55 protein-coding genes (2 of these 55 only partly in view) are annotated in these 57,671 nt (G+C 43.5%); 42 read left to right on the top strand and 13 right to left on the bottom strand.

What is annotated here, in order from left to right; translation table 11 throughout:
- On the bottom strand, positions 1 to 925 hold the 5' portion of the coding sequence (locus LCL96_RS11665) for a M20 family metallopeptidase (protein ID WP_318246423.1). The gene continues 278 nt to the left of window position 1, outside the view; only the first 925 of its 1,203 coding nucleotides appear in the window; its start codon is at positions 923 to 925; its stop codon lies beyond the left edge, outside the window.
- Between the two features lie 99 nt (positions 926 to 1,024).
- On the opposite strand from LCL96_RS11665, the gene LCL96_RS11660 reads away from it, so the two are divergent.
- On the top strand, positions 1,025 to 1,618 hold the full coding sequence (locus LCL96_RS11660; protein ID WP_224941640.1) for a phosphatase PAP2 family protein: 594 nt from the start codon (positions 1,025 to 1,027) through the stop codon (positions 1,616 to 1,618).
- 40 nt (positions 1,619 to 1,658) lie between these two features.
- Here LCL96_RS11660 and LCL96_RS11655 read toward each other — a convergent pair whose 3' ends face one another.
- Entirely contained in the window at positions 1,659 to 3,056 is a 1,398-nt protein-coding gene (locus LCL96_RS11655) for a hypothetical protein (RefSeq protein ID WP_224941639.1), read from the bottom strand.
- Positions 3,057 to 3,297: 241 nt separating this feature from the next.
- Between LCL96_RS11655 and liaF the strand changes: the two genes are divergently transcribed.
- The 3 genes from liaF to LCL96_RS11640 are packed head-to-tail and all read left to right on the top strand — an operon-like array spanning position 3,298 to position 5,842.
- Positions 3,298 to 4,110, top strand: coding sequence for a cell wall-active antibiotics response protein LiaF (gene liaF / locus LCL96_RS11650; protein WP_224941638.1), 813 nt, complete (start codon positions 3,298 to 3,300; stop codon positions 4,108 to 4,110).
- A gap of 31 nt (positions 4,111 to 4,141) precedes the next feature.
- Positions 4,142 to 5,170, top strand: coding sequence for a sensor histidine kinase (locus LCL96_RS11645; protein ID WP_224941637.1), 1,029 nt, complete (start codon positions 4,142 to 4,144; stop codon positions 5,168 to 5,170).
- A gap of 18 nt (positions 5,171 to 5,188) precedes the next feature.
- Entirely contained in the window at positions 5,189 to 5,842 is a 654-nt protein-coding gene (locus tag LCL96_RS11640) for a response regulator transcription factor (RefSeq protein ID WP_318246422.1), read from the top strand.
- A 105-nt stretch (positions 5,843 to 5,947) separates the two neighbouring features.
- On the opposite strand, the gene LCL96_RS11635 is transcribed toward LCL96_RS11640, so the two are convergent.
- Together LCL96_RS11635 and LCL96_RS11630 are read right to left on the bottom strand one after the other, a co-directional pair.
- Entirely contained in the window at positions 5,948 to 6,523 is a 576-nt protein-coding gene (locus LCL96_RS11635; RefSeq protein WP_224941636.1) for a cysteine hydrolase family protein, read from the bottom strand.
- Positions 6,524 to 6,669: 146 nt separating this feature from the next.
- On the bottom strand, positions 6,670 to 7,176 hold the full coding sequence (locus tag LCL96_RS11630) for an antibiotic biosynthesis monooxygenase family protein (protein ID WP_224941635.1): 507 nt from the start codon (positions 7,174 to 7,176) through the stop codon (positions 6,670 to 6,672).
- 276 nt (positions 7,177 to 7,452) lie between these two features.
- Here LCL96_RS11630 and hemE point away from each other — a divergent pair, with 276 nt between their 5' ends.
- The 3 genes from hemE to hemY all read left to right on the top strand — a co-directional run bounded on the left by hemE (position 7,453) and on the right by hemY (position 11,018).
- Positions 7,453 to 8,484 carry a uroporphyrinogen decarboxylase gene (gene hemE / locus LCL96_RS11625; RefSeq protein WP_224941634.1) on the top strand — a complete coding sequence of 344 codons (1,032 nt, stop codon included), beginning with the start codon at positions 7,453 to 7,455 and terminating at the stop codon, positions 8,482 to 8,484.
- A gap of 90 nt (positions 8,485 to 8,574) precedes the next feature.
- On the top strand, positions 8,575 to 9,507 hold the full coding sequence (gene hemH / locus LCL96_RS11620) for a ferrochelatase (protein ID WP_224941633.1): 933 nt from the start codon (positions 8,575 to 8,577) through the stop codon (positions 9,505 to 9,507).
- 116 nt (positions 9,508 to 9,623) lie between these two features.
- The gene (gene hemY / locus LCL96_RS11615; protein ID WP_224941700.1) at positions 9,624 to 11,018 is read left to right on the top strand and encodes a protoporphyrinogen oxidase; all 1,395 of its coding nucleotides are present in this window, start codon (positions 9,624 to 9,626) and stop codon (positions 11,016 to 11,018) included.
- A 110-nt stretch (positions 11,019 to 11,128) separates the two neighbouring features.
- On the opposite strand, the gene LCL96_RS11610 is transcribed toward hemY, so the two are convergent.
- Positions 11,129 to 12,535, bottom strand: a complete 1,407-nt coding sequence (locus LCL96_RS11610) for a glycoside hydrolase family 18 protein (RefSeq protein ID WP_224941632.1) — start codon at positions 12,533 to 12,535, stop codon at positions 11,129 to 11,131.
- A gap of 186 nt (positions 12,536 to 12,721) precedes the next feature.
- Between LCL96_RS11610 and LCL96_RS11605 the strand changes: the two genes are divergently transcribed.
- From LCL96_RS11605 to LCL96_RS11595, 3 genes are all read left to right on the top strand, one after another.
- Positions 12,722 to 13,294 carry a TetR/AcrR family transcriptional regulator gene (locus LCL96_RS11605; RefSeq protein WP_224941631.1) on the top strand — a complete coding sequence of 191 codons (573 nt, stop codon included), beginning with the start codon at positions 12,722 to 12,724 and terminating at the stop codon, positions 13,292 to 13,294.
- A gap of 122 nt (positions 13,295 to 13,416) precedes the next feature.
- Positions 13,417 to 15,615 (top strand): YhgE/Pip domain-containing protein, encoded by a 2,199-nt coding sequence (locus tag LCL96_RS11600; protein WP_224941630.1) that lies wholly within the window; start codon positions 13,417 to 13,419, stop codon positions 15,613 to 15,615.
- A gap of 143 nt (positions 15,616 to 15,758) precedes the next feature.
- Positions 15,759 to 16,511, top strand: a complete 753-nt coding sequence (locus LCL96_RS11595) for a FixH family protein (protein ID WP_224941629.1) — start codon at positions 15,759 to 15,761, stop codon at positions 16,509 to 16,511.
- 55 nt (positions 16,512 to 16,566) lie between these two features.
- Here the strand turns inward: LCL96_RS11595 and yhfH are convergent, their stop codons facing one another.
- Positions 16,567 to 16,701, bottom strand: coding sequence for a protein YhfH (gene yhfH / locus LCL96_RS11590; RefSeq protein WP_079533738.1), 135 nt, complete (start codon positions 16,699 to 16,701; stop codon positions 16,567 to 16,569).
- Positions 16,702 to 16,896: 195 nt separating this feature from the next.
- Between yhfH and LCL96_RS11585 the strand changes: the two genes are divergently transcribed.
- The 3 genes from LCL96_RS11585 to LCL96_RS11575 all read left to right on the top strand — a co-directional run bounded on the left by LCL96_RS11585 (position 16,897) and on the right by LCL96_RS11575 (position 20,336).
- Positions 16,897 to 17,631: an MBL fold metallo-hydrolase gene (locus LCL96_RS11585; RefSeq protein ID WP_224941628.1), complete on the top strand. Its 735-nt coding sequence runs from the start codon at positions 16,897 to 16,899 to the stop codon at positions 17,629 to 17,631.
- Between the two features lie 11 nt (positions 17,632 to 17,642).
- Positions 17,643 to 18,629, top strand: coding sequence for a lipoate--protein ligase (locus LCL96_RS11580; RefSeq protein WP_224941627.1), 987 nt, complete (start codon positions 17,643 to 17,645; stop codon positions 18,627 to 18,629).
- Positions 18,630 to 18,779: 150 nt separating this feature from the next.
- Positions 18,780 to 20,336 (top strand): fatty acid--CoA ligase family protein, encoded by a 1,557-nt coding sequence (locus tag LCL96_RS11575; protein ID WP_224941626.1) that lies wholly within the window; start codon positions 18,780 to 18,782, stop codon positions 20,334 to 20,336.
- Between the two features lie 42 nt (positions 20,337 to 20,378).
- Here the strand turns inward: LCL96_RS11575 and LCL96_RS11570 are convergent, their stop codons facing one another.
- Positions 20,379 to 20,672 carry a hypothetical protein gene (locus LCL96_RS11570; RefSeq protein WP_224941625.1) on the bottom strand — a complete coding sequence of 98 codons (294 nt, stop codon included), beginning with the start codon at positions 20,670 to 20,672 and terminating at the stop codon, positions 20,379 to 20,381.
- A 153-nt stretch (positions 20,673 to 20,825) separates the two neighbouring features.
- Here LCL96_RS11570 and LCL96_RS11565 point away from each other — a divergent pair, with 153 nt between their 5' ends.
- From LCL96_RS11565 to LCL96_RS11540, 6 genes are all read left to right on the top strand, one after another.
- The gene (locus tag LCL96_RS11565) at positions 20,826 to 21,602 is read left to right on the top strand and encodes an enoyl-CoA hydratase-related protein (protein WP_224941624.1); all 777 of its coding nucleotides are present in this window, start codon (positions 20,826 to 20,828) and stop codon (positions 21,600 to 21,602) included.
- A 267-nt stretch (positions 21,603 to 21,869) separates the two neighbouring features.
- A complete protein-coding gene (locus tag LCL96_RS11560) occupies positions 21,870 to 22,802 on the top strand; it encodes an alcohol dehydrogenase catalytic domain-containing protein (RefSeq protein WP_224941623.1) in 933 nt (310 codons plus the stop codon).
- Between the two features lie 112 nt (positions 22,803 to 22,914).
- Positions 22,915 to 24,510: a DcuS/MalK family sensor histidine kinase gene (dcuS, locus tag LCL96_RS11555; protein WP_224941622.1), complete on the top strand. Its 1,596-nt coding sequence runs from the start codon at positions 22,915 to 22,917 to the stop codon at positions 24,508 to 24,510.
- Positions 24,503 to 25,213: a response regulator gene (locus LCL96_RS11550; protein WP_224941621.1), complete on the top strand. Its 711-nt coding sequence runs from the start codon at positions 24,503 to 24,505 to the stop codon at positions 25,211 to 25,213. The genes dcuS and LCL96_RS11550 overlap by 8 nt, the downstream gene beginning before the upstream one ends.
- Before the next feature lie 157 nt (positions 25,214 to 25,370).
- Complete coding sequence (locus LCL96_RS11545) at positions 25,371 to 26,693, top strand: 2-hydroxycarboxylate transporter family protein (protein ID WP_224941620.1); 1,323 nt, start codon at positions 25,371 to 25,373, stop codon at positions 26,691 to 26,693.
- A 72-nt stretch (positions 26,694 to 26,765) separates the two neighbouring features.
- Positions 26,766 to 27,668, top strand: coding sequence for an AEC family transporter (locus LCL96_RS11540; RefSeq protein WP_224941619.1), 903 nt, complete (start codon positions 26,766 to 26,768; stop codon positions 27,666 to 27,668).
- 62 nt (positions 27,669 to 27,730) lie between these two features.
- On the opposite strand, the gene LCL96_RS11535 is transcribed toward LCL96_RS11540, so the two are convergent.
- Positions 27,731 to 28,792 carry a CotH kinase family protein gene (locus LCL96_RS11535; protein ID WP_318246421.1) on the bottom strand — a complete coding sequence of 354 codons (1,062 nt, stop codon included), beginning with the start codon at positions 28,790 to 28,792 and terminating at the stop codon, positions 27,731 to 27,733.
- Positions 28,793 to 28,924: 132 nt separating this feature from the next.
- Complete coding sequence (locus LCL96_RS11530; protein ID WP_224941618.1) at positions 28,925 to 29,482, bottom strand: helix-turn-helix domain-containing protein; 558 nt, start codon at positions 29,480 to 29,482, stop codon at positions 28,925 to 28,927.
- A 102-nt stretch (positions 29,483 to 29,584) separates the two neighbouring features.
- On the opposite strand from LCL96_RS11530, the gene LCL96_RS11525 reads away from it, so the two are divergent.
- From LCL96_RS11525 to LCL96_RS11510, 4 genes are all read left to right on the top strand, one after another.
- Positions 29,585 to 30,307: an AzlC family ABC transporter permease gene (locus LCL96_RS11525; protein WP_224941617.1), complete on the top strand. Its 723-nt coding sequence runs from the start codon at positions 29,585 to 29,587 to the stop codon at positions 30,305 to 30,307.
- Positions 30,300 to 30,611, top strand: coding sequence for an AzlD domain-containing protein (locus LCL96_RS11520; protein WP_224941616.1), 312 nt, complete (start codon positions 30,300 to 30,302; stop codon positions 30,609 to 30,611). Before LCL96_RS11525 ends, LCL96_RS11520 begins: the two co-directional genes overlap by 8 nt.
- 284 nt (positions 30,612 to 30,895) lie before the next feature.
- The gene (locus tag LCL96_RS11515) at positions 30,896 to 32,167 is read left to right on the top strand and encodes a M48 family metallopeptidase (protein ID WP_224941698.1); all 1,272 of its coding nucleotides are present in this window, start codon (positions 30,896 to 30,898) and stop codon (positions 32,165 to 32,167) included.
- Positions 32,168 to 32,352: 185 nt separating this feature from the next.
- The gene (locus LCL96_RS11510; protein ID WP_224941615.1) at positions 32,353 to 32,673 is read left to right on the top strand and encodes a hypothetical protein; all 321 of its coding nucleotides are present in this window, start codon (positions 32,353 to 32,355) and stop codon (positions 32,671 to 32,673) included.
- Positions 32,674 to 32,720: 47 nt separating this feature from the next.
- On the opposite strand, the gene LCL96_RS11505 is transcribed toward LCL96_RS11510, so the two are convergent.
- Positions 32,721 to 33,386: a DUF421 domain-containing protein gene (locus LCL96_RS11505; RefSeq protein ID WP_224941614.1), complete on the bottom strand. Its 666-nt coding sequence runs from the start codon at positions 33,384 to 33,386 to the stop codon at positions 32,721 to 32,723.
- Positions 33,387 to 33,522: 136 nt separating this feature from the next.
- Complete coding sequence (locus LCL96_RS11500) at positions 33,523 to 33,762, bottom strand: IDEAL domain-containing protein (protein WP_224941613.1); 240 nt, start codon at positions 33,760 to 33,762, stop codon at positions 33,523 to 33,525.
- A 196-nt stretch (positions 33,763 to 33,958) separates the two neighbouring features.
- Between LCL96_RS11500 and LCL96_RS11495 the strand changes: the two genes are divergently transcribed.
- The gene (locus LCL96_RS11495) at positions 33,959 to 34,528 is read left to right on the top strand and encodes a competence protein ComK (RefSeq protein WP_224941612.1); all 570 of its coding nucleotides are present in this window, start codon (positions 33,959 to 33,961) and stop codon (positions 34,526 to 34,528) included.
- Positions 34,529 to 34,535: 7 nt separating this feature from the next.
- Here the strand turns inward: LCL96_RS11495 and LCL96_RS11490 are convergent, their stop codons facing one another.
- A complete protein-coding gene (locus tag LCL96_RS11490) occupies positions 34,536 to 34,925 on the bottom strand; it encodes a hypothetical protein (RefSeq protein ID WP_224941611.1) in 390 nt (129 codons plus the stop codon).
- A gap of 203 nt (positions 34,926 to 35,128) precedes the next feature.
- On the opposite strand from LCL96_RS11490, the gene LCL96_RS11485 reads away from it, so the two are divergent.
- From LCL96_RS11485 to LCL96_RS11470, 4 genes are all read left to right on the top strand, one after another.
- On the top strand, positions 35,129 to 37,099 hold the full coding sequence (locus tag LCL96_RS11485; RefSeq protein ID WP_224941610.1) for an alpha/beta hydrolase family protein: 1,971 nt from the start codon (positions 35,129 to 35,131) through the stop codon (positions 37,097 to 37,099).
- Between the two features lie 429 nt (positions 37,100 to 37,528).
- Entirely contained in the window at positions 37,529 to 38,170 is a 642-nt protein-coding gene (locus LCL96_RS11480) for a TVP38/TMEM64 family protein (RefSeq protein ID WP_224941609.1), read from the top strand.
- Positions 38,167 to 38,727: a signal peptidase I gene (gene lepB, locus LCL96_RS11475; RefSeq protein ID WP_224941608.1), complete on the top strand. Its 561-nt coding sequence runs from the start codon at positions 38,167 to 38,169 to the stop codon at positions 38,725 to 38,727. The genes LCL96_RS11480 and lepB overlap by 4 nt, the downstream gene beginning before the upstream one ends.
- A 206-nt stretch (positions 38,728 to 38,933) precedes the next feature.
- Positions 38,934 to 42,074: a BTAD domain-containing putative transcriptional regulator gene (locus LCL96_RS11470; protein ID WP_224941607.1), complete on the top strand. Its 3,141-nt coding sequence runs from the start codon at positions 38,934 to 38,936 to the stop codon at positions 42,072 to 42,074.
- A gap of 56 nt (positions 42,075 to 42,130) precedes the next feature.
- Here LCL96_RS11470 and LCL96_RS11465 read toward each other — a convergent pair whose 3' ends face one another.
- On the bottom strand, positions 42,131 to 43,645 hold the full coding sequence (locus LCL96_RS11465) for an HD-GYP domain-containing protein (RefSeq protein ID WP_224941606.1): 1,515 nt from the start codon (positions 43,643 to 43,645) through the stop codon (positions 42,131 to 42,133).
- Positions 43,646 to 44,008: 363 nt separating this feature from the next.
- Here LCL96_RS11465 and LCL96_RS11460 point away from each other — a divergent pair, with 363 nt between their 5' ends.
- The 14 genes from LCL96_RS11460 to addB all read left to right on the top strand — a co-directional run.
- Positions 44,009 to 45,232 carry a substrate-binding domain-containing protein gene (locus LCL96_RS11460; RefSeq protein ID WP_224941605.1) on the top strand — a complete coding sequence of 408 codons (1,224 nt, stop codon included), beginning with the start codon at positions 44,009 to 44,011 and terminating at the stop codon, positions 45,230 to 45,232.
- A gap of 95 nt (positions 45,233 to 45,327) precedes the next feature.
- Positions 45,328 to 46,092 (top strand): ABC transporter ATP-binding protein, encoded by a 765-nt coding sequence (locus LCL96_RS11455; RefSeq protein WP_224941604.1) that lies wholly within the window; start codon positions 45,328 to 45,330, stop codon positions 46,090 to 46,092.
- Positions 46,076 to 46,783: an ABC transporter ATP-binding protein gene (locus tag LCL96_RS11450; RefSeq protein ID WP_224941603.1), complete on the top strand. Its 708-nt coding sequence runs from the start codon at positions 46,076 to 46,078 to the stop codon at positions 46,781 to 46,783. Before LCL96_RS11455 ends, LCL96_RS11450 begins: the two co-directional genes overlap by 17 nt.
- Before the next feature lie 12 nt (positions 46,784 to 46,795).
- Entirely contained in the window at positions 46,796 to 47,656 is an 861-nt protein-coding gene (locus LCL96_RS11445) for a branched-chain amino acid ABC transporter permease (RefSeq protein ID WP_224941602.1), read from the top strand.
- Positions 47,657 to 47,699: 43 nt separating this feature from the next.
- Positions 47,700 to 48,656 carry a branched-chain amino acid ABC transporter permease gene (locus LCL96_RS11440; protein WP_224941697.1) on the top strand — a complete coding sequence of 319 codons (957 nt, stop codon included), beginning with the start codon at positions 47,700 to 47,702 and terminating at the stop codon, positions 48,654 to 48,656.
- A 16-nt stretch (positions 48,657 to 48,672) separates the two neighbouring features.
- The gene (locus LCL96_RS11435) at positions 48,673 to 49,677 is read left to right on the top strand and encodes a 3-oxoacyl-ACP synthase (protein WP_224941601.1); all 1,005 of its coding nucleotides are present in this window, start codon (positions 48,673 to 48,675) and stop codon (positions 49,675 to 49,677) included.
- A gap of 15 nt (positions 49,678 to 49,692) precedes the next feature.
- Positions 49,693 to 50,604, top strand: a complete 912-nt coding sequence (locus LCL96_RS11430) for an alpha/beta fold hydrolase (RefSeq protein ID WP_224941600.1) — start codon at positions 49,693 to 49,695, stop codon at positions 50,602 to 50,604.
- Positions 50,601 to 51,344: a 3-oxoacyl-ACP reductase FabG gene (fabG, locus tag LCL96_RS11425; protein ID WP_224941599.1), complete on the top strand. Its 744-nt coding sequence runs from the start codon at positions 50,601 to 50,603 to the stop codon at positions 51,342 to 51,344. Before LCL96_RS11430 ends, fabG begins: the two co-directional genes overlap by 4 nt.
- 26 nt (positions 51,345 to 51,370) lie before the next feature.
- The gene (locus LCL96_RS11420; RefSeq protein WP_224941598.1) at positions 51,371 to 52,549 is read left to right on the top strand and encodes a thiolase family protein; all 1,179 of its coding nucleotides are present in this window, start codon (positions 51,371 to 51,373) and stop codon (positions 52,547 to 52,549) included.
- Positions 52,550 to 52,779: 230 nt separating this feature from the next.
- On the top strand, positions 52,780 to 53,904 hold the full coding sequence (locus LCL96_RS11415; RefSeq protein WP_397550051.1) for an endonuclease: 1,125 nt from the start codon (positions 52,780 to 52,782) through the stop codon (positions 53,902 to 53,904).
- Positions 53,905 to 54,030: 126 nt separating this feature from the next.
- Entirely contained in the window at positions 54,031 to 55,518 is a 1,488-nt protein-coding gene (locus LCL96_RS11410) for a class I adenylate-forming enzyme family protein (protein WP_318246420.1), read from the top strand.
- Positions 55,519 to 55,567: 49 nt separating this feature from the next.
- Positions 55,568 to 56,101 carry a GNAT family N-acetyltransferase gene (locus LCL96_RS11405; protein WP_224941596.1) on the top strand — a complete coding sequence of 178 codons (534 nt, stop codon included), beginning with the start codon at positions 55,568 to 55,570 and terminating at the stop codon, positions 56,099 to 56,101.
- A gap of 288 nt (positions 56,102 to 56,389) precedes the next feature.
- Positions 56,390 to 56,776 (top strand): VOC family protein, encoded by a 387-nt coding sequence (locus tag LCL96_RS11400; RefSeq protein ID WP_224941595.1) that lies wholly within the window; start codon positions 56,390 to 56,392, stop codon positions 56,774 to 56,776.
- Positions 56,777 to 57,100: 324 nt separating this feature from the next.
- Positions 57,101 to 57,671: the beginning of a helicase-exonuclease AddAB subunit AddB gene (addB, locus tag LCL96_RS11395; protein ID WP_224941594.1), read on the top strand. The gene runs 2,912 nt beyond the window's last position; 571 of the gene's 3,483 nt are visible here — the first part of the coding sequence; its start codon is at positions 57,101 to 57,103; the stop codon falls past the right edge of the window.

The following is a 57,671-nucleotide window of genomic DNA, read 5'->3' as shown; positions in this document are numbered from 1 at the left end:
GGTCAGTTTCCTCAGGATGATTTACTACCGCAGGATATCCACGGTCATACACGTAGTCATAATCACAGCGGCCTGAAAGGCATACCCCTTTTAAAATCTGTTCGATTTCTTCTTCAATAAAATCCCTGACTTCAGGATTGAAGGTGCGTACCGTTCCAACCAGCTTAGCTGAATCCGCTATGACATTAAACGCATTATCCGCTATAAAGGAACCGATGGTCACGACGGCAGGTTCGATTGGATTAACTCTTCTGCTGACTATTTGCTGGAGGTCAGAAACAACTTGAGCCCCTATCACGATGGAATCCTTAGTTTTATGAGGCTGTGCGCCGTGACCTCCGGAACCTTTGATCACAATTTCAAAACGGTCTGCTGCGGCCATGATCGGTCCGGTTCGGTAGAGGACTTTTCCGAGCGGTTCGGTGGACCATAAATGCGTTCCGAAGATGACGTCAACGCCTTCCAGACATCCCGCTTCAATCATGGATTTTGCTCCACCAGGTGCATATTCTTCAGCGTGCTGATGAATGAGAACCACTGTTCCCGAAAGGGTATCACGCATTTCATGGAGGGTCTTCCCGAGTACAAGAAGTGTGGCTGTATGTCCGTCGTGCCCGCATGCATGCATGACACCTGGTACGGTCGAGCGATATTCCACATCCTTTTCATCCTGAATGGGAAGGGCGTCAAAGTCTGCACGAAGGGCTACGGTCTTACCGGGCAGAGAACCTTCAATTCTGGCAACGACACCGTTTCCGCCGACTTGTTCCTTTACGGGGATGCCGAGGTCTTTGTAGTAATTCGCGATATACTTTGCCGTGTTTACTTCTTGGAAGGATAACTCCGGGTGTTGATGGAGAAATCTTCTGATTTCAACCATTTCTATCCAACGTTCTTCTAATTTCTGATATAATTCATTCAGCAAGTGCAGAACCTCCTAATGTTTGGTGAATATTACGAATATTATAACACTAAACGTGAGGGGAGGAGTGGGGAATTATAATGAAATGCTAGGGGGAATACGATGAAAAAAATCCATTACATAACGGCTATCATTTCTTTCGTACTATTTATGGCCATCGCCCATTTTGTTTATCATGAAATAGACATTTTCGGAGAAGATTACTTGCTTGTGAATATGCATAGTCTACACTTTCTCAAATGGTTTTCAGTGGTCGGCACGGAATTGGTGATAGGAATTGGGACCATTGCTTTAATTCTGTATCTATGGTGGATTAAGAAGGACTTTGTTGGCATCATCACCGTTGTAGTGTTGGTAGCCGGGAGCAATGTATTGAATAAAGCGATCAAAGGCTTGATGGGACGGGAGCGGCCACCATACTCTCATGGAGAAGAGGGATTCAGCTTTCCGAGCGGCCATGCTATGGTCGGACTTGTTTTCTTACTGGTCCTCGCGTATTTTCTGAGTAAAGAGATTTCTTCCGCAGGAAAGAGAATCGCGATTTTTATTTTTGCTGTCATCCTCTCCCTTTTTACAGGGATAAGCAGGGTGGTGGAACAGGTTCACTTCCCCTCTGATGTTGCTGCCGGTTTCCTTTTGGGATACTCCTTTTTCGTACTATGTATCTTCCTTTATGAGAAGAGACCTGGAAGGTAGGAGGGACGGACCTTGAAAGCCAAGGTCCGTCCCTCTCCTTTTATATTAAAAACACTGCTACTATGGTAGTAGCGATTAAGCCGATGATGACGGGTAGGAGGTTGCGCCGGGCGAGTTCGAATGGGTCGACTCCGCAGATGGCGGCTGCGGGTATTAGTGCCCATGGTACGAGGGTTCCCCCACCGACCCAGATGGCTGCTACCTGACCAAGTGCCGTAAGGGTAGCGATTCCGGAACCGATGCTTTCAGCAAAAAGATTGGCTACAGACCCTGCAAGGGAAATACCTGAAAACCCTGATCCATCAAGTCCGGTAATCGCCCCGACCGTCGTAAGAGTAACGGCCCCGACTGCTTTGGAAAGTGGAACGGCGGCAGCAAGGGCTGCGCCAAGGTCATTGACGATTCCGTGAGACGTCCCTGGAAGGAAATCACCGATGATGGTTTGAAATCCTGAATCACCAAGGTAGAAGAAAGCAGCAATGGGGATGACAGGTCCGAACACCTTGAACCCGAACTGAAACCCATCGATCATGAAGCTGGTCGTCTTCTCAAGCCCCTTCCCTTTATAAGCAACCAATGAAATCAAGAGTAGAATGATGATGGATGTTCCACCGATTAGTGCCGTGGCATCTCCACCTTGAAGGTCAAACAGGACCATAGCCGTAATATCTGCGGCGAATAGAATGGGAATCAGGATGGCGATCGCTTTTTTCCAACCTGATGATAGAAGATGATGTGAAGCATCGTGCTCATCACCAATAGCGGCAATAGACGATGAATCGACGGTGAGGTTCCCCTTTTTCATATCCCTCTTAAGGAAAATGAATGCCGTAACGGTGGTGACCACTCCCATGACAATAATCAGGGGGATGCTGGCCGATATGACTTCAGATACAGGAATACCTGCAGCATCTGCCGTCAGCTTAGGGGCAGCCTGGATGACAAAGTCACCTGAAAGGGCAATTCCGTGACCGAATAAGTTCATAGCCATGGCAATGCCAAGGGCCGGTAATCCGACTCGTAAGGCAACCGGTACCAATACAGCTCCAAGGAGTGCCACTGCAGGAGAGGGCCAAAAAAACCAGGAAATGAACATCATGACCAGGCCAATGGTCCAATAGGCAAGCGCAGGGGTGCGGATGAACTTCGTAAATGGTCGAATCATCACATCATTTATTCCGGTTGACGTCAGTCCTTTACTCATGGCAACGATAATGGAAATGACGAGAATCGTAGAAAGCAATTCGGTGATGGCAAAGATGAAACTATTAAATATGCTGCTGATCGATCCACTTAACGATCCCGTTGCCACTAAGGCAATACTGAAAATCCCCAAAATACATACAATGGTTGTGTCTTTACGGAAAATCATAAAAAGTATGATCAATCCTATGAAAGCTAAATAAATCCAATGAAGAGCCGTTAAATCTATCCCCATTAGAAAACCTCCTCAAATGTCGTTCCTCAAACCTTAGGCGTTTGCCCTGATCTGTACTATAGATTATGAAAACGCAGATAAGGTGTGATTCAGCAAGAAAACATTTTTCCGTCTGTGGACGGAGGAGAAATCATGCCAATGCTCGTCAAATAATCATGGGAACGATTCTATAATGGAAGTACTAACAGGAAATGCCAAGGGCAATAGCGAATCTAATAAGTGATGTGAAGGTGGTGCAAGTATGAGATACAAAGGTAGAAAACAATGGTTTTTTTCATTTTTGTTATTGGTAATAGGGCTGTTGCTATTACTATTGAATATAGGTGTCATTTCCTTGGAAATAACGCAGATATTTGTCAATATAATTCCTATTTTGTTATTACTGCTTGGATTGAAGTGGTCAGTGGACAGCTTCTTGAAAAAAAGCTTCGGTAAATTGTTATTCGGGTTGTTTAGTCTCGCACTTGGAGCGTTGATCATTCTAGACGGGTATAATCTGGTTGATTTTGATTACGGGAATTGGTGGAAACTCTGGCCGGTTTTCATTATTGCCATTGCCATTCATAGGGTGGTAAGGAATAAACCGATTAAAGTGAGTATTAGCAGTGATTACCCGTTTGAAAGAATTCCGGAAATGAATGATGAGCATCAACCGATGGGAGAAAAGATTCTTCAGAAGAAAAATAAAATCAACAGAGGATTCATCGTAGGGGATATACGCTTTTCAGAACCGAACTGGCCACTTGAAAATATGAAACTTTACAACGCCATAGGAGATTACTATTTTGATTTCAGTAAAGCCTTCATTCCGGAAGGGGAAACACCTATTGCCATCAAAGGATGGATTGGTGATGTAAAGATGATCATACCGGAGAATGTGCCGGTGGAAATTACCTTGAAAGTACAGGTTGGGGATGTGAGGTTGTTTGACCAGAAGTCTGCGGATATACGCTCTGAATTGTATTACCGTTCCCCTGAATATGAAGAAGCAAGTAAAAAAATAAAACTGACTGTCGATGTCAAGATCGGTTCAATCCGGATTACCCGAATATAAAGATAACGTATTCTGAAAAGGAGGGAAGCGCTTGGAAAAATCCTCAAATATTCGAAATTGGATCTTCAAAAGTTTTTTAATGATGTCTGTCATGTCGATTCTGCTGTGCTTTATATCACTGCAAGTCTATCTGTATTTCTCAGAGGATCCAAGTATATCTCTGGAACTCTCAATATACATGACGGTATGGATGGCGGTCATTCTCCTTTTGTTAAGCATTTACTTCGGGTTTCGTACAGGCTATACATTCAAAGGCAGGATCGATGATATATCTACCTTCGTCACTTTACTCCGAAGTGGGAAATTTTCCGCCAGGGTCGATCGATTCGAGCATGACGAGCTTGGGATACTGTCGGATGAATTGAACCAGCTGGCCGTGTTCATCCAAGAGCAGGTGAAATCACTTCAGCGTCTGGCTGATGAAAAATCCGAGCTTGCGGATCAGGCCCATCAGGCTGCAGTCATGGAAGAACGGCAGAGGCTGGCGAGAGATCTCCATGATTCTGTCAGTCAGCAATTATTTGCGTTAAATATGCTTTCGTCCGCGGCTCATAAAAGCATTGGGAAAGATTCCGAAAAAATCGGTGTCATCGTGAAACAAGTAGCTGACATTGCTGGGAAAGCACAAGGAGAGATGAGAGCACTTCTACTTCATTTGCGTCCGATTGACTTGAGGGGGGAAAGCCTCGGTGAAGCGTTATCAATCTTGATAAGGGAATTAAAGGAAAAGACACAGATTGAGATCGACGCCACTCTTGAGGGGATTGAAGATCTTTCGAAAGGGACCGAAACGCACATGTTCAGGATTATTCAGGAGAGTCTTTCGAATATCCTTCGTCACTCTGAGGCTACAAGAGTGAAGATTGCCACGGAGAAGAAGGGTGGTTATCTCTCATTGTACATCAGTGATAATGGGAAGGGGTTTGATTTGAAGGAAAGCAAGATGACCTCATACGGTCTTCAGACGATGAGAGAACGGGCTGAAGAAATAGGGGGGTTATTTCAAATACGATCAAAAGAAAAAGAAGGAACGTATATTGATCTACGCATTCCGGTTTAATGTAAAGGGGGAGAACGAGTGGATAAGATAGGAGTTATGATTGTAGATGATCACGAGATGGTCCGATTAGGCATGAAAACCTATTTGATGACAGAGGATCGGATCGACTTTCTGGGAGAAGCGAAAAGCGGAAATGAAGCGGCCCAGCTTGCAAAGCTTTACATGCCAGATGTGGTATTGATGGATTTATTAATGGAGAACGGGAATGGTATTGAAGCAACAAAGAAGATTCTTTCCTTTCACCCAAGCTGTAAGATTATCATTCTGACAAGCTATTATGATGATGAGAAAGTATTTCCTGCCATTGAAGCCGGTGCCCATAGTTATTTATTGAAAACAGCGAGTGCGGAAGAAGTGACAGCTGCGGTTTACAAAGCCGTGAAGGGTGAATCCGTTATTGCATCTAAAGTAGCCGATAAAATGATGAACCGTTTTCGTCCTCAAGAAAAGATGCCTCATGAAGAATTGACATCAAGGGAAATGGATGTTTTAAAATGTTTGGGTGAAGGGTTGACGAATCAGGAAATTTCTCAAGAGTTATTTATCGGGATAAAGACCGTCAAGACCCACGTCAGTAATATTTTGAGCAAGCTTGGCGTAGCCGATCGAACCCAGGCGGCCATTTATGCAAACCGGAACGGTATTTTGTATAAGACGGATAGTATAGAGTGAGTTAGTTTTTAAATAAGAATGTTACTTATAATGCAGAAGGGGCTTAGTCAAGGGGAATGATCATTCCCCTTGACTAAGCCCCTTCTGCAAGAACAGATAAGGAATCTAAAAAATAACCGGCTTGCTTACTTTCAATTGTGATGACAGCAAGGACTCGGTAGAAGAAATGGTAGCAAATTCATGGTGGAGATTTGTCAGGGACAGGCCGTGAACGATTTCAGCGGAAAATAAGGAACCGTCAAACGAGTACGTTTCAAAACATGCAGTGGCATCAAAAGGAACGGTGACATCGTATCCCAGGTCTTTAGCCATGCGAACGGTACTGGATATGCAGTGATTGGTGGTGAACCCCATGACCACAAGGGATTTAAATTTCTCCCGTTTTAAATACAAATCCAGATCCGTATCGATAAAAGCGCTGGTGAGGTGCTTGATGATATGTTTTTCATGTCGCGATGGGTAGAAATCTTCTACGAAACCGAATCCTGCCGAACTTGAATGCAGTGGTGATTCCATGTCATATGAAGAATGTTGCACGTGTACAACCGGCCAGGCTTTTTCTCTCCAGCCTTGAAGCAGTCGATATGCGTTTCTTTCCATATTAGGATTGTTTCGTTTTCCTAATGAAGGATCTTGAAATGCCTTTTGAAAGTCAATCAAAAGCAGACATGTTTGACTCATTGGAACTCCTCTCCTTTCATTCAGGATGCCTGTGACCAATACGATAAAGTATACTGTTAATTATTTGTAATTATGTATGTACACCTTCACTGCAATTGTAAAGATTGAATAATGAATAAAGCTGCCCTAATTCAGGCAGCTGGTATTCAGGATTGACCTGATACGTAATATTTACTTACATAAGATGCGCGTGGGAAGATATCCTTCTGATTATCGATTCCTTCTTCCGTGCCCCGTTTTGCATGGGCCTTTTCGTACTGCTTGGATTCCTGCCATCCCAGGAAGCTTCTTTCATCCTCCCAAAGAGTCATAATGACATATGTATCACTGTCTAAAGGGCGAAGGACACGTATGGCTGTAAAGCCCGGCACTTCTTCAATTAATCCTGCACGGTTTTTAAACCGGTATTCAAATAGCGGTCTACCTTCGTCCGATACGGGGATATTGTTGAATACTACGTATCCTTTGCTTTCAAGTTTGCCGGATTGATCGACAACTTCATAGCTGCGGGGAGATTCAAAGACACTTTCTCCACTTGTTTCATGTAGAAGCAATGCATCTTCGCCCTGCATCAAGATCATTGTTTCTTCCGGCTGCTGATCCATTATCTTTTGCAGGAAATCATGTGTACCAGTCGTCATATATACCTTCATCCAAATCACCTCAATAATTTAGTCACTTCTATTATACTCTTCCCGTTTCTTTCTCTCTTGTAACATGATTAATGTATATTTTTTCTTAACGCCTTGAAAATCGGCAAATTTATGACATTTTCCCTTGAAAACTATACAATTCTCCCTAAAACGTCTATAGTTTAAAAGGGTTACAATTCGGACGGTCATATGATAAATAGGACAATTTTAGAATCTACTCACTTTAGGATACAATGGAATTATTGGAGTTACATAGAAAGGTGGACGAACAAAGGTATGAAACAAATGAATGATACTTTTTTACGAGCGGCAAGGGGAGAAAAGACGGACTATACTCCGGTTTGGTATATGAGACAAGCGGGTCGTTCACAGCCTGAATACCGTAAAATTAAAGAGAAATATTCTCTGTTTGAAATTACCCATCAACCTGAACTTTGTGCATATGTGACAAGGTTGCCGGTTGAACAATATGATGTCGATGCAGCAATCCTTTACAAAGATATTATGTCACCGCTTCCTTCTATTGGAGTGGATGTAGAAATTAAGTCGGGAATCGGTCCTGTGATTGATAATCCTATCCGTACGACAGCAGATGTTGAAAAGCTGGGAGAAATCAATCCTGAACAGGATGTCCCTTATGTATTGGATACGATCAAGTTATTGACTCAGGAGCAATTATCCGTACCGTTGATTGGTTTTGCAGGTGCCCCTTTTACAATGGCAAGCTATATGATTGAAGGTGGACCTTCCAAGAACTATAATAAAACAAAAGCTTTCATGTATGCAGAACCGCAAGCTTGGTTTGCATTAATGGATAAACTGGCTGCGATGACTGTTACGTATGCGAAAGCTCAAATTAAGGCGGGGGCAACAGCTTTCCAAATTTTTGATTCTTGGGTCGGTGCGTTAAATGTGCAGGATTATCGCACGTTTATAAAGCCTGTTATGGAAAGAATCTTTAATGAATTGAAAGAAGAGAATGTACCATTGATCATGTTTGGGGTTGGCGCAAGTCACTTGGCGAATGAATGGCACGATCTTCCGATTGACGTTGTGGGTCTGGATTGGCGACTTCCTATTTCAGAAGCGAGAGACAAGGGCATTACAAAAACGGTTATGGGTAACCTTGATCCTGCCATCCTATTGGCTCCGTGGAATGTGATTGAAGAAAAAGCCAAAGCGATCCTGGACCAGGGCATGGAACTTCCAAGTCACATCTTTAACCTGGGACATGGTGTGTTTCCTCAAGTTAATCCTGATACATTAAAACGATTAGCAACTTTCGTACACGAATACAGTGCCAGGTAGAGCACATTCCAAAGTATGGATACATGGATTCTATAGAAGAAACATGGCACAATAATGGAATGTATGAAACTGACAATGAGGTGAATGGATATGTCAAAGAAAAAAATGGGCCTTTTGGTGATGGCCTATGGAACGCCATATAAAGAAGAAGATTTGGAACGATACTATACACATATTCGCCACGGCAGAGTCCCTTCCAGTGAATTACTTGAAGACCTCCGTGGAAGATATGAAGCGATCGGCGGGATTTCCCCACTGGCGAAAATCACCCTGGATCAAGCAAAGAGTCTTGAAGAACATTTGAACTCCATTCAAGATGACATTGAGTTTAAAATGTATCTTGGGTTGAAGCATATCGAACCGTTTGTAGAAGATGCTGTTGAACAAATGCATCATGACGGTATTGAAGAAGCGGTATCCATTGTACTGGCCCCGCATTTCTCTACATTCAGCGTTAAATCGTACAATGGACGTGCAAAAGAAACGGCGGAAAAACTGGGTGGACCTCAGATTACTTCCGTTGAGAGTTGGTACGATGAGCCTAAGTTCATTCAATATTGGGTGGATCGTGTGAAAGAAACCTATGCAGGGATGTCCGAAGATGAGCGTAATAAATCCGTCCTGATCGTATCTGCTCACAGCTTGCCTGAACGCATACTACAATCAGGCGATCCTTATCCGAAACAATTAGAGGAAACAGCAAGGATGATTGCTGAGGGAGCCGGTGTAAACGAATATGCTGTAGGATGGCAAAGCGAAGGGAACACTCCGGACCCATGGATCGGACCAGACGTTCAAGATCTGACAAGGGACCTTCATAAGGAGAAAGGCTATACTACGTTTGTATACACACCTGTAGGATTCGTAGCCGATCATCTTGAAGTACTCTATGATAATGATTATGAATGTAAAGTCGTAACGGATGAGATTGGAGCTTCATACTATCGTCCTGAAATGCCGAATGCAAAACCGGAATTCATTGATGCTATGGCAAATGTCGTATTAGAACACCTTAATAAATAATTTCTATTTTATTGGCTGAACAGAAAGGACTGAAGCAAATGAGTTCACTCTCACCGCTTTAGTCCTTCTCTATTATTGGAATTGAAGATATTTTGTTAAAGAAGGCGATGAACGTGTTGGAACAACAAACCAAAAAGGTCGTAGTCATCGGTGGGGGGATCACCGGATTAACGACGGCTTACTATTTGCAACAGGAAATTAGAGAAAAGAAACTTCCCATTGAAGTAAAGCTTGTAGAAGCCACTCATCGGCTCGGAGGGAAAGTTCAGACTTTCAAAAAAGATGGCTATGTTATCGAAAAGGGTCCGGATTCTTGTTTATCAAGCAAATCGGAAGTCTCACGCTTAGCGGGTAAACTGGGTATGGAGGAAGCCCTCGTTCGAAATCGCAAGGGTACGTCATTTGTCATAGCCGGTGGTGAGCTCTATCCTATACCCGGTGGATCCATCGTAGGAATTCCAACTCAAATCGCCCCTTTCATCACAACAAGTTTATTTTCACTATCAGGAAAAATGAGGGCTGCGGCCGATTTCATCCTTCCTCGTTCACAAGAACGTGAAGATCAGTCACTCGGGAGATTCTTTAGAAGGAGAATGGGTGATGAAGTCGTTGACCATTTGATCGAACCTCTCTTAACAGGGATATTCGCCGGGGATATTGATCAATTGAGTTTAATGTCTACATTTCCCCAGCTCTATGAATTAGAACAGAAACATCGAAGTCTCATTGCAGGTATCAAGAAGAGCGGTCAAGACCCTGACACTAAAGAAGGAAACTTCATCACATTCACTGGTGGACTACAATCCCTGATTGATGCAATGGAAGAACGTTTAGATCCAAATACGGTTCACAAAGGCATGAAAGTGACAAATATAGAAAAGGAAGCGGACAATGATTACACCATTACTTTCACGAATGGAGAAAAGCTGGAAGCAGATTGCGTAATCGTCACCACTCCCCATCATGTATTACAATCTATGTTTCCCTCTTATCCATTCTTATCATTTTTAAAGGATATGCCCGCTACATCTGTCGCTACGGTTGCAATGGGCTTCTCACAACAGGCGGTAAAAAAAGACATCGCCGGTACAGAATTTCTCGTATCCCGAAACAGCGATTACTCGTTGACAGCAGGAACGTGGACTCACAAAAAATGGCCACACACGGCCCCTGAAGGCAAGGCATTATTACGATGCTACCTTGGAAAGTCCGGTGATGAAACCATTGTGGATTTATCTGATGACCACATCGAGCAAATCGTCCTGGATGATTTGAGCAAGATCATGGATATTGAAGGACAGCCTGATTTCACGATTGTCACCCGATATAAAAACTCCATGCCTCAATATACGGTCGGCCACCTGGAGCGTATTCAAGATATGCACCATGATGCAGAAGCTCGTCTTCCAGGAATATTCATCGCCGGCAGTTCATATGATGGGCTGAGTATTCCTGACTGCATCGGGCAAGGAGAGAAGGCAGTATCAAAAGTGTTGAATTATTTGAAATGAATGGGACCGCCGGGAGACTGGCGGTCCTTTTAGGTGATGAGGGTCTCTTCCATGCAGGATAATCCCAACTGGCGGGTAATAAAGAACACCTTCCGTTAGAATGTTCGTTTTTACTTCTTAAGGCGGTATCTCGAATGCTGAAGCATCCAGTTCTGTGGAAACGCGGAACCAAGCACCCAGTAGCTCATTCCCCTTAATCCATAATCGTCAAGCACCTTTTGCTTTGCCAGCATGCTTCTTGCATCCTCAAACCAAACCTCATGTTGTTGTCCGGTTTCATCCCAATAAGTGAAGAAGGGGGACTGATATTGGTCGCTGTATTGAATCCTGACCCCGTATTTGCTTGCAAGATCAGTCGCCGCTTGTGGTGAGAGTGTTTTAGCGAAAGTCCCATCCACCCATGGGACCTTCCAGTCACGTCCATACAGCGGGGTTCCCATCATGATTTTCTTACGTGGAATGACTTTTACTGCATAGTCCAGTACTTTTTTGACTTCATTAATGGGAGCGATCGCCCATGGTTTACCGCCTGCCCACCCCCACTCGTAGGTCATAAGAACAACAAAGTCGACAATCTTTCCATGAGCCTCATAATCATGTGCTTCGTACAAAAGTCCTTTTTGATCGCCTTTTATTTTGGGGGCGAGAGCAGTAGACACGGAATAGCCTTTTGGTTTTAATGCCGCCACGGTCCTTTTTAAAAAAGTATTATAATTTTCCCTGTCTTCTGGGTACACGTATTCAAAATCGATATTCAATCCTTTATAGCCTTTCTCTCCCATTTTCTTAAGTATGGAAGAAAGCAAAGTATCTTGAAGGTTCTTGTTTCTTAAAATCGTTGCAACTAAATCAGAGTTGAATTCTCCGTCAACATAGTTGGTCAATACCAATAATGGATCTACATCCTGTTCATAGGCTGCTTTAATTAAACCTTCATCCTTCAATTCCGAAATGGAGCCTTCCTTAGTAATGGAGTGAGTAAAAGGAGCAAGATAAGTAAAATAGACACCCAAACCATATACCTCTGCGATGCCTTCGCTGTCCGTTCTGGTCGTATAAGCATTTACCTCAATCACCGGTTTCGTGTTTGGAATCCGAATCTGTTCATTAGGGTAGATAAGGGAGGGATTAGCGATCGAATTTACGTCTAAAATTTCCTGCAGGGGGACCTTATAATTATAAGAAATGGTATACAGGGTGTCACCGGATCGTACTTTATGAATGAATGACGGCATCACAATCAATTGGCCGACATAAAGCTTGGAAGGATCGGATAGCTGATTAAATGCCTTTAGATCATTTGGGTCGATTTGATATTTTTGACTGATAGAATACAACGTGTCTCCTGGTTGTACGATATACTCCTTTAAAGGTTCAGGAATGAGAAGACATTGTCCGATGACCAGTATATTTGGATTTTTTAGCTGATTGCCATAAGTGATCTGGTTCATATCCACACCGTACTTCGACGCGATGGACCAGAGTGAATCTCCGGTTTTTACTACGTAAATATTCATATGACACCTCCTGTCACATCCTATACCTATAGCCTATTCATAAGGGCTTATTCGATATGTAAAAACGATCGGTGGGAAAATGAAAAAAATACTTGTGGAAAAAATGAAGTTGTGATAGATTTATTTATGTTAATAAAATGACTAAATTACAAAAGTGGTCAAACGGTCAATTAGGGGAGTGAGTGCATGGCGATTGATCGAAAGAAACAAATCCTGGAGGCTGCTACCAATTCATTTTCACTATTTGGCTACAAAGCTACGACAATGGACCAAGTAGCGAAATTAGCAAATGTGGGAAAAGGAACGATCTACACCTTTTTTAAAAATAAGGAAGAATTGTTCGACGAAATTGTTTCATCATTAATCCATGAAATGAAAAGTGAAGCTGAAGAAGTCATCGATCCCCAAGAGGCATTTTCGGAAAATGTCCATCGTGCATTATTTCGTTTGCTCGAATTCCGTAAAGAACATAAACTGACGATTAAGCTTTATCAGGAAGCCCGGGAAATGGGAACACCCGCTGTATCCGAGGTCATTGTTCGCATGGAAAAAGTGGTCATTGAATTTCTCAGTCATCGAATTGAAAAGGCGATTTCCTCTTATGCGATTAAGCCTTGTAATCCGGAAATGACCGCATTCGTTCTGCTTAAGCTATATGTTTCATTGATATTTGATTGGGAACGCACACATGGTCCACTTGAAAAAGATGAAATAGCCAATCTGTTTGAGTTATATCTGATTAAAGGGTTATCAAATTGATCGTTCTTCACTTTCGGCAAGAAATGACCTTTCACATGAAGAAGTCATATGTTTTTTACTCAAAATTGACCGTTTGAGAATATTGGTCAATAGTTCTATTTCGGAAATTATTGGAGGTAAACATGAAGAAATCATTTATTGGTTCAGAATTCAAAGCGATTTTTCGCAACAAGAAGCTGCTCATTCCCATACTAGCCGTGCTCTTTATACCTGTTTTATACAGCGGCATGTTCCTTTGGGCATTCTGGGATCCTTACGAGCAGCTTTCAGACCTTCCTGTCGCGGTTGTCAACAGCGACCAGGGAGCGGAGTTTGACGGAGAGGAGCTGCATATCGGGCAGGATCTCGTGGATAAGTTGAAGGAGAGCGATCAATTCGATTTTCACTTCGTTGATAAAGAGGAAGGATATAAGAATCTGGAAAAGCAGGACTATTACATGCTTGTTGAAATTCCGGAGAACTTCTCTGAAAATGGAACGACATTATTAGAAGATCATCCTCAGAAGCTTTCACTCAAATATGTACCGAATGAGAGCTTTAACTTCTTGTCTGCTCAAATCGGCGATACTGCGATGAAAGAAATCAAAGCAAGCCTTTCGAAGTCGGTATCTGAAACGTATGCCGAAACGATGTTTGATAAAATTCAGGAAATGGGAGATGGTTTCCAGACGGCCAGCGATAAAGCGGGGGAAATCAATAATGGAGCCATTGATCTTTCTCAAGGTGCCAAAAAGCTGAAAGATAATTTAGCGGTCCTTGCTGAAAAGAACGTTGAGATGACAGACGGTGTGGCCAAAACACGCGCAGGTGCCGAGAAGCTGGCTAAAGGCTCAAAAGAACTGTCAGACGGCGTCGGTGTCATGACGGATAAATCACAGCAATTATATAAGGGAACACAAGATGTTCAAACCGGGTTGAACTCTCTTGCTGCCGGAATTGATAAAAGCAAGGCCGGTTTGGAACAGGTGGACGCTGGACTAGATAGTGCCGTGGATAATACCGCAAAATTACAGGCCGGATCTAAATACCTTGCCGATCAGATCGGTGCCTTGAAAGGCGGAGCCGACAGTGCCCAAGCCGGGGCACAACATATCGGAGCAGGAGCAACAAAACTTGAACAAGAATTAGCACCGTTCATGGGGAGCCTTCCTAAAGAAAAACAGGAAGAGTTACAAGCGGCTATAGATGAGATTAAAAACGGTGCTACAGGTCTTGAAACAGGTACAGGTAAATTAAGCACTGGAATTACCGGATTACAAGGTGGAGCAACTGACTTAGCTGATAAAATCGGGAAATTAAACGAAGGTCAGAAGAAACTCCAAGGTGGAGTTGGTCAGCTTGTTGCCGGATCCGCTCAGCTAGATGAAGGCTCTAATCAACTTGTAGCCGGTCAAAACAAAGTAGTGGAAAACTATGGTCTACTAAATGAAAAGCTTGGAGACGTATACCAGGGAACAGTAGGTCTTGCTTCAGGAGCAAATGAACTAAGCTCAGGTCTTAACCAGGTATACGACGGATCTACTAAACTTGCTGACGGTTCCAAGAAGCTAGCCGATGGTTCAACGGAGCTTGCGGATGGAACAACGAAACTATCGGATGGGACAACAGAATATGAAGCGAAATTAAAAGATGCAGCAAAAGAAGCCAACAGTGTCAAACCGAATGATGAAACGTATGACATGATGGCCGGTCCCGTCGATGTGAAAAATGAGAAGATCAATCATGTTCCAAACTACGGAACAGGATTTGCTCCATATTTCTTATCACTTGGACTATTTGTAGGTGCATTATTAATCTCTATTGTGTATCCACTCCGAGAACCATCTGACCGCCCATCAAGCGGAATGAGTTGGTTCCTGGGCAAATTCACTGTGCTTACGTCAGTGGGGATCATCCAATCACTGATTGCAGCAGCCATTTTACTCTTTGGGTTGGGGCTTGAAGTGGAAAGTGTACCATTATTCTTACTTTCTACTATTATAACGAGTCTTACCTTCCTGGCATTGATTCAGATGCTGGTTACAATCCTTGGTGATCCGGGACGATTTGTCGCCATCATCATTTTGATCCTGCAATTGACAACGAGTGCAGGTACATTCCCACTCGAATTAATTCCGACTGCACTGCAACCAATCAGTGCACTGTTACCGATGACCTATTCGGTTTCAGCGTTCAAAGCGGTCATCTCAAGCGGGGACTTTGCCTTCATGTGGCAAAACCTCTTCATCCTACTGGGATACTTCATTTTCTTCGTCGCATTGACGGCAGTGTTCTTTGTAGGGCTGTTCAAGAAACAATATACAAAAACAGTAGAAGCGTAAGGAAAAAAATGGTAGATGTCACACACATCTACCGTTTTTTCTTCATAAAATGGACAAACCTTCGGTAAACATAACCGTGTATACTAATGGTTGAGTGGTACATAATGGTGATACAGTGAAAATTGCTTAAAGGAGGTTCGGTTATGAAAAAATTAAGTTTGTTTATGCTCGTAGGTTTTCTTGCGTTATTATTCGCTGCATGCGGTAATTCAAATGAAGATAACGGAGCAAAAGACGATGAGAAATTAGAAGCAATCGAGGCAAAGTTAGATGTACCCGAGAAGGGAGAAAAAGGTGAAACCATTTCTCTTTCCACCAAGGTCACACAAGGTGATGAGAACGTTAAGGATGCTGGTGAAGTGAAATATGAGATTTGGAAAAACGATCATAAAGAAGAAAGTGAAATGATTGAAGCGAAGCATGACAAGGACGGGGTATACAAAGCAGAAAAGACGTTTGAAGAAGACGGCATGTATACCGTACAGGTTCATGTGACGGCAAGGGACATGCACACGATGCCAAAGACAGAGATTGCGATTGGTAATGTAGAAGAAGGGGAGCATGAGGAAGCAGGAGAGGATCACCATCATGGCGACCATGAAAGTACTGTATCTATTCATCTCATGAAGCCGGACAGTATTAAAGCTGGAGAAGAAGCGGACATGATGGTACATGTTGAAAATGAAGAAGCTCCACTGGAAGATGCCAATGTACGCTTTGAAATTTATCAGGACGGTCAGGAGAAACATGAGTGGGTGGATCTGACTCCTGGTGAAGCCGGAGAATATAGCGGTTCCTATGCATTCCCGGAAAAAGGTTCTTATAATGTACAGGTTCATGTAACCAAAGGAGAAGACATTCACGAACACACAATGGAAACAGTCGAAGTACAATAAACATAAAAAGGATGCCATCAACCTGGATGGCATCCTTTTTATTACCCCTTCATTCTTAGTATTCGTAGTCAGTCGTACATTTCTCGCAATAAATGCCGTAGCATTCATGCTGCTCCTCAATTGTATCTCCACATTGTGCACAAGACTTAGGCGGCAAATTTCGAAAGAACTCAACGATATTTTTTACCATGTTCATCACCCTCCGTAAATTTGTTTTCACCCATCAATTGTTCGTGTTATATAACTGATGTGTTAATTTATTTTATTGTATTATAACAGTATGAGTTTCGTCAACGATTAATTCTAAAATGGGCGAAAAAAATGAAAAAATAGGCACAATGAAGTATAGTAGGGATACATACTATTGTGAAAGGCGAGGATCGTAATGAAGCTAACCGTCATTGGCCAATGGGGCGGCTATCCAAAGGCAGGAGAAGCAAGCACAGGGTATTTACTCCAGCATAATGGCTTTAAAATGCTGATAGACTGTGGCAGTGGTGTACTATCCCATCTGCAACAACACGTAGAGGCTACGGATCTGGATGCAGTCCTTCTGTCCCACTATCACCCAGATCACGTAGCAGATATCGGTGTACTACAACACGCATTATTGATTCAATACTTCCTTGGGAAAAATAACGGTACATTACCGGTATATGCCCATAAAGAAGATCAACAGGGTTTTGAAACGATTACATACAAAGATTTGATGAAAGCTCATGAATATAAGGAAGGTACTTCATTATCGGTTGGCCCGTTCACGGTAACTTTTGTAAAGACCAAGCATCCTGTTCCATGCTATGGAATGAGAATTGAAGCGGACGGCAAAGCCCTGTTTTATACAGCGGATTCTGCCTTTAGAGAAGAATTTGTTTCCTTTGGACAGGACGCTGATGTGCTTCTGTGTGAATGTAATTTTTATGGAGGGATGGATGCCTCGAATGCTGGTCATATGACGAGTCTCGACGCGGGAAATCTTGCACAGAAATCCAATGCTGGAAAGCTCATTCTCACTCACTTACCGCATTTTGGAGAACTGGAGCAGCTGGTAACGGAAGCAAAAACCCTTTATAAGGGCGACGTGCTATTAGCGGAAAAAGATATGGAAGTAGATATTTAGGAGGAAGAAAGATGTTATTTATCGATAATAAAGGAATTACGGATCCAAGGATCAATCTTGCTATTGAAGAATATGCGCTGAAAAACTTAGATATTAATGAGAGTTATTTATTATTTTATATCAATGAGCCTTCGATCATCATCGGGAAAAATCAAAACACGATTGAGGAAATCAATACGGACTATGTGGAGAAGCAAGGTCTTCATGTCGTCCGCCGTCTATCTGGTGGAGGAGCGGTTTATCATGACTTAGGGAATCTGAACTTCAGCTTTATCACGAAGGATGATGGAGAAAGCTTTCACAACTTTAAGAAATTCACTGAGCCTGTTGTAACAGCCCTTCACAAACTTGGGGTGAAGGCTGAGCTTAGCGGACGTAACGATATTATGGCAGAAGGCAGGAAGATCTCCGGAAACGCCCAGTTCTCCACTAAGGGGCGGATGTTCAGCCATGGAACGCTCCTGTTCGATTCCGAAATGGAAAACGTCGTATCAGCTCTTCGGGTGAAAAAGGACAAGATTGAATCTAAAGGGATTAAATCCATCCGCAGCCGTGTGGCCAACATTTCTGAATTTCTTTCAGAAAAAATGACGATAGAAGAGTTCCGCTCGACCCTTCTGAATTATATTTTCGACGGAAGTGACGTAGAAGAATATGTCCTGACGGAAGAAGACTGGAAGAACATCCATGAGCTTTCCAAGGAACGTTATCAGAACTGGGATTGGAACTATGGTAAATCACCAAAATTCAATCTTCAGCATTCCCACCGCTTCCCGGTCGGATCCATCGATGTCCGTCTGGAAGTAAACAAAGGGAAAATCGATAACTGTAAGATCTTCGGTGATTTCTTCGGGGTAGGGAATGTAGAGGATATCGAAGAAAAGTTGACAGGCACCCGTTATGAGCGAAAAGACATTGCAGGAGCTCTGGAAGGTGTCGATATACAGCACTATTTTGGGAATGTGACGAAGGATGAATTTGTGGATTTGGTGTACTAGAATAAATGGAAGAACCGTCCAAATTGGGCGGTTTTTTTACGGCAAGATACTTGTATTAATACTTTTCTTTATATAGAATATATTTTGAATACTTTTAATAATTTGATGAATGACCATTCATTCAGTTTATCGAAAAGGGGAGGGATACAATTGAATATTGCAACAGTGTTAGATCAAATCGCTCAAGAGAAAGCAGATAAAACGGCCTATCATTTTCTGAATACCTCAAGTACATACGGGGAGTTGAATGGTGCCGTATCGAAATTTGCCAGTGGCTTAGAGCAATTGGGTCTGAAAAAAGGGGATCATGTCGCACTTGTATTAGGGAATTCACCGCATTTCGTCATTGGATTATATGGTGCCTTGCGCCTGGGATTGAAGGTCATTCCAATTAATCCGATCTATACACCGGATGAAATTGGCTACATCCTGAAAAATGGGGATGTGAAAGCGATCGTCACATTAGATCTATTAGTACCATTGATTGAAAAGATGCAGCACCTATTAACGGATGTGGAGCATTTCATTTTGTGTGAATCAGGGGATGAACGAGCAAAGGGAATTGACCTTGAGAAGATTTCTCTCGCTTATCCTAAAATGAAATCGTTTACAAGTGTGCTTGGAAAAGGAGATCCTGAATACAAAGGAGAGACTGTCGATGAAAATGAAGTAGCCATCATCCTCTATACTTCAGGAACGACTGGAAAGCCGAAAGGCGCCATGCTTACACACAAGAATATTTACTCCAATGCAACGGATGTAGGAAGTTACCTGAAAATGAATGAAAACGATACCGTCATTACGGCACTTCCGATGTTCCATGTTTTCTGTTTGACGGTAGTATTGAATGCACCGCTTTTAAGAGGAGCGACTTTGTTAATCGTTCCCCGTTTCAGCCCTAAGGCCATTTTTGAATTGTCGAAGTATCATCAACCAACCGTATTTGCGGGAGTTCCGACTATGTACAACTTCCTGTTTCAGTATCCTGAAGGAAATCCAGAAGATTTATCATCTCTCCGACTCTGTATCTCAGGTGGGGCTTCCTTACCGGTTGCCTTACTGAAAAACTTTGAGAAGAAATTCAATGTCATGGTTTCTGAAGGGTACGGTTTATCCGAAGCATCACCTGTCACCTGCTTCAATCCGCTTGATCGACCCAGAAAGCCCGGATCCATCGGAACATCGATCATGAACCTGGAAAACAAGGTTGTCGATGAAATGGGAGAAGAAGTTCCTGTAGGACAGGTCGGTGAATTGATCGTCAGAGGTCCCAATGTGATGAAGGGTTATTACAAGATGGAAGAAGAAACAGCCGCAACCATTCGTGACGGATGGTTATATACGGGTGACCTGGCCCGCATGGATGAAGAAGGATATTTCTATATTGTAGATCGCAAGAAAGAGCTGATTATTGTTGGGGGATACAATGTTTATCCACGGGAGGTCGAAGAAGTGCTGTACAATCATCCCGGTATCGTGGAAGCAGCCGTCATCGGAGTCCCGCACCCTGAATTGGGTGAAGCCGTTAGCAGCTATGTTGTGAAAAGCGATCCCTCCTTAACCGAACAAGATGTGCTGGAGTATTGTAAGGAGCACCTTGCCAAGTACAAGCTTCCGGCTTCCATCGAGTTCCTGGATGAACTACCGAAAAACACAACAGGAAAAATCCTACGAAGAGCACTGAAAGAGCAAGTACTGCAATCATAAAAAAGAAGATGTTCAGTGAAATCACTGAGCATCTTTTTTTATTTACTTCATTGCTTTACTGGCCTGTAAAAGCTTTGATTCACCTTTTTCCCACGTCTCGACCTGTTCAATTGCCTGCTCAGGAGTGAATCCCTGACCGACCAAAACACCCGATAAGATGAATTCCTGGAATAGGTGGGTCAGGTTGATGCCTTCTTCCACTTCCGATAAGGCACGTGTTACGAGAGGCTGAATATAGTCAACCCATTGATCGGGAAGGCTTTTTGTTTCACGGTAGTAAGGATTCACGTCCTGCTGATGTTGGAAGTAAGGGTACTGATTATAAGGATGATACATATGATCATACAGCTCCTTTATGGGTAGATGTCACGAATAGTCTATGCATTCACGCAGGAAGTGTTCAGACCTTTTAAAAAATGAAAGGGTTTTCTCGGTTTGTGTCGAATCTTACATAAGGAGGAATCACTTAAGGCAAAGGGGAGAACAAACATGGAATCCATTTTACTAGAACAGAAAGGAAACGTTGCAACAGTCACCATCAACCGACCGGATGCAATGAATGCCTTTAATTATGATACACTGAACGAGCTTCAGCAAGTAGTAGAAGCACTTCGGATCAACCCTGACGTCCGGGTTGTCATCTTTACAGGAAGCGGGGAAAAAGCCTTCTCAGTCGGAGCGGATTTGAAGGAACGCAAAACCTTGACGGAACAGCAGGTCATCCGCAACGTCTACAAGATCGGAGAAGTCTTCCAATCAGTCGCGACCCTTCCGCAACCAACCATCGCTGCCATGAATGGCTATGCATTTGGCGGGGGAATGGAATTGGCTCTTGCATGCGACTTCCGGATAGCTGTTTCAGGTACAACAATGGGGCTGACAGAAACAAGCCTTGCCATCATCCCGGGAGCTGGAGGAACCCAGCGTTTGCCGAGATTAGTAGGGGAATCCAAAGCATTGGAACTGATTCTGACGGCTAAAAGACTATCTTCCGAAGAAGCGCTCCAAATCGGGCTGGTTACAAGAGTAGCAGAGAAAGAGAATTTCTTGAATGAGGTTCATTCATTTGTGGAACCGATGCTTGCAAACGGTCCGGTTGCCCTGCAGCAGGCGAAGTTTGCCGTGAAGAACGGCATGAACGTGGATCTGCAGACCGGGTTGCAGATTGAGAGAAAAGCATACGAAATCACGATTCCCACAGAAGATCGGGTGGAGGCTTTATTGGCATTCAGTCAGAAGAGAAAGCCGGAGTTTAAGGGGAAGTGAAGAAAACATAGGATTCAGTCTGTGTTCTGTGTTGGAGATCTGCTAGTGGAGCGGTTTGGCTCTGGTGGCGGGTCTTTTTTATGTGGATTGGTGGGAGAATTTCATTTTTGAAAATATATGGTCAGATTTGAAAATAAACATGAGGTTTTTGAAAATAAAATCGTAGTTTTAAAAATAAAAGTGTCAGTTTTGAAAATAAACGTTTCATCCACAGTTTATTATGAAGGTGATCTTTTTAATGAAAAGATTTTTGGAAGGAGATACGATATGATCCAAACCTCTCTGCAATTAAAAGCAAAAAAGACATTACAATGGACAACCAATACCATTCCACCTTTGAAAGAAGATGAAATTCTAATTAAAACCCTTGCAGGAGCCATCAGCATCGGGGCGGAGCTTCCTCAATACAATGAAAATGACCCTACCGAACCTTTCCCGTCTTATCCAAAAGAAACCGGTTATGAAAGTTTTGGGGAAGTGGTGGCAATCGGGGAAGCAGTCGAGGGATTCAAAATTGGTGACCGGGCTGTGGCGTTTTTCGGACATAAGGATTACGGAATCGTGAAAGAAAGCAAAGCCATCTTCGTTCCAAAAGGGATCGGCCATCAAGCCGCGTTGCTCGTGATCCTTTCTTGTGATGCAGCAAAAGGGGTCCGCAAATTGAATCCGAAAGAAAACAATCGAGTGCTGGTGACAGGGTCCGGAACGATGGGGCTATTGACAGTCTATTATTTGAAAGAGTATTTGAACGTTCGTCAGATTGATATGTTAGAACCCCACCATGCTAGAGGCGAAATCGCAAGAAAGTTGGGGGTGAAAACCGTCTTTGAAAATCCAAGTGACTGCCCGGCTGACTTCTATGATTATGGATTAGAGTGCTCGGGTTTTAATCACGCATTCAAGACACTCCAGCAGGCGCTGAAGCATGAAGGTGAAATGTGCATATTATCCGATGGGAATAAGGAATCGTTTCAATTGCAACCTGACTTTTATCGAAAAGAGCTTAGGATTGTGGGTTCCAGTGATGGATGGGATTATAAACAGCATGCAAAATGGTATTTCGGTCAAATGAAAGAACAAGATTCAGGCTTACGTGAACTGTTTGAGAAAACGATCCACTTTGAAGAACTTCCCGAGTGTTTCGAAGAGTTGGCTACAGGAAGCAGTTCTCCCATTAAGGTCCTAGTGAACTATTGTTAATATCCGCTCAATGGAGGTTCCACACGGAGCCTCTTTACTTTTGCGGGCATACTAATAAACCAAAAATCATGTAAAATATACAATAATACTAATCTATTCTGGAGTGACTTCCATGAAAAAGAAAAAGCTAAGCACCATCATCATTCTTTTTGTCTGTGTTGTGGTTCTCATTTCCCTTGCGATAACGGACTTGCTCATTTCAAGGACGATCAATGACAATATTGAAGCAAATATTGAAGAAAAAGCGAAGATCGTATCCAGGACGGTAGCTCACTCGAACATTGTGAAGAGTGGTCTCAAGAATAAAGGTGATGAAGATCGTATACAAGAATACACCATGGACATTCAGGATTCAGCTGAGGTACTGTTTGTGGTGGTGATGGATATGGATGGCATAAGAAAATCCCATCCAAATCCCGAGCGAATAGGCGAACACTTTGTCGGTGGGGATGAAAAAGATGTATTGAAAGGCAAAGAAAGCTTGTCCATTTCTGAAGGGACGTTGGGCAAGTCTGTCAGGGCATTCACTCCTGTTTATAATGAAGAAAACGTACAGATAGGAGCTGTGTCTGTAGGGATTTCCCTGAATAGTGTAGAGGAGGCCCTGGATCAAAGTCACTCAAATATCTTATTGGGATCGATCATCGGGATCGTGGTGGGAATCATCGGCGCAATTATCATTGCAAGATACATAAAGAAAATTCTATTCGGGCTCGAGCCCTTTGCCATTGCGAAAATCCTGGAGGAACGGAATACCATGCTTCAGTCGGTTCATGAAGGGGTGGTGGCTGTGAATAAGGATACCACTATATCCCTGGTCAATAAATCAGCATTGAAAATCTTCGACAGAGCAGGTTTGAGCTCTGACCCGATAGGGATGCCCATTAAGGAATACATGCCCCATACAAGGCTTGAACGGGTCATGGAGACGGGGATATCGGAGCTTGATGAGGAACAGACCATTAATGGGGTTTCCATACTTGTAAACCGTGTTCCGTTAATCGTAGATAATGAAGTAGTCGGAGCCATCTCTACTTTCCGCGATAAGACGGAAGTCAATCGATTAGCGGAACAGCTGACCGGTGTGAAATCGTATGCAGAATCACTCCGGGCGCAGTCCCATGAATTCATGAATAAGCTGCATGTAATCCTTGGGTTGGTGAAAATGCAGGATTACAGCCATTTAGGCCGATATGTGAAGGAGCTTGTTTCCCTGCGTGTCGATGAAGTAAGCATGGTGACGTCGAAAGTGAAAGACCCTGTTCTTGCCGGCTTTATCATGGGGAAATTAAGCTATGCCAGAGAAAAGAACGTATCGTTAACCATTGAATGCCATGACCTCATTCCAGAACCCGAGGACCCTGACGTGACCCATGAGATGATTACCGTAATCGGAAACCTTTTGGATAATAGTATTGAAGCAACCATGGGTCGAGATGAAAAGGAAGTACTCATGGAGTTATTTTACAAAGAAGATCAGTTTGAAATGATCGTCACCGATACTGGAGTAGGAATACCGGATGATATAGTCTCAGATCTTTGCACCAAAGGATTATCTTCCAAGGGGGAAGGACGGGGGTACGGTCTTTTCCTGGTGAAAGAGAGCATCGGTAAGTTGAATGGTAACCTTCATGTTGAATCCAAGGTTGGTTCAGGAACGACGATGATTGTCCAGGCTTCATATAAGGAGGGGAAGAAGAATGATTAATGTATTGATCGTTGAGGATGATCCGATGGTGGCCCGATTTAATCAAAGGTATCTGGAAGAAATCAAAGGGTTTCACTTAATCGGGATTACGGATTCGATTGAAGATGCCATGGTGGAATTAAAGAAGTGTAGGATTGACCTGATTTTATTGGATGTATATTTGCCCGGAGAGTATACAGGTATGGACTTGTTGGAGCAAATTCGCATGGAGCAGAGGGAGACTGACGTCATCCTCATCACAGCGGCATCAGAAGTCAATCATATTCAAAACGCCCTCCGTATGGGAGTGGTGGATTATTTAATCAAACCTTTTGAGTTTGAACGGTTTAAAAAAGCATTGACCTCTTATCGTGAGAGTAATCTCATGCTTCAAAAGCACTCTACCATCGGCCAAGGGGAACTTGATTTAGTTTTACTGAGAGATGTGCAAGAAACCGGGGATAAGGTGCCCCTTCCTAAAGGGTTGACGAGAAGGACATTAGCGTCTATTTACGAAGAGATTGTGAGTTTCAAAGAAGAGTCGTTTTCAACAGATGATATGGCAGACGTGATGTCCATTTCACGGGTGTCGATCAGAAAGTATCTCAGGTTTCTGAAAGAGCTCTGCGTCGTGGATGAAACCTTGATTTATGGGATCGGAAGGCCAGTCTATCAGTATACGTTGAATAAAAAGAATATCGGGAGAATGGAACGTTATTTATAAGCAGCTTACCCGGCTGCTTTTTTTAATTTCAAAAAACAAACAATAGTTTCATAATCTTTGAATTGATAGAACGGTTTCATAAAATGGGGATACAGTGTAAGCGGTTGCTAAATGATGGTTTGAAGGTAAGATGATAACGATAAAGGGGATGAAAAAGATGGGACAAGCAGCGTCAACACTCTCATATAAGAATGAGGAAACGAAAGAGAACGTGAGTCTTGCGAAAGAACACTCTCTACAGATTTTTAATGTGCCGATCCTTTGGTTTCTGGCCTTTACAGGGATAACACTTGTCAGCTTGTATACGGGAAACCTTCCTGGAGGGATGATCGGGAGTCTTCTCGTCATGATGGTTCTTGGTGAATTATTTGGATGGGTAGGGGACCGTACGCCGATTGTGAAAACCTTCCTCGGAGGTGGAGCAATCATTGCTATATTCGGATCTGCCTTTATGGTCTATTCCGGTTTGCTTCCTGAAGCTGCGGTTACGTCCATGACAGACTTTATGAAACCAGGTGGATTTTTGAATTTCTATATTGCTGCTTTAATCACCGGCAGTATTTTAGGAATGAATTCAAAGGTTTTGGTTAAAGTGGGACTGCGCTATTTCCTGCCGATTATTGGGGCGGTAGCGGGGGCAGTGATCATAGCGGGAGCATTCGGTTCTTTTGTAGGATTTACCCTTAAAGAAGCCATTCTTGTCATTACGATGCCGATCATGGGAGGAGGAATGGGGGCCGGAGCGGTTCCCATGAGTCAAATCTATTCCGAAATGATGGGGAATGATCCGAGCTATTATATTTCCATGCTTGTACCTGCCCTTGCATTAGGGAACGTATTTGCCATCATTTTAGCGTCCGTTCTTGATATTATCGGCAAAAAGGTACCTTCATTAAGTGGAAACGGTCAACTGATGAAAGGATTTACTTATGAGAAAACAAAGCAGAAGTATAACATTGAAAAGATGGGAGTAGGATTACTCGCTGCTCTTACATTCTTTACAGTGGGTACGTTGCTTGGTTCCGTTCTTCCTCTTCATCCCTACGCCATCATGATCATTCTCGTGGCAATTGCAAAGATTTCAAATATCATTCCTCAGAATGTAGTAGACGGAGCAAGTCAGTGGTATCAGTTTGTCGCAAGTAACTGGACCTTTGCCTTGTTATTCGGGATCGGGGTCGCTTACACGGATTTAAATACGGTTCTTGAAGCACTGACCCTCCAATATATCCTTACTGTGTTTGGGGTGGTTTTAGGAGCGATCATCGGTGCGGCCATCCTTGGAAAACTTGTTGGTTTCTATCCTATCGAAGCAGCGATCACGGCGGGACTGTGCATGGCGAATATGGGAGGAACAGGGGATGTGGCCGTTTTGTCCGCCTCCAAACGAATGGAGCTTATGCCATTCGCCCAGATTTCTTCGCGGCTTGGTGGTGCATTGATCCTGCTCCTGGCCGGATTGATTATTCCATTGTTGTAAATATGGTACACTGAGGCTTGGCTCTTTTAGTCAAGCCTCTCTTTTATTTTAATAGATTGTTGGTGACATAATATGGACGTAATATTCATCGTACTTCCTGCATTATTAGTCTTTTTGGTTGGTTTCATCGGACAGAAGAAGCTTGGATTCGAGATTAACTCGATATCCAAGATGGCGATTTATCTGATGTATCCATTCCTCGCATTCAAGACCTTTTACGAAAATGAACTGAATATGGATTATCTGTATATTTTTCTTTTTTGTATCGCCCTTTGTGTAATATTGATTCTTTCTATTAAAATTGTAGCCGGAATCAGGAATTATTCAAAACAGAAAACATCGGCTATGATCCTTTCCGGTGTATTCATGAACTCAGGTAATTATGGTGTACCTATCATCCTGTTCGGGTTCGGGGAGCTCGGTTTTCGCTATGCTGTCATCATGATGGTGATTCAATCATTCCTTATGAATACAATCGGATTATATTATGCTATCAGCGGAAGCAGCAAGACGAGGGACTCAAAGGATATATGGATGAAGATCGTCAAAATGCCGATCCTGCATGGAGCGGTTATCGGACTTGCCTTTCAGGTTTTGAATCTTAAGGTTCCTTTGTTCTTAAATCAAACCATCGACCTGGTTTCTCAAGCGACGATTCCTACGATCATGGTGGTTCTCGGGATGCAGCTGGCGACTCTTGGAGGCAAGAAGGTGGAGAGGAGTGCTCTTTCGTTTATCGTGATCATGCGTATGGTGGCATCACCCATCCTGGCGTTGGCGATCGTATCTATACTGCCGATTTCCCCGACCTTGAGTTCGATCCTCATTATCCTGGCCAGTATGCCGACTGCTGCGAATACGACGATGTTTTCCCTCCAGTTCAATACAGAGCCTGATTTGGTATCTGCAAGTACTTTGGTGACGACCATTTTGAGTATTGTGACAATCCCGATCATGCTGGCACTTGTTTCATGATAGTAAACTCTGCATCACGCAAAAACATGAGTGGGAACTCCTTGTTCCCACTCATGTTTTGCCTAGAAGTACTTTAATTCCTGTTTCAGAAAAGCACGGCGTTCTTCAATAAACTTGAAAATGAATGAGGGCTCCTTGTCATATAGGTCTATGTCTTTCTGAAAATGAGGATCCATAAGGATATAAGGTCTTAAGGAAGAATGTAAGTTCATCACTTTATCCTCAAAGTATTCAACCTTAAACTTCGTTTCAAGAATTTCTTCTACTATTTCCTTATACAATTTTCTGTATCGGGACCGTTTCATAAGCTGTGAGGTCAGTCTGTTTTTTGTCTTACCGGTGATCGGCACATAATCGTATTCCATCATTTCCCCATTCACTCTTCTCCCGAACGTTGCATCGTAATCCCAAGGAATGATGGAAAAGAGGTGATCCTCACTGTTGAGATACAACGCGTAATTATGGGTGAATCCATCATTATTCATCGTGCAAACAGCCCCAGCAAGCCACTTCAAATAGTTTTCGATGTTTAAGAGTTTTGGTATATCGTAAGGAGCTGTGTTGATACTCCTTATGAAATGGATGAGATGATGGTCATCCTGCATTTTTCCGAGTTTCCGCTGATAGCCTGATGTAAGCCCTCTTTTTCTCTTAGTGGAAAAATTCGCTTTGTCACTCACAGCATAATAAATTGTCCCAGGTGGAAGATTCCTTTTACTTAAATACATATCATCCACCGACTCGAGCTGAAGGTATAAACCGAGTGGTTCCCCATCCTGTGTTAAGAGTACATGCTGACTATTTGGAGTGAGAATCCCCAAATCCCTGATGAAATCCAGGGAGAGTTTGTTTCTAAAGTGGGAGGGATCGTATACTTCAGCATTCAGATGGATCTCTGATGACCCGTCCCATTCCCTTGGCTTCTCAAATTCTACATGATATGACTTTTTCTCCAATTCCCTTGTATAGGATCCCCTGTACCGGATATGGACGTCATACATGGAGTTTTCTATTTGTAGACGGGCTGGAACAGATGCACTACTCCATACATCCCTTTCCAAATCCCGTAAATCAGCATGATTGAATTGGAGGTCAAACGAGGGTAAGGAAGGTGTCATGGTCATTTTTTCTCCTCTCCATTTTGGTAAAGATGTAATAGTATACGGGCGGGCTTCAGCGTTTGACACGATATGGATAAAGAAAAAAAGCTGTCACGGAATGGAGCCCCATCCCGTAACAGCTTTTTTGATTCTATATTATTCTTCCCCGTAATAAATAACCATTTGGCACACAGCCTCTTGATCCGATTCATTAGAATATTCATGCCCCGAGTCAGCTGCGAAGCGAATCGAGCTTCCTGCCGGTAATTCATATTTTTCTTCAGCCAATTTGAGGACGATATCTCCTGATAGCACCGTGATGTATTCTTCAACACCCTTTGTATGTCCCTCATTCAAATAAACACATCCTGGCTTCATCTCTACCCGGTAGCTTTCCCATTTTTTTAATGGATCGAAAGGGAAGATGGGGTATACGATATAATTTCCATCATCTTCAAGTACGGGCTGTACGTCTTCATAGTGAATAATGGATACTTGATTGCTCGGTTTTTCAATCAGGGAAGAGAAGGAAACCTTCAAGCCATTGGCAATTTTCCAGAGTATCGCAACAGTGGGATTCGAATCCCCTCGTTCAATTTGGCCGATCATGGCCTTGCTTACCCCGGTCCGTTCAGCCATTTGTTCAAGGCTGAATCCTCTCTCTCTCCGTATTTTTCTAATATTGTCTCCAATTTGTATCGGGAAATGTTCCATGCTCAAAACTCCTCTTGTATACTATAGCGTCCATATGTATAATATAATAAATTATCAAAAAATTAAAATAGTAATGACTTCTATTATAAAGGATGTGAGAGGATGGAGGCACTTCTTTCTACAAAAAAAATGAGTGATTTTCGTCTTGGCCTGCAAGGTGGTCTAAGTATAGCCATCGGATACATGCCAGTTGCCTTGACATTTGGCTTATTGGCTCGGACAACGGGGCTTACGGTAATGGAGACGCTCTTGATGAGCATGCTCGTGTTCGCCGGGGCTTCCCAGTACATATCATTGAGTCTGATAGCGGTCGGTACCGGGATTATTGAGATCATTCTCACAACGTTCATCGTCAATATCCGCCACTTTCTCATGTCTGCTTCGTTAAGTGAGAAGCTTGAGGAAGACCGTTTGTTTAAAAAACTTTTCTACGCGTTTGGCATTACGGATGAAACGTTTACGGTCATCAGTGTCAAAGAAGGGACCGTACGGACAGGGTTCGCCGTAGGAGTCATGCTCATATCCTACGGGAGCTGGGTCGTGAACTCCGGGGTGGGATATTTCATCGGAGAGATACTCCCGGAATTCCTTCAGGCCAGCATGACGATCGCTCTGTATGCCATGTTTGTCGGTCTCCTCGTTCCTTCCATGAAAAAGAGCGTCAAGGTCACGTTTTTGGCAGTGGTGGCAGGTGCGCTGAATAGCATTCTCCTGTTTACCACGAATCTTTCAAACGGCTGGTCAATCGTGACAGCTACGATGGTTTCAGCCGTTATCGTCGAGGTAGTGGACATGATGAAGAGAGGAGGAAGAGCGGATGGATAGTGCGATCGTATGGATGATTATAGGGATGGCCATTGTCACCTACATCCCCAGAATGCTACCTTTCCTCGTATTTAAAGGGAAAGAACTGCCCCCGTTTCTCCAAGGAGTTTTGCGGAATGTCCCATTTGCCGTTCTGGGTGCGTTGATCTTTCCGAGCATATTATTGATTCAAGAGGGGAACCTGTTGTTTGGTGTGGTTGGGACGGTTGCTGCCTTTGGGATTGCATTTTTTGGAGCCAATGTCATCCTTGTTGTGATCGGGGCGATTTCTGTTCTGTCTTTGTATTCAGTCTTCATCATGTAGAAGGTTATTGGTCACGATCTGATCGTGGCTTTTTTTATTGGGCATGGATCGTATTTTTCGGAACGGCAGATAATTTTAAAAAATGGCCGATAAAATTCTATTCGGGCAGATATAATGAAGATATGGAAGATAAATTGAAATGGTGGAATGCACATCACCAGAAAGGCAGATAAACGATTTTCCCTGTACGAACCGCACCATTTCATTCACCGCCCGTGTTTAGGTTCTAAAAGTTTGGACAGGGTATTACATATAGTAATGAAGACGAGAAGGGAGGAACTATGTTGGCTAAAAAATGGGCGCTCAGATCGATATTGGCTTATTTACTATTAGGCTTATTTTTATATGTGTACTTATTTTTTCTGGCGGATTCCACTTTACCTGAAATGTATAAGGGTAGCAGTGCAGATCCGGCCACTTTTATGAATGATAAAGAAATCATGTTGAGTGAGGACTTTTCTAAAATCAAGAATCTTTTGTTCTTTCTTTCCACTCCATATGAATGGCTTTTTTATTTCTTGATTCTGATTCTCGGTGTTTCACGGGTGTTTGAGAAATGGGCGAGGGGGACGGTGAAGAACGGATTCCTTCAAACGGCCATTTACTTGTTCTGGTTATCGATCGCTTCATTTATCGCGATTTTTCCACTACAGTATATTTCCTATAAGATCTCAAAGAGCTACAATATATCCACCCAGACGTTCTCGATGTGGATGAAAGATGAAATCACGGATTTTTGGGTGAATTATCTGCTCATGTTCATCATCGTATCGGTCCTGTATGCCCTGATGAAACGGTTTAAAGAGCGATGGTGGCTTGCTGCCTGGGCTTTATCTGTGCCATTCACGATTTTCATGATGTTTGTACAGCCTGTGCTGATCGATCCTCTGTACAATGATTTTTATCCATTGAAGGATAAAGCGTTGGAGGAACAGATCCTGACTCTTGCAGATAGAGCCGATATCCCTGCAAACCATGTGTTTGAAGTCGATATGTCGGAAAAGACCAATTCACTTAATGCTTACGTCACAGGGGTCGGCTCCAATTCAAGAATCGTCCTTTGGGATACGACCCTTGAAAAATTGACAGACGAAGAAATCCTTTTCGTCATGGCCCATGAAATGGCTCATTACGTAGAGAAGCACATTTATATAGGAATCGGGATCTATCTCGTTCTCTCTTTCTTTGGACTGTTCTTGACGTCCAAGCTGATGAGGGGAATTGTTGCAAACCATAAAGATAATCTCAAAGTATCAAAGGTCTCGAACCTCAGCTCCTTACCATTATTCTTGATGATCACATCTATGCTGTTGTTCACGATCAGCCCCTTAAGCAACTGGATTTCCCGTTACCAAGAGACGAGGGCAGATCGATATGCCATCGAAATGACTAGCGACAAGGAAGCGGCCATTTCTTCTTTCCAGAAGTTATCGAAGGTTGGATTATCGCAAGTAAATCCTCCACTTTTAGTAAAGATCTTCCGATATGGACACCCGACAATGCTTGAACGATTGTCCATGCTTGAACAATATGAGGCGGAGAAAAAAGAGGAGTAAAGAGAAAAGAGGCTGGGACAAAAGTGATTTAGTTAAAGTAAAATCCGAACGATTTTCGAACTTCTTTTATGAAATTCGAAATCGTTCGGATTTTTAATTGGAAAAAGTTACATATTTTTAATATATATGGTAATATAAGTAACAATAAAATAATCTGAATTTTTTGTCATAGAGGAGCTGATGGAATGGAAGTAATGATACAAAGTAAATGGCTGTTGTTATGTAGTAGATTTGCTTTCACTATGCTAGCACTGTTAGGGTTACCATTTTTAAGTTATCTTAAAACGGGTCGGCCCATCATGGAATGGTCTTTGATTATTGGGATATTAGTTACGTTGATCATCATCTATGTAAACGGAGATGGTTATATGTCTCAAAGGGGCAAGTATATGATAAAAGAAAAAAAGAAACAATTTTATCATTCGATTTCATTTTGGACAGCTTTAATTTATACCATGGTAGCATTCTATTTAACAATGAAAGCTTACGGGAATTTTTTATTTTAAATCCTTGAAGCGAATATGAAGAAAAAGGCCTGGTCACATTTTGGTGACTAGGCCTTTTCCCTTTTACTGATGACAAGGTTTTTCGCTTTTTCCGTCATATAGGCGAAGATGACATCTTTATGATGCAGGTTCGAGTTGGTTAACTGCGTTTCCAGCCATTCTTTTGACTTTCCCAGAAGTTGAAGATTCCGGGCTTGAATCTTCCCGTCGACAATGACTGAAATCGGGAGTCCTTCGTCGTCGATGTTTAAATTGAGGTGCTGAACGGTAACAGGTGTATTTTCTACCTTGGGGATGACGCTTACTTCACCGATGGGTTCGAGCATGGCATAGTCTACATCTGAAATCTTAGGGTAGCCCTGGGACCTGAGGATGGACGTTAATTGAATAAGAGAGATCTTGGATTTCTCGAGATTATCCTCCAGTATTTCGCCATCCTTTATCAACAAAGTCGGTTCTCCAAGAAAGAAGCGGTTTCCCCATTGACTCAATGTCATGAATGAGAAGAGTACGTGGAGGCCGACAAGAAAGACAAGGGCTGTGATGGTCGGCCAGAATTTGGTTGAGATCAATGGCTCGGATGCGATCGTACCTACGATGATGATGGCTACCAGGTCGTAGGGGGTCATTTGAACGATTGTTGATTTCCCCATCAGCCTCATGGCCGCGATGGTGATCAAGTATAGGACCAGAACTTTAATAAATAAGATCATGATGTTTCGCTCCATCGTATTCAAGTTAACCATTAGCTTCTGCCATTCGAGAGGATGTCATGCATGAAGAAGGACGAAAGGCCCGTCCATTAAAAAGGGAATGGCTGACTCAGAAGTGGAGTCAGCCATTTTATGATTATCCGTAGCTTATGTTCAATTCATTCAATTCTTTTGTTAATTTCATGAACAATTCTTTATCTTTAGTATCCAGGGCGGCATCAATGTCGGTTAGAAGTTTGGTTTTCTGTGTCATTAGGATGCTTTCATGCAGCACCATATCGATATAGATTTCCATTACGCTTCTTTCAGCGGATTTCTTCCGGTTAATGGCGGCGGCGGCTTTCATCATTTCTGTATAGGACTTTTTGCTTTCCATATACGTCACCCCTGAATTCTTTTTATTAGTATATGGTGTAAGTATTAAAAATTCAACTAAAAAATTAAATATTCAGATAATTTTTTATTCGTTTATGAGTGGCGATTGTCTAATTTCAGAATTTTTAAAAATATAGCAGACAATCCTCGAAATTTGTGGTATTATTTTGGAGAAAAATGTAAATGGAGGCGATGAAATGAGAGAAAAATCTCGAATTATAGAAGAATATGAAGTGAATCCCCATACAATGATCCTTCAGCCTATGGAGTACGGTGCCAGGACATTTACGAAAATAATAGAAATGGATGACGTATTGGTGTCCCCGTTTAAACCTTTTGATATCTTGAAGAAAAGCTGTGAATTCTTTGGCTGCTCATATGAGGGCAGAAAAGAAGGTACAAAAAAACTTACGGGTATCATCTACAAAGCCCCCATCATGGTAAATCCTGATCTGTCCATTTATCTATTCCCGACATCTTCTCCAGTCAAGCAGGAATGTGCCTGGGTCTCTCATTCCCATGTCCGGGGGTATGAACGGATGACAAACGGATCAACACGGATTTTTCTCCAAAATAATGAAACCTGCACGGTCCCCATCTCATACAGTTCCTTTGAAAATCAAATGCTCCGCACCTCTGATTTGCGTATTGCCTATACACAGCGAATCGCAGAGATGGAAAGTAAATATAATGCGAAGGTACAGTCCGAAACGGGTAATGTTAAAATGTTTTATCTTAATAGACACATCCATAAAACTGATGCGTGAGACAACATCACGCTTCTTTTGTTGTGTCAGTCTTTGTTTCCATAAAGCGTCGGTACAAATAATGCCTCATTAAATCCTCCACCCGGTTCCTGAGGCGCGGATTAAAGTAATTATGGTGCTCTTCATATCCTTTATACAGAAACATATACATCGTGAATGCATCATCCGATTGCATCCGTTCAACTTTCATCTTATTCGTTCGCATATACTTTTTAACGTGTGCGAGTTCCCCTTGAATGACCTTCATCGTCTCCTCGATCAACTCTAAATAAGGACGCTTTAATTTAAATGGACTGCTGTCGACGATTTGCAGGTCGCGATTCAAAATCGTCAGTACCATGGGCAGATAAATCGCCTGCTCCAAAATATTTCGATCATTTTCCGGGATTCTTGTCATATGAAAAGACTCCTTTTCACCTTAGATTAGAACATGTGTTCGTATTTTTATTTTACGTTGATTTCAATTTACTTTCAATAGGGAAAGTTGTAGAATTTGAATTTGTTTCTATTATGAAGAGGAATACAGGTTTTTATCCGTGAAGGGAATAGGTTTTCCAATGGCGAAATAGAAAGGGAACAGAAAGAAAGGAAGGTGCCGGAATGAAAAAAGGCATGACGATAAAAGACCTCTACAAATTAAAAGCAGTATCAGATCCGAGGCTCTCACCAAGTGGGGAAGAGGCCTTGTTCGTTCAAACTGTTTTATGCGAAGAAAAAGATGAATATGTTTCAACCTTACATAGTATCGATCTGAAAAATCAGTCCACCCGTCAGTGGACCTTCGGCAAACAAAAAATCTCGTCACCAAGATGGTCACCAGATGGAGGGGGAATCGCTTTTATCTCCAACCGGTCCGGTGTCAATCAGCTATACTTGATCAGCCGGGATGGAGGGGAGGCAGAGCCGGTCACGGACTGCCCGAATGGGGTCTCGAATCCTGTCTGGTCTCCTTGCGGTGAAAAGATTGCTTTGTCGATTCGTTTAGAGAAAGGCGAGACGTTTGATCACAAGGAAGAAAAAGAGAAGAAGCCAAAGCCGTTTATTGCCACAAGCATGAAATATAAAAGCGATGATCGCGGCTTCCATGATGATTCATATTCACAGGTCGTATGCGTGGATATAGGAACGAAAGAAATGAGAAGAGTTACGGATGACAAGCATGATTACGCCCTTCACTCCTGGTCCCCGGACGGAAAATATCTGTCCATCTCGACGGACAAGACAACCAATAGGGACTTCTCGTTTCAATCCGACTTATACCTATTGCACCTTGAATCAGGAGTGTTTCAACAAATAAACGGGGAGCATGGGTACTACGGAGAAGCAAGCTGGTCCCCGGACGGAAAGCACCTTGCCTATACGGGTCATAATCGTGAATATGAGAACGCTACTCATAATAAGGTATGGGTTCATGACCTACAGGCGGGACGCTCCGTTTGCCTGACAGAAGGGATGGACGTTCCCGTAGGGGATTTTCTCAATAGCGACTCTATCCAGGGATCTTCCCAAACGGGAATACAGTGGTCAAAGGACAATGAAAGCTTTTATTTCCTAGCCTCCGATGGGGGCAATACCGTTCTTTACTATGCACATATTGAAGGGGCAATTTATCCTGCGCTTTTACAGGAGCAGCAGCATGTCTATGGATTCGATCTGGATTCTGATCGACAAATCATCCTGCTTACGATGAGTAAGCCGACAGAGCCTGGTGAATTGTTTACGCTTCACGTACCGACTGGAGAACTGACGAAAGTCACCGATTTAAACGGAGATTGGCTGGCAGCTCGTGACGTGGCTTCTCCCGAATCCTTCATGTACCAAGGGGCGAAAGGTTGGCAGGTTCAAGGCTGGATCTTGAAACCTGTCGGATACGAGGAAGGAAAGAAATATCCGCTTATCGTTGAGATACATGGCGGCCCGCATACAATGTACGGGAATACGTTCTTTCATGAATTCCAGGTGCTCGCGAGCAGTGGCTATGTTGTCTTGTATGTTAATCCACGAGGCAGTCATGGTTATGGCCAGGAGTTCGTCGATGCCGTGAGGGGTGACTACGGCGGTGGAGATTATGAAGATATCATGCGTGCAGTGGACTATGCATTGGAGGAATATCCTTTTATTGATGAAAACCGCATGGGCGTAACCGGTGGAAGCTACGGCGGCTTCATGACCAACTGGATCATCGGGCACAGCGACAGATTTAAGGCGGCTGTGACCCAGCGTTCCATCAGCAACTGGATCAGTTTTTACGGAGTCAGTGATATCGGTTACTATTTCTCCGAGTGGCAGATCCAAAGTGATCTTGGAGACATTGAAACCCTTTGGAAGCACTCACCACTCGCTTACGTGAAGCATATGAACACACCCCTGTTGATTCTTCACAGTGAAAAGGATTACCGCTGTCCGATTGAGCAGGCCGAACAGCTTTTCATTGCGTTGAAACGGGAGAACAAAGAGGCGAGATTCGTCCGCTTCCCGGAATCCAACCATAATCTGTCCCGGACTGGAAAGCTATCCTTGCGGGAAGCCCGATTACAGGAAATCGTCGATTGGTTCGGCAAGTATTTATAGAAAGGCAGCTGCCATTTCCTTTGGGGATGGCAGCTTTTTTAGTGCGGAATGAAGGCGGAGGGGAAGGTCGATAATATATTGGGAGAAGTCGAGAATAAAATGAATAAGTCGATAAAATAATGCCCAAAGTCGATAATAAGTGGAAAGAAGTCGATCATAACGGATGGACAGACAGGGGAATCAACAGCTGGATGAAGATTTATCTTCCATTACTATTATAGATTTTACATGTCAGGACCCCTCATCACCAGAAATTCCCCTCCAGAAAAAGGTTTACAATCCACAACTTTAGGCAACCTTGTATTAATAAAAACGACGCGAAAGAATACCGTATGGAAATCCTGTCCTGGTGTGATATGATGAAAATAGGAAGTAGTGAAGACGAAATGAGTATATCTGTTCATGGTCGTTTAAGGGGAAACATATAATATGAATATCAATACGATAAAAGATTGGTTTACGCTTGAAAATATGATGGATTTAATTCAGCAATATCGTTCATTTGGACCGATTCCAGGGATCCTGCTTCCGTTGTTGGAGGCGTTTCTTCCGTTCCTTCCACTGGTCGTGTTTGTGACAGCCAATGCGAATGCGTTCGGATTATGGTGGGGGTTTCTGTTTTCATGGATCGGAGCGACCCTCGGTGCCCTGATTGTATTCCTCTTGGTAAGGAGGTACGGGGAGACACGTGTTTTCCGCTTCTTAAGAAAGAACCGTCAGGTGAATCGGTTGACCAAATGGGTAGACAGGCATGGGTTTGGACCATTATTCATTCTGTTATGTTTCCCGTTTACTCCATCTGCTTTAGTAAATGTGGTGGCAGGAATGTCCTCCATCAGCATTGCTCAATATATGCTGGCAGTGGTGACAGGGAAAATGGTGATGATATTCACCATAAGCTTTATCGGATATGATATTATATCATTAGTAAAACAACCCATACGTACAGTGATTGTTGTAGCCATTATTTTCGTATTATGGTTTATAGGAAAACGAATTGAGATACATCTGAATAAGAAAATGGAAATAGACCAACGAATTGAACGGAAAAAGCAGGAGGAATCAAATTGAGAGAAGAGGTAAAAAGAGAAGGACTCGAGTGGATCAAAGCCCTGGGAATTGGATTAATCATCTTCATCATCATTCGCACCTTTCTCTTCTCCAACTATGTGGTGGAAGGCGAGTCCATGATGCCGACACTTCAGGATGGAAATAAATTGGTTGTCAATAAAATAGGTTATCATATCGGGGAATTGGACCGCTTTGATGTGGTCGTATTTCATGCAAATGAAGAAGAAGATTATGTGAAGCGAATCATCGGATTGCCAGGAGATAAAATTGTTTATAAAGACGACAAGCTATATGTAAATGGAGAGTATTATCCTGAACCTTACTTAAAGAAATTCAAGCAGGAGTATATTGGGAGTAAGCTGACGGGTGATTTTACCCTTCAGGAAATCACCGGTGAGAAAACAGTTCCAAAGGGGAAGATATTCGTACTTGGGGATAATCGCCGTGGAAGCATGGATAGTCGTTACTTCGGGTTTGTGGATCGGGAACAGATTGTCGGGAAAGTGGACCTTCGCTATTGGCCGATCAATGAATGGGATGTACAATTTAGAGAATAGAGTGAAGGAGAAGGCGGCTCATATACGAGTCGTCTTCTTTTTTTGCGAATTATGTACTAGTTGTCCTCCTATATTCAATATAATATGGTAGAATAGTAAGAAAATTCGTACGTTTCGAGGGTGGTTTTGTGACAGAATTTCCAATCATTGAAACCAAGTTTGTGCCGCCTGTTGTCAAAAATTCTTACATTAGGCGCCCAAGCTTAATGAGGAAAATGAGAACGGTTACAGATTATAAGTTAGTGATTATTCATTCAGGGGCAGGTTATGGGAAGAGTACGGCTATCAGCCAGTTTTTGCAGGATGTAAAACCTGATTATTGTTGGTATTCCGTCACTCAGACAGATGACGGCCTCGTCCCTTTCGTCACTAATATCGTGTACAGTATCCAAAAGCAGTTCCCGCATTTTGGCGAAGAACTAAAGGAACAGGTCCGGTCCATGGGTCAATATATGAAAGATGACGATATCTATCGGTTAAGTGCATTATTTATTAATGAATGCATGAAGATTCCCCATTCCTTTACCATCATTGTTGATGACTATCATCTTGTGGATCATTCGTTTCTCATCAATCAGTGGATGGAGAAAATCATCGAATATTTACCCGATCATATACATTTTTTTCTTTCTACACGTACAAAACCTTCATGGGCCTCATTTATACAGATGAAAATATCCCGTCAATTACTGGAGATAACTGAATGTGATTTGTGTTTGACGAAAGAAGAGATGGAAATGCTGCTGACAGACTTTCATGAAACCATCATTTCGGAATCCCAGCTTGATGCGATCTGTGACTTGACCGAAGGATGGGTGATTGCTGTCAGCATGATTCATTCGCAGCTACAGGACAACCCGGATATTCTCATAGTGGGGCAGCATTCCTCCCTGGAAGAACTCTTTCATTATTTGGCCCACGAGGTGTTCTCCAAGCAAACACCAATCGTGCAGCAGTTCCTTAAGCAAATCTCAATCCTGGATGAAATAGATGGTACCACATGTGAAGCCATCTTTGAGCTGCCGGGATCCGGACAAATGCTGAAGCAGTTGTCTGAGAAAAATGCCCTCCTTCAGGAAATGAAAGGTGCACACCATTTTCGTCTTCATGCCTTGTTTCAAACTTTTTTAGAACGTAAATTAAAAGAAGAAAACATTGGACTATATAAGGAACTTCAGTTAAAGTGCGCCAGATTCTTTGAAGGCCGTGGGAAGTGGGAGAAAGCGATCTTTCATTATATGAAGATGGATAACATCGAAGCTGTATGTGCCATCCTTGTACGGGAAGCTGAAGGGATGATGAAAGGCGGACAGCTCGAAACCCTTGGTGACTATTTGGGGGAAATACCCGAGTCATTAAAGGATGTTTACTATTCTTTGTGGTTTTATCAGGGAGAATTTTTTCGATACCGGTCGTTTTATGAAAAAGCTGAAAAAGCTTACACGAGTGGGATCAGACTTGCAATAAACGACCCGGTTATGCTAAGTAAAGCGTATGAAGGGATCGGCAGAATTTATCTGGATACCATACAGCCAGGGAAAGCACAGCGGTTTTTATTAAAGGCGATCGATTGCTTGGAGGCCGGGGAGGAAAAGTATCTGGAGGAAATGAATCGTCTATACGTATTGATTGCAGAAAACCTGGTGAACTCAGGTAAAGCGATACAGGCCAAGCAATGGTATGACAAAGGGAAGATGAATGGTTTTATAAAAGAAGAAGGCAATCTTAAGGCCAGGATGCTCCTCCGTACAGGCAAACTCCAAGAAGCGAAGCAGGTTCTCCTCTACAAGGAAGGCGAAGATCAGCTTCCTCAATCTCATCGGGAGAAGGAGTTGCTACTTTCCCTTATCCAATCGTTCATGGGTAATGGAAGCGAAGCCAAAGCATTGGCCCAGCAGGGGATCAGCCAGGGAATCAAAGGGAAATCGCCGTTTGTAGAAGCATGTGGATGGATCAGGATGGGGCATGCCGTCCAATTGATCAGCGATTACGATTCGTCCCTGGCGAGAAGCTGCTATGAAACGTCGTTGGAATTAATGAATAAGATCAATGTTTCAAGGGGGAAAGCGGAGCCGTATATGGGTCTGTCGATTCTTTTTGCAAGAGAAGGGGATTTTCAAAGAGCGAAGGAACTGGCTGAAGAGGCGCTGCATGAAACGGAAAAAGTAGAGGATATGTGGCTGCATTCCCTCATCCTTTTGAGCGTCGGAATCACGGACTACTACAGGGGAGAATTCGAAGAGGCAAAAGGCAGCTTTGAACGGGCCGGCAGACAACTCGATTCCTGCGGTGACCGGTATGGCAAAATGATGACAGAGCTGTGGAAAAGTGCAATCGCTTATAAAATAGATGACACCCCCTTGTTTATAGAAAGTATGACTTCTTGTTTGAATGAAGTTCAAATGGGTGAGTATGAGTTTATCTTCTTCAAACCGACTACATTTGGACCGAAAGACCTTCAAAGTCTGATTCCATTAGTAGTGAAAGCATATCAAGAAGGGATTCATAGTTCGTACTGTCATCAACTATTAACCAGATTAGGGTATGATTCCAATTCCTCTCACCCGGGCTACTCAATCAAGGTCCGAACCCTAGGACGATTTGAAATACGTTTAGGGGATCAATTGGTTTTAGAGAAGCAGTGGCAAAGGGAAAAGGCAAAGGAATTATTTCAATACTTCCTGATCCAGGGGCAACAATTAAAGAGAAAGGAAGAAATCATTGAAGAGCTGTGGCCAGAGGGTACAGGTTCAGATCGTGATTTCAAGGTGGCACTTAACGCATTGAACAATGCATTGGAGCCCAATCGACAAGCGAGGGAGAAAGCTTTCTTCATCGACAGGCATCAGGAAGGGTACGGACTGAATCCTGCGGCTAATATTGAATACGATGCAGAACAATTCACAAGTTGGATGACGGAAGGTTTAAAGGAGAATGGTGTGGAGAAGTCCATCCAATATCTTGAAAGAGGATTTTATCACTACAATGGCATGTTCTTACCCGACCGAAAAGGAACATGGTGGACCGAGAAGGAAAGGGAAAGGCTTCTTCTCCTTTATTTGAGAGGATTGGAGAAACGGGCCCAGCTCGCAGTCAGAGCGGAAAAAATGGATGAAGCCATCGATTTTTGTCTCAAAATCATTGAACTTGATCCACTCTGGGAGGAAGCCTATAGGATTCTCATGTACAGCTATTATCAGAAGAATAATCGTCCCCAGGCCGTAAAATGGTTTGAACGCTGCAAACATCACCTAGAGTCTGAACTGGGCGTCGATCCGATGACGGCGACCAGGCAAATGTATGAAATGGTCATTGGTGCAGAGGGTAGTAAGAAGACTCATTATTGAAAAAGGATCAGATCGGTTAACGATCTGATCCTTTTTGGTTTGAGAATGCATCGTCATCAGCCTGTCTCCTTTACAGAATCGGATTCAGTCTCCATTCCCTTCAAGAACGCATCAACAAATTGCTCATCCCACTGAGTACCTTTCCCTTCTTTCAGAATGGAGAACGCCTTCTCATGGGGCATGCCTCTGCGGTAAGGACGGTTAGAGGTCATGGCGTCGAAAGCATCTGCAACAGCAATCAATCGACCGAATACGGGGATTTCATTTCCTTTTAATCGGTCGGGATATCCTAATCCATCCATACGCTCGTGGTGGTGCCTGATACCAGGTAAGATGGGAAGAAGTTCTTCCGTGAGCTGTACTCCCTTGACAATCTCTTCTCCGATCTCGGGATGGCGCTTTATCTGATCAAACTCTTCCTCTGTTAACTTCCCCTCTTTTAAAAGCACGTCATCACGGATCCCGATCTTTCCGATGTCGTGAAGGAGGGCAGATTTATTAAGTAAATCAATCTCTCTTACAGACCAGTTGCTCTGTTTGGCAATCAAAACGGAATACTCCGCTACCCGATTGCTATGACCGGCTGTGTATGGATCGCGGGCATCCAGGGTGCCGGCCACAACGGCGAAAAATTGGTCAAGGAGCTGCTGGTTCTTCTGATCCCGTAGGTTGATGGCTTCTACCATATGATTAAATCCGGAGAAAAGATGTGAAAACTCATCCGTGTACGTATTCGTGACGGTTGAAACATGGCCCTTCTCCACTTTTTCAAAGCGACCGACGAGCTCCTTTACAGGTTCCTCAATGCTTCTGAATATGAGGACCGCGCCATAAAAGGCAAGGAGCGTAATGATGAGGATCAGTGCCCCGGCCCATTTCCAGTAGTCTACTAAAAGGGTGGAGTCTTCAATCGATAAGCGAATTTGTGAAGCGAGTGAAAACAACAGGATAGGGAACAAGGCAAGAAATAAGGAAGCGGCCAAAATCTTTCGTTTCAGACTGATAAACATTGTTGACTGCTTAGATGGGTCGATTCCATATGCTTCAACTGTTTTTCGAATAAGGTCTTCCTGTAGACTGTGACACGCTTTAAAGGTTAAGAAGAACTCGATCAACGCATGAAGGATCGCCACTAAAAAAGCACCACACCAAGCGTAAAGAATATAAGAGTACGGAAAAGAAAGAGCGTGTGTATGAATGAACATTATCGTCATAACAGTTGACGGAAGAGCCAAACCTAGAAAATGTGGAAGCATAATTCGTTGAACTGTTAAAATAGGAAACTTTTCCGCTTGTTGATAAGCAGTTAAAAGGAGGTCCAATTTGTTGGGACCATCCTGTTTTTGATAGATGAGTTTAATAGGGTGAATATGCTTCTGATACACAAGCAATTCACAGGTGAACATCGTGATAAGAGAAAGGGAAATGACGCTTCCCATGGCAATGAACTCGTTTTCCTTTAAGGCAAGTGTTTGAAAAATGAACACAGAACCGACACCGAACACAGCAATGAAACTTCCTAAAAGGTAATTCTTAATGATGGTACGCTGAAATTGATGAAATATATGCAAGGATGAATCCTCCAATTTCACTAACATTTAGTAGATTCATTATATAGGAAAACGGGAGCAGGGAACATGGGTGATTAATAGATTTTGTGAAGAAATGGGTTTTGTGTCTTCTAGATATTTGATAAATCCGACCTGAAGAGATTGGAATCCGGCCATTTCTTGGGATTATAAAGCCGGAATGATTCAGAATCGAGCCCAAGATGTTCAGAATCAAGGCAAAATACACAAAAAACAAGCCTATTACCGTATATATCCAATTATATCAAGAGATTAATACACCCTGTAACTCATTTGTAACTCTCCTCCCCTAATATGAAAACAAAGCTATTATCGCTTTAGTTCATATCTTGAGGGGGAGAAAATATGAAACGATCGTTTAGATGGGCAGCTTTTATCCTGGTGTTGTCATGCATTCTGGTGTCGGCAAGTGCCTGCAGCTCGGAAAGCAGCGGAGGCTCGGAAGATGAAGGAAGTAAAGAACAGGAGACGGTGAAAATCGGGGTCCTGGCTTCTTTGACAGGAGCACTGGAGTCTTATGGAAAGCAAACGAAGCATGGGTTTGAATTGGGGCTTGAATATGCGACGGATGGAACGATGGAAGTAGCAGGAAAGAAGATAGAAGTAGTATTTGAAGATACAGAAACGAAGCCGGAGGTGGCCGTTCAGAAAGCGACTAAATTATTAGAGGAAGATGAAGTCGATTTCCTTGTTGGATCATCAAGCTCGGGTGACACGTTGGCCGTACTGCCTCTTGCAGAAGAATATGAAAAGGTCATGATTGTCGAACCTGCAGTAGCAGATAGTATTACGGGGTCCGAGTTTAATCCGTATATTTTCCGTACGGCCCGCAACTCTTCACAGGATGCTGTTGCAGGTGCAGCCGCGATTGCGAAGGATGGCGTGAAGATTGCGACTTTGGCACCGGATTATTCTTTTGGACGCGACGGGGTGGCAGCATTCAAAGAAGCGGCCGAAAAGCTTGGAGCAGAAGTGGTGCTTGAGGAATATGCCGATCCTGCCGCTACCGATTTTACATCCAATATCCAGAAGGTCATCGATAGTAAACCGGATTATCTGTTTGTCATCTGGGCGGGTGCCAACTCCCCTTGGAATCAAATCGCAGATATGAAGGTTCAAGAAAAAGGAATCAAAATATCAACCGGTGCACCTGACATTGCGGCACTTTCGACCATGGAACCCCTCGTTGGGATGGAAGGGTTCACCGTTTATTACCATGAACTTCCGGACAATGAGGTCAATGACTGGCTGGTGAAAGAGCATAAAAAGAAATTTGACGGGGAAGTACCGGATCTCTTTACCCCTGGTGGGATGAGTTCAGCCATCTCTATTGTCGAGGCGATTAAGAAGACAGAAGGCGTTCTTGATTCGGATAAACTGATTAAAACGATGGAAGGCATGAGCTTTGAGACGCCGAAAGGAACGATGACGTTCCGTGAAGAGGATCATCAGGCCCTTCAAACGCTGTATGCCATAAAGCTCGAGAAGAAAGAGGGAGTCCCATACCCTGTTCCGGTATTGATTAGAGAGCTTTCTCCTGAAGAAACGGCTCCTCCAATCCGTAACTAAGAGGGACATACAGAAATGAAAAAGGGGGTGACTGACATGGTGTTTCGACGCATTCAGTCAGCCCCTTTCATGAAATCTAAGAGAGGTGAAGCAGGTTGAGTATCTTAGAAACCAAGAATCTGAGTATTAGGTTTGGTGGCCAGACAGCCGTTGATGATGTGACATTCTCTGTACCTGAAAAGGAATTCAAATCGATCATTGGGCCCAATGGAGCAGGGAAGACGACGCTCTTTAATCTATTGAGCGGACAGTTAAAGCCAACGAGTGGGGATGTTTTCCTCAAAGGAAAGAAGATCACCAGATTGTCCCCGACAAAACGTGCCCGCATGGGGGTTGGCCGTTCCTTTCAAATGACCAATGTGTTTCCGAATTTAACGGTTTTAGAGAATGTAAGATTAGCCGTTCAGTCAAAGCGTGGAATCCGTTATGTGATGCATCGGAATATAAAATCATTCAGTGACATGATGGACGAATCGTATGAATTATTGAAGCTTGTGATGTTATCGGGTAAAGCGGACGCCCTTGCAGCCAACCTTGCCCACGGAGAAAAAAGAAAACTTGAAATTGCCATGCTTCTTGCTCTGGATACGGAAATTTTACTTCTGGATGAGCCGACAGCAGGAATGTCACTGGAAGAAGTCCCGCAGATTCTCGAAGTGATCCGGACCATCAAATCCCAAGGAACAAAAACCATCGTCCTCATTGAACACAAGATGGATATGATCATGGGTTTATCAGACAGCATCATGGTGTTGTTCAATGGACGGTTGCTTGCGGATGGTCATCCGAAGGAAATCATGAAAAATGAGCAGGTACAATCGGCGTATTTAGGGGGACTATACGATGAACACACTGCTTAAAGTAGATCAAATCGAAACGTATATCGGGCAGTATCACATCCTTCAAGGCGTCTCCTTTGAAGTGAAAAAGGGGGAGGTAACCGTCCTGCTCGGGAGAAACGGCGCAGGCAAAACGACTAGTCTCCGGAGCATCATGGGACTCTCCCCGCCATCGTCAGGAAGTATCATCTATAAAGGGGAAGAAATCCAAGGTCTTCCTACCTTTAAAGTAGCGGGAAAAGGCATCGGCTATGTGCCTGAGGATCAGGGGATATTTGGCGACCTGACAGTGGAGGAGAATATGAAAGTAGCCATGAAAACCCAGGATCAAGAGACCGAGGATCGCATGACTTGGATCATTGATCTATTTCCGGATCTAAAGAAGTTTTGGAAGAAAGCCGGCGGAAATTTAAGCGGTGGGCAGAAGCAAATGCTTTCCATCGCAAGGGCGTATTTGAACAATAATGAACTTATCTTGATTGATGAACCAAGTAAGGGGCTCGCACCGATTGTCGTCGAAAAGGTGATGCACTCGATTGAAGAAATGAAAGAGAGAACGACGATTCTCCTCGTAGAGCAGAATTTCTTGATGGCAAGTCAGATCGGCGACCGATTCTATATTATCGACGATGGTACTACGGTTCACGATGGGCAGATGCAATCGTTGGTCAAGGATGAAGAATTGAAAAAGAAATATTTAGGAATCGCGTGAGGAGGGGATGGGATGGACCTCATCATTAACCTGGCACTGAATGGATTGGCGACAGGGATGCTGATCTTTCTGCTGGCAGCTGGATTGACGCTCATATTCGGATTAATGGATGTATTGAATTTTGCCCACGGTGGACTATTTGCATGGGGGGCTTACAGCGGGGTTTGGGTGTATTCTGTGACGGGGAGCTTTATGATCGGAATCATCGGGGCGATTGTGACGGGATTGATATTGGGTTTGGTAACAGAGAAATTTATCATACAGCCTGTGTATGGAAATCATGTGCAGCAAATTTTGATTACCCTGGGATTTATGCTCGTTCTCTCGGAATTATTGAAAGTGGTATGGGGGCCGAATCAGTTGTCGGCCAAAGCACCTGACTATTTAGCAGGAAGCTGGGCAATCGGGGATATCATTGTCATTAAATATCGTGTATTTATTATTATTATTGGTTTGATCATTTTCACGATCGTACAGCTCATCTTGAATAAAACAAGGATCGGATTAATCGTTAGGGCAGGGGTCATGAATAAAGAAATGGTGGAAGCCTTTGGGATCAATATCAAGAAAGTATTTTTGTATGTATTCATGGTCGGGTCCGCTCTTGCAGCATTGGGGGGAATCCTGCTTGCTCCATATTCTGGCGTCATTTATGCCGAAATGGGGATGGAATTTGCGATCCTTGCCTTCATCGTAGTGGTGATCGGAGGGATGGGAAGCTTTCCGGGATCATTATTTGCAGCGATTTTAGTCGGGTTGTCCGGTTCATTCATGACCTATTATGTTCCGGAATTATCCCTCGCCGTCAACATGATCTTAATGGCACTCGTTCTTATATTTAGACCTCAGGGATTATTCACGGTAAAGGGGTGAGGAAGTGAAGATTCTCAAATTTAAGTCAAACTTATTATTAGGAATGACACTGGCTGTCTTAATCGTTTATCCATTTTTTAACGATTCCAGGAGTATGATGATTCTTCTGACGCAGGTATTCATCTTTGGCATTTTCGCCATGAGCTATGATCTCCTTCTGGGATATACAGGCATTGTCTCCTTTGGGCATGCGATGTTCTTCGGAATCGGGGCATATTCCACCGGTATATTCCTCGATCGGATGGAACCAACCATGTTCTGGCTTGTGGTCTCCATCTTTGTCGCTTCAGTGCTTGCAGGAATAGTCAGCTACATTGTGGGACTCTTGACGTTACGTCTTAAAAGCCATTTTTATGCGATGTTGACACTGGCATTTGCAGGGTTATTCCTCGTAGGGGCTGAAAAATGGAGAACCCTGACCTTCGGGAATGATGGGTTCACGTTTCGGACACCTGATTTAGTGAAGGATCGGCTGGTCTTTTACTTCGTCTGTCTAGGTGCGATGGCCGTCATTTTTTGGCTATTAAAGAGATTCACGCAATCTCCAGCGGGATCGGTTCTCCAGGCGATCAGGGAGAATGAGCAGAGGACCGAATCAATCGGATTCCAGGTTCTCCATTATAAAATTTTAGCCAGTGTGATTGCAGGTGTGACGGCAAGCTTTGCCGGTTCTTTGTACGGGTTGTCCTTACGATTCGTCAATACCAGTGTATTTACGATGGATGTGACCCTTGATGCGTTATTGATGACCATCATCGGCGGAGTCGGGACCCTCATCGGTCCGATTGTTGGCGCAGGTTTGATTGAATTTGCCCACCACTGGCTGACGGAGCTCGCCAAAACGTATCCTATCTTTGAACGTTGGATCATTTTCTTCGGGATTCTTTATATTCTGGCCGTGATGTTCTTCCCGGCAGGTATTGTGGGATCCTTCAAGAAAGTCAAAAATAGAAAACGTATAAAGCAAGAGCGCAGAGTAGAGAAAAACATCGCAAGCTAAAAGGAAGGGGATCTTCATGACAATCGGCATACTGAGTACAGGAATATATTTACCCTCATCCACTATGACCGGTAAACAAATTGCGGAAAAAGCAGGACTTCCATTAGAGGTTGTAGAAAGCAAAATGGGGATCAAAAAGAAAACGGTTCCAAGTGAGGATGACCATACGTGCGTCATGGGTATCCGGGCTGCTAGAAAAGCCATTGAAAAAGCGGGCATCGACCCAAAGGATATTGATGTGGTCATATACGTAGGGGAAGAGCATAAAGAGTACCCTCTCTGGACTGCCAGTATTAAGCTCCAGGAAGAAATCGGAGCATACAATGCCTGGTCATTCGATGTTGCCTTGCGCTGCGGAACCACCATAATGGCGATGAAGCTCGCTAAAAGCCTGCTGGAAACAGATCCTGCCATTAAAACAGTGCTCCTGGCAGGAGGCTATCGCAACAGTGATTTCATTGATTACAAGAATAGCAGGACACGTTTTATGTTTAACCTGGCGGCAGGGGGAGGGGCCATGATCCTCCAAAAACAGCTCAAAAAAAATACAGTATTGGAAACGTCCATCATCACGGATGGCTCATTTTCAGAAGACGTCATCGTACCGGTAGGAGGAACGAAGGAACCGTTGACGGAAGACTCTCTCCACCGATATAAACTGGATGTGACCGATCCTGAAGGAATGAAAAGAAGACTGGAACAGAAATCCATGGATCATTTCTTGAAGGTTGTCCGGGAATCGGTTTATAAAAGCGGATATGAAGAGAAAGACATCTCTTATGTAGCCATGCTCCACATGAAAAGGTCCGCCCATCATTATGTCTTAAAGGAATTGGGTCTTTCTGAAGAGCAGTCGATTTATCTGGAGGAATACGGTCATATTGGCCAGTTCGATCAAATCTTATCTTTAGAACTGGCGGAAGGAAGAGGGAAACTAAAGAATGGGGATTTGGTGGTCCTGGTCAGTGCCGGGATTGGGTACGCCTGGGGCGCAACCACCATCATTTGGGGAAATGGATAAAAGGGGGAAAACGATATGACAAGTGTTCAACTGAAGAAAGTATTGCTTGGGAATGGTGAAACGTTCGCTTATCGTGAAAGAAGCGGGGGACATATTCCTCTCGTGCTTGTACACGGAAATATGACGTCATCTAAACATTGGGATGTTGTCCTGGATAATATGGATGAACGTTATAAGATTTATGCCGTTGATTTGCGAGGGTTTGGAGAGTCCAGTTATCACAGGGGAATTGAGAGTATCAAAGATTTGTCAGACGATCTGAAGGATTGGGTGGACGGAATTGATCTCAAGGGGTTTTCAATGGTCGGTTGGTCCACCGGAGGAGCGGTGGCCATGCAATTTGTCATTGATCACCCTGAATATTGTAACAATCTTATTTTATTGGCATCTGCTTCGACAAGGGGATATCCATTCTTCGGTACAAAAGAAGACGGTACCTCGGATCTCGGAAATCGCCTACGCACAATAGATGAAGTGATGGTTGATAAGGGGAAGACCATCCCTGTACAAGCGGCCTATGATGAGAATGACAGGGCGTTTCTCCGCAGCCTATGGAATGCCCTTATCTATACCCATGCCCAGCCCGATGAGGGACGCTACGAAGAATACATCGATGATATGAGGACACAACGGAACCTGGCTCATATCTATCAGGCTCTCAATACGTTCAATATAAGCAATGCCCATAATGGTCTTGTTGAAGGAAGAGGGAAAGCAGGATCGATTTCGATTCCTGTGCTGGTATTAAGGGGTGACAGGGATTATGTCATCACGAAAGAAATGACTGAGGAAATTGTTGAGGATATAGGAGAAAATGCACTATTTGTAGAATTAAAGAATAGTGGACATTCACCACTCATAGACGATTTGGATCAGTTGCTTCACATCATCCAATCGTTTTTGCAAAAGAAGGAGGAACTGGCTTGAGGCTTGAAGGGAAAGTCGCCTTGATTACAGGCGCAGCAAACGGAATTGGATACGCAGCATCTGAAACATTTATAAAAGAAGGATGTCATGTTGCCCTTGTGGACTTCAACCAGGAGACCGGGGAAGAAAAAGCACGACAACTGAATGATCTAGGAACGGGAAAAGCAGCCTTTTTTCAAGGGGATGTTGCAGATCGTTCTTCCGTTGACTCTTTTGTTAAAGAAGTAAAAGAGCGGTTCGGCAAGATCGATATATTGATCAACAATGCCGGAATCACCAGGGACGGTATGGTTCATAAGCTTTCTTCCGAAGATTTTCAGAAGGTGCTCGATGTCAATTTAACCGGGGTGTTCAACTGTACCCAGGCAGTCCTGCCCCACCTGATCGCTCAGGGTAAAGGCAAAATCATCAATACCTCCTCTGTCAGCGGAGTTTACGGAAATGTCGGTCAAACCAACTATGCCGCTACAAAAGCAGCAGTCGTCGGGATGACGAAAACGTGGGCGAAGGAATTAGGTCGAAAAGGAATCAATGTCAATGCAGTCGCCCCCGGATTTACGGAGACGGGCATGGTGGCGAGTGTTCCTGAGAAAGTCATCGATCAAATGAAATCCATGATCCCGCTGGGGAGATTAGGAAAACCGGATGATATTGCAAAGGCCTATTTGTATCTCGCATCAGATGACAGCGATTATGTAAATGGCACCGTCCTTCATGTTGACGGTGGCATTATGATGTAATTTCATAAGAAAGGGGAAGTGACAAGATGAGAAATGTAGTCATCACATCGGCACTTCGTACGCCGGTAGGCGCATTTGGGGGAGCGTTCAAGGAACTGCTCCCGACAGACTTGATAGTACCAGTAATGAAAGCAGCCGCGGAGGAAAGCGGATTGTCTGAAGGAGACATTGATGAAGTGATTCTTGGGCATTGCATCCAGCGGACTGATCAGCCAAACACGGCCAGGACGGCTTCATTACTTGCAGGATTTGACGACACAACAACGGGCTTTACGATCCAGCGCCAATGCGCAAGCGGCATGCAGGCGATCATCTCGGGAGCCATGCAAATTCAAACGGGCATATCCGATATTGTTCTTGCCGGTGGTGTGGAAGCAATGAGTTCCAGCCCATATATTTTAAAACAGCACCGATTCGGTCAACGATTGCAGCATGGAGAAATCCGTGACTCGGTTTGGGAGGTGCTAGAAGACCCGATTCATGGCATCATGATGGGGGAAACTGCTGAAAACCTCGCCGAAATCCATTCCATTTCCCGTGAAGAGCAGGATGAGTATGCGGCGTTGAGCCATGAGCGTGCAGTGACTGCCATGGAAAATGGATCTTTCGATTCGCAGATTGTACCGATTGCAGTCAAAGAACGCAAAGGCGAAAAAATCATCGAGAAAGATGAAAGCCCCCGTGCAGGACTTGAAGTCGAAAAACTGCAAAAGTTAAAACCAGCGTTTCGTGAAGGTGGGTCCGTCACAGCCGGAAATTCATCAAGCTTGAATGACGGTGGAGCGGCATTGATCTTAATGAGTGAAGAAGAGGCAGAAAGAAGGGGGTTACAGCCGCTTGGAAGAATTGTCGGGTATTCTGTAGCGGGCGTAGACCCAAAACTGATGGGAATCGGTCCGGTACCGGCCATTCAGAAAGGCTTACATACCACTGAAAATTGGTCTTTGGATGAGATTGATTTATTTGAAATCAATGAAGCATTCGCTGCTCAATATTTGGCAGTGGAGAAAGAGTTGGGGCTTAATCGTGATAAGGTGAATGTGAATGGTAGCGGAATCAGCATCGGGCATCCCGTTGGATGTACAGGCGCACGACTTGTTGTTTCATTGCTCCATGAAATGAAGCGCCGTGATTTGAAAAAGGGAATTGCGTCATTATGTGTCGGTGGAGGCATGGGCGCTTCTGTTTTAGTAGAGGGAATGTAGTGTAGGGAAGAACCGGTCCTAGAGTGGGACGGTTCTTTTTTTTACGAAATCATCTCTTTTCACAAATGCTGTGAAATTTGACTCATTTTTCCTTATTTACACAAAATTAAACCTATTATGACAATGGGTGTTGTACGCTAAATGTGTAATACATTTTAAGGAGGCGAAGCAGTTTGAAGTTTGTACACAAAAAAGTGTTAGGGATTTTTGCTATTGTATTTCTCTTTACGATTGCGTGCAGTCAAGTATCTCCGAGTCAAATGAGTGCTGCGGGAAGTGGGACGTGGAGTTCTCCTTATACAGTGGATCAAGCAATATCCAACCAAAATGGTTCCACTCAGTCGGTTGAAGGGTATGTGGTCGGTCAGCCAACCTCAACAACATCCGTTATCACAAATAACTTTCCAAACGATTATGCATTGGCACTAGCGGCTTCACCATCAGAGGCTAATGCAGACCAAATGGTGTATGTCCAAATTCCATCTTCCTACCGTTCAACCTTTGGATTGCAAAGTAACCCGGGACTAATGGGTGAAAAAATCAAGGTAACAGGCAGTTTGACAGCCTACTTTTCCCATCCGGGAGTAAAGTCGACGTCTGCGTTCGAATCAGTGGAAGGCGGTGGAACCGATCCGACAGATCCTCCATCAGACCCATCGGATCCTCCGGCTTATGAAGAATACTACAATGGAGCGGAAGGGAAAACCGGTGATGCCTTGAAAACAGCTTTACATAACATCATTGATGATCATCAAACCCTTTCTTATGACGCTGTATGGGAAGCTTTGCGCAATACGGATGAAGATCCAAACAACTCAAATAATGTCATCCTTCTATACTCCGGCAGATCACAATCGAAAACGACAAACGGAGGCGGAGTGAACGATTGGAACCGTGAGCACGTATGGGCGAAATCTCACGGAGATTTCGGGACGGCCCAGGGGCCGGGTACGGACCTTCATCATTTACGGCCGACGGATGTGACAGTCAACTCCACAAGAGGAAACCTGGACTTCGACAATGGCGGGACCGAGCATAGCGAAGCCCCGGGGAACTACTATGATAGCGACTCTTGGGAGCCTCGTGATGAAGTGAAAGGTGATGTTGCTCGAATGATTTTCTACATGGATGTCCGTTATGAGGGAGACAGCGGCGAGGTAGATTTAGAATTGAACAATAATGTCAACAACGGAAGTGCCCCTTATATGGGCAAAATGTCTGTACTTCTGCAGTGGAATGAGCAAGATCCCGTCGATGAAAGGGAAATCCGCAGAAATAACATCATATATGAACAATATCAAGGAAATCGAAATCCATTCATCGATCACCCTGAGTGGGCGGAAATGATTTGGTAAAGAGTTTGGGCCTGGAGTCTTCCAGGTCTTTTTTTTGTAGCCGGAATCCTGATAGAGCGGTCCTGTAACTCATTTGTAACCAATATCTCCTATGATGAAACCAACCATTCCAAGGAGGAGATGAATATGGAAAGAGTCACAGATTGGTTGCAGAAGCGATCAATGATCTCTCCTGATCAAATTGCGTTAATGAATGCCGCTACGAACGAGATGATCGGTTACCGCACTTTAGATGAACGGGCGTCTAAGTGGGCTCAATATATGCAGGATAAAGGGATCGTGAAAGGAGATCGGGTGGTGTACCTGGCCAGAAATCATACGGTGTGCTTCGAAATCCTATTTGCGTGTGGAAAGATCGGTGCTGTATTTGTTCCCTTGAATTGGCGATTATCCCCTTCAGAGATAGGGGCGATTACAGAAAATTGTACCCCGAAGCTCATCCTTTATAAAGAAGATCTTCATCCCCTTATCACACAAGTTCCTAGAGGCTGTTTGAAAAGTTGTATAGACGAAATCACGATGGAAGTATACTCCGGGAATAATAGAGGATTATCCCTGGATCTACTCTCTCCCTCGGATCCATGGTTGATGATTTATACAGGAGGTACGACAGGGAGCCCCAAGGGAGTTGTCCTTTCCCATCGTTCGGTGACGGCAAATGCACTGAATACCGTGATAAGCTGGAATCTGACAAAGGATGATTGTACATTGACCTACTTACCAACCTTTCATACAGGAGGGATAAATGCATTATCCCTTCCCCTTCTGATGATCGGTGGAAAGGTAGTAATCGCTGAACGGTTTGTTCCAGAACAGGCGATACAGGCTCTGAATGAATTTGGATGCAGCATTGTACTGCTTGTCCCAACAATGTACCACTTACTTCTCGAAAGAGAGGAATTCAAATATACCCCCTTTCCTAAAATGAAAGTGTTTCTATCAGGAGGCGCGCCTTGTCCTGGGAAGGTGTATGAATTCTTCAACGAAAAGAAGATCCCATTTAAAGAAGGATATGGATTGACAGAGGCAGGTCCCAATAATTTCTATATCGATCCATCACGTATGAAAAAGGGGTCAGTTGGAAAAGCGATGATGCTAAACCGGGTAAAGGTCGTGGATGATGACGGAAATCCTGTTGAACAGGGTGAAGTGGGAGAATTGTTATTAGGTGGAGACCATTTGTTTAAAGAGTATTGGCAAAAACCTGAACAAACACAAGAGGTGTTAAAAGACGGATGGCTTCATACCGGAGACCTGGCAAAGTATGATGAAGACGAAGATTATTATATCGTTGGACGGAAGAAAGACATGATCATATCAGGCGGGGAAAATATCTATCCTTTGGAGATTGAACATTGGTTAACTGAGCATCCGGAAATTTCTGAGTGTGCAGTGATCGGTTTGCCTCATGAAAAATGGGGGGAGGTCGTAACGGCATTCATTTCTGTACGTAATGGACAGCGTTTATCAATTGAAGATGTGGAGACATATTGTTTACAGAAATTCGGAAGATTCAAGGTTCCCAAAGACTATCATTTTATAAACGAACTTCCGAAAACCGATGTGGGCAAAGTCAATAAACGAGCGCTGACCAAACGATTTCAGGGGCAATAAAGGAAAAGGGATGGGCTACCTCGAAATACATATGTCGAGGTGAAAACGGATGAAACGTTTATTGACAGGCAAGAGAATCTATTTAACAGGATTTCAGGAAGAAGATGTGAAGAGCATCAGGGAGTGGGGACTGAATGAAGAAGTGCAGAGATTATTCGATGCCCTTCCCCACAGGCCAAAATCAGAGGAAGAGATCAAGAAATGGATGAATCCGGGAGAGAATGCCTTTCGTTTTGCGATCCGTCTGAAGGACGATGGAAGGATCATCGGTTTTGTAGAACTGGACGGCATTCTCTGGACCCATCGAGTGGGATGGGTCAGCATCTTGATCGGAGACGAAAAGTCATGGGGGAGTGGAATCGGCAGAGAAGCAATGGAATGTCTTCTAGCATACGCCTTTCACGAGTTGAATTTATACCGTATTCAATTGACGGTATTTTCGTATAATGAGAGGGCGATCCGATTATATGAATCGCTTGGGTTCATGAAAGAAGGAAGTTACCGTCAATTCCTTCAGAGAGATGGAAAGAGGTATGACATGTTTTTATTTGGGTTATTAGCGGATGAATGGAAGGAAGGATGAGGAGGTCCTTCTTTTTTTTGGCGTGGGGAGAAAGAGAGGGTGGTGGGATCGAGCGCTCAGTCGATTTCCTTTATTTGTTAAATGACGCAAATACCTTTCAGAATGACGCATAAAACGAAAAAACGACGCAATAAAAAATATAATGACGCAAATATAGAAAAAATGACGCAATTCCCACCCGAAATGACGCAATAAGCTCCCCATCCACATGGTCAAACAATAGAAATCCCATCGAACGACTTTTCTTTTTTATAAAAACGGTCGATCGTCACAAAAGGAGCGATATTAATGAACATTTCCGGCTTTAACCATCTGACAATCAACACTAGAAGTCTAGAAGACTCACTCCCCTTTTACATAGAAATCCTGCAGGCTTCCCTCATACATAAAGGACGAAAGGATGTATATCTGGAATGGGGACCGGTATGGATCTGTCTTCAGGAAAAAGTGGGTCTCGATACGTCCGCGGGCTATGGAATCCATCATGTCGCTTTCAGCATCGATGAGAAAGGATTTCATAAGGCTGTTCATCTGCTGAAGGAGAAGGGGGTGCAGATCGTAAGGGGCCCTCTAAAAAGGGGCAAGGGATGGAGTATCAATTTCCTTGCTCCCGACAATGTCCAATTCGAGCTGCACACATCGAATCTACAGGAAAGGATGGAGGTATGGAACTAATTGCCGATCTCCTACCTCCTCAGACCACGATACACCGTTCCTTCCCTTGCAATGAAAAAGATAATCAAATTTCCTGCCAGAAAAACTTCACTTTAAGCAATGAAAATATATAGCAATATGCCTTCACAATAAGACCAGCAGAATTTCTGTTGCACTCATGAAAAAATGCCTTATTTTTTAAAAAACAATGTGTAGATGTTCCAAATATTTTCAATCAAGATTGAGATAGGAAAGATTTCTACTTGTGTACTATAATGAACCTATACAAAAATTCATATAGCCCATGGGTTAGAATAGATAGAGTATGAGAAAAGGAGTGAGAGGATGGCTGTACGTTTTATTCTCGGACGCTCCGGTACGGGGAAAACCTACCATATATTGAATGAGATGAAAAGGAGCTTGCAGGAAGCCCCGAATGGCGATCCCATCATCTATATCGTACCGGACCAAATGTCCTTTATATCGGAATATGAGCTCGTGAACACACCGGGATTGAACGGAATGATCCGGGGGCAAGTGTTCAGCTTCACGCGCCTTGCGTGGAAGGTTCTCCAGGAAACGGGAGGAATGAGCCGTTATCATTTATCTGAAGTCGGATTGAACATGATGATCCGCAAGATTATAGACGAAAACAAGGAAGATCTTCATATATTCAACAAGGCCTCGGACAAGCCGGGGTTCATTCATCATGTTGAAGCGATTGTCAAAGAATTTAAACGGTATTGTATATCTCCCTCCGACTTGCACGGGTTTGAGGGTGACAATGAACGGTCCAAGGCATTGAAGGACAAACTTCATGACCTTGAGTTGATTTACGAGAAGTTCGAGGAAAGGCTTCTCGGGAAATACATCGATTCAGAAGATTATTTTCAGTTGCTTTCAGATCATGTGAAAA

Source organism: Rossellomorea aquimaris (assembly GCF_020172085.1).
GTDB classification, from domain to species: Bacteria; Bacillota; Bacilli; order Bacillales; family Bacillaceae_B; genus Rossellomorea; species Rossellomorea aquimaris_E.
The sequence above is the reverse complement of the archived record's forward strand: the minus strand, read 5'-3'. Positions and strand labels throughout refer to the sequence as shown.

Coding starts and splice junctions, on each gene's coding strand:
- LCL96_RS11560 (WP_224941623.1), top strand. CDS start 21,870: ATGATCCAAACCTCTCTGCAATTAAAAGCAAAAAAGACATTACAATGG.
- LCL96_RS11450 (WP_224941603.1), top strand. CDS start 46,076: ATGAACACACTGCTTAAAGTAGATCAAATCGAAACGTATATCGGGCAG.
- LCL96_RS11435 (WP_224941601.1), top strand. CDS start 48,673: ATGACAATCGGCATACTGAGTACAGGAATATATTTACCCTCATCCACT.
- LCL96_RS11510 (WP_224941615.1), top strand. CDS start 32,353: ATGGAAGTAATGATACAAAGTAAATGGCTGTTGTTATGTAGTAGATTT.
- LCL96_RS11490 (WP_224941611.1), bottom strand. CDS start 34,925: ATGACAAGAATCCCGGAAAATGATCGAAATATTTTGGAGCAGGCGATT.
- LCL96_RS11545 (WP_224941620.1), top strand. CDS start 25,371: ATGGGACAAGCAGCGTCAACACTCTCATATAAGAATGAGGAAACGAAA.
- LCL96_RS11430 (WP_224941600.1), top strand. CDS start 49,693: ATGACAAGTGTTCAACTGAAGAAAGTATTGCTTGGGAATGGTGAAACG.
- LCL96_RS11540 (WP_224941619.1), top strand. CDS start 26,766: ATGGACGTAATATTCATCGTACTTCCTGCATTATTAGTCTTTTTGGTT.
- LCL96_RS11530 (WP_224941618.1), bottom strand. CDS start 29,482: ATGGAACATTTCCCGATACAAATTGGAGACAATATTAGAAAAATACGG.
- LCL96_RS11480 (WP_224941609.1), top strand. CDS start 37,529: ATGAATATCAATACGATAAAAGATTGGTTTACGCTTGAAAATATGATG.
- LCL96_RS11600 (WP_224941630.1), top strand. CDS start 13,417: ATGAAGAAATCATTTATTGGTTCAGAATTCAAAGCGATTTTTCGCAAC.
- LCL96_RS11605 (WP_224941631.1), top strand. CDS start 12,722: ATGGCGATTGATCGAAAGAAACAAATCCTGGAGGCTGCTACCAATTCA.
- LCL96_RS11405 (WP_224941596.1), top strand. CDS start 55,568: ATGAAACGTTTATTGACAGGCAAGAGAATCTATTTAACAGGATTTCAG.
- LCL96_RS11655 (WP_224941639.1), bottom strand. CDS start 3,056: ATGGGGATAGATTTAACGGCTCTTCATTGGATTTATTTAGCTTTCATA.
- LCL96_RS11570 (WP_224941625.1), bottom strand. CDS start 20,672: ATGTATCATCCTTATAATCAGTACCCTTACTTCCAACATCAGCAGGAC.
- LCL96_RS11550 (WP_224941621.1), top strand. CDS start 24,503: ATGATTAATGTATTGATCGTTGAGGATGATCCGATGGTGGCCCGATTT.
- LCL96_RS11460 (WP_224941605.1), top strand. CDS start 44,009: ATGAAACGATCGTTTAGATGGGCAGCTTTTATCCTGGTGTTGTCATGC.
- LCL96_RS11595 (WP_224941629.1), top strand. CDS start 15,759: ATGAAAAAATTAAGTTTGTTTATGCTCGTAGGTTTTCTTGCGTTATTA.
- LCL96_RS11565 (WP_224941624.1), top strand. CDS start 20,826: ATGGAATCCATTTTACTAGAACAGAAAGGAAACGTTGCAACAGTCACC.
- LCL96_RS11535 (WP_318246421.1), bottom strand. CDS start 28,792: ATGACCATGACACCTTCCTTACCCTCGTTTGACCTCCAATTCAATCAT.
- LCL96_RS11635 (WP_224941636.1), bottom strand. CDS start 6,523: ATGAGTCAAACATGTCTGCTTTTGATTGACTTTCAAAAGGCATTTCAA.
- LCL96_RS11445 (WP_224941602.1), top strand. CDS start 46,796: ATGGACCTCATCATTAACCTGGCACTGAATGGATTGGCGACAGGGATG.
- yhfH (WP_079533738.1), bottom strand. CDS start 16,701: ATGGTAAAAAATATCGTTGAGTTCTTTCGAAATTTGCCGCCTAAGTCT.
- LCL96_RS11470 (WP_224941607.1), top strand. CDS start 38,934: ATGAGGAAAATGAGAACGGTTACAGATTATAAGTTAGTGATTATTCAT.
- LCL96_RS11585 (WP_224941628.1), top strand. CDS start 16,897: ATGAAGCTAACCGTCATTGGCCAATGGGGCGGCTATCCAAAGGCAGGA.
- hemH (WP_224941633.1), top strand. CDS start 8,575: ATGTCAAAGAAAAAAATGGGCCTTTTGGTGATGGCCTATGGAACGCCA.
- LCL96_RS11400 (WP_224941595.1), top strand. CDS start 56,390: ATGAACATTTCCGGCTTTAACCATCTGACAATCAACACTAGAAGTCTA.
- LCL96_RS11630 (WP_224941635.1), bottom strand. CDS start 7,176: ATGAAGGTATATATGACGACTGGTACACATGATTTCCTGCAAAAGATA.
- LCL96_RS11660 (WP_224941640.1), top strand. CDS start 1,025: ATGAAAAAAATCCATTACATAACGGCTATCATTTCTTTCGTACTATTT.
- LCL96_RS11485 (WP_224941610.1), top strand. CDS start 35,129: ATGAAAAAAGGCATGACGATAAAAGACCTCTACAAATTAAAAGCAGTA.
- LCL96_RS11495 (WP_224941612.1), top strand. CDS start 33,959: ATGAGAGAAAAATCTCGAATTATAGAAGAATATGAAGTGAATCCCCAT.
- LCL96_RS11500 (WP_224941613.1), bottom strand. CDS start 33,762: ATGGAAAGCAAAAAGTCCTATACAGAAATGATGAAAGCCGCCGCCGCC.
- LCL96_RS11420 (WP_224941598.1), top strand. CDS start 51,371: ATGAGAAATGTAGTCATCACATCGGCACTTCGTACGCCGGTAGGCGCA.
- liaF (WP_224941638.1), top strand. CDS start 3,298: ATGAGATACAAAGGTAGAAAACAATGGTTTTTTTCATTTTTGTTATTG.
- LCL96_RS11525 (WP_224941617.1), top strand. CDS start 29,585: ATGGAGGCACTTCTTTCTACAAAAAAAATGAGTGATTTTCGTCTTGGC.
- LCL96_RS11610 (WP_224941632.1), bottom strand. CDS start 12,535: ATGAATATTTACGTAGTAAAAACCGGAGATTCACTCTGGTCCATCGCG.
- LCL96_RS11410 (WP_318246420.1), top strand. CDS start 54,031: ATGGAAAGAGTCACAGATTGGTTGCAGAAGCGATCAATGATCTCTCCT.
- LCL96_RS11580 (WP_224941627.1), top strand. CDS start 17,643: ATGTTATTTATCGATAATAAAGGAATTACGGATCCAAGGATCAATCTT.
- LCL96_RS11440 (WP_224941697.1), top strand. CDS start 47,700: ATGACACTGGCTGTCTTAATCGTTTATCCATTTTTTAACGATTCCAGG.
- LCL96_RS11520 (WP_224941616.1), top strand. CDS start 30,300: ATGGATAGTGCGATCGTATGGATGATTATAGGGATGGCCATTGTCACC.
- hemE (WP_224941634.1), top strand. CDS start 7,453: ATGAAACAAATGAATGATACTTTTTTACGAGCGGCAAGGGGAGAAAAG.
- dcuS (WP_224941622.1), top strand. CDS start 22,915: ATGAAAAAGAAAAAGCTAAGCACCATCATCATTCTTTTTGTCTGTGTT.
- LCL96_RS11505 (WP_224941614.1), bottom strand. CDS start 33,386: ATGATCTTATTTATTAAAGTTCTGGTCCTATACTTGATCACCATCGCG.